This window comes from Pseudomonas vlassakiae, from assembly GCF_014269035.2.
Classification (GTDB): Bacteria; Pseudomonadota; Gammaproteobacteria; order Pseudomonadales; family Pseudomonadaceae; genus Aquipseudomonas; species Aquipseudomonas vlassakiae.
Window position 1 is genome coordinate 1 of sequence record NZ_JABWRP020000031.1, and the last position, 46898, is coordinate 46898.

General features: G+C 63.4%; 44 protein-coding genes, 2 tRNA genes and 1 pseudogene. 25 read left to right on the top strand and 22 right to left on the bottom strand.

From position 1 onward, the window contains the following. The 9 genes from HU738_RS24905 to ychF form a co-directional block, all read left to right on the top strand. A partial coding sequence (locus tag HU738_RS24905) for a hypothetical protein (protein WP_217871513.1) occupies window positions 1-384 on the top strand: 384 nt, incomplete at its 5' end. 237 nt (window positions 385-621) lie between these two features. Beyond that, window positions 622-2334, top strand: coding sequence for a tetratricopeptide repeat protein (locus tag HU738_RS24910; protein WP_186604741.1), 1713 nt, complete (start codon window positions 622-624; stop codon window positions 2332-2334). 4 nt (window positions 2335-2338) lie between these two features. Then, on the top strand, window positions 2339-2956 hold the full coding sequence (gene lolB / locus HU738_RS24915; RefSeq protein WP_054887459.1) for a lipoprotein insertase outer membrane protein LolB: 618 nt from the start codon (window positions 2339-2341) through the stop codon (window positions 2954-2956). Window positions 2957-2959: 3 nt separating this feature from the next. Further along, window positions 2960-3820, top strand: a complete 861-nt coding sequence (gene ispE, locus HU738_RS24920) for a 4-(cytidine 5'-diphospho)-2-C-methyl-D-erythritol kinase (RefSeq protein ID WP_186604743.1) — start codon at window positions 2960-2962, stop codon at window positions 3818-3820. A 20-nt stretch (window positions 3821-3840) separates the two neighbouring features. Beyond that, window positions 3841-3915 (top strand) — tRNA-Gln (locus HU738_RS24925). Window positions 3916-3963: 48 nt separating this feature from the next. Beyond that, window positions 3964-4905, top strand: coding sequence for a ribose-phosphate pyrophosphokinase (locus HU738_RS24930; protein WP_003247410.1), 942 nt, complete (start codon window positions 3964-3966; stop codon window positions 4903-4905). Window positions 4906-5025: 120 nt separating this feature from the next. Next, window positions 5026-5625, top strand: a complete 600-nt coding sequence (locus HU738_RS24935; RefSeq protein ID WP_054887457.1) for a 50S ribosomal protein L25/general stress protein Ctc — start codon at window positions 5026-5028, stop codon at window positions 5623-5625. Window positions 5626-5706: 81 nt separating this feature from the next. Next, window positions 5707-6291 (top strand): aminoacyl-tRNA hydrolase, encoded by a 585-nt coding sequence (gene pth / locus HU738_RS24940; protein ID WP_009686183.1) that lies wholly within the window; start codon window positions 5707-5709, stop codon window positions 6289-6291. Window positions 6292-6313: 22 nt separating this feature from the next. Further along, a complete protein-coding gene (ychF, locus tag HU738_RS24945) occupies window positions 6314-7414 on the top strand; it encodes a redox-regulated ATPase YchF (RefSeq protein ID WP_186604745.1) in 1101 nt (366 codons plus the stop codon). Between the two features lie 94 nt (window positions 7415-7508). On the opposite strand, the gene HU738_RS24950 is transcribed toward ychF, so the two are convergent. Continuing rightward, on the bottom strand, window positions 7509-7778 hold the full coding sequence (locus HU738_RS24950) for a hypothetical protein (protein ID WP_225923532.1): 270 nt from the start codon (window positions 7776-7778) through the stop codon (window positions 7509-7511). Between the two features lie 524 nt (window positions 7779-8302). Here HU738_RS24950 and HU738_RS24955 point away from each other — a divergent pair. Then, window positions 8303-10024: a SulP family inorganic anion transporter gene (locus HU738_RS24955; RefSeq protein ID WP_186604747.1), complete on the top strand. Its 1722-nt coding sequence runs from the start codon at window positions 8303-8305 to the stop codon at window positions 10022-10024. Here the strand turns inward: HU738_RS24955 and HU738_RS24960 are convergent. From HU738_RS24960 to ycaC, 7 genes are all read right to left on the bottom strand, one after another. After that, complete coding sequence (locus tag HU738_RS24960) at window positions 10021-11031, bottom strand: DUF2955 domain-containing protein (protein WP_186604749.1); 1011 nt, start codon at window positions 11029-11031, stop codon at window positions 10021-10023. The two genes, HU738_RS24955 and HU738_RS24960, sit on opposite strands and share 4 nt — an antisense overlap. Next, complete coding sequence (locus HU738_RS24965) at window positions 11021-12112, bottom strand: HlyD family secretion protein (RefSeq protein WP_176506883.1); 1092 nt, start codon at window positions 12110-12112, stop codon at window positions 11021-11023. Before HU738_RS24965 ends, HU738_RS24960 begins: the two co-directional genes overlap by 11 nt. Next, the gene (locus HU738_RS24970) at window positions 12109-13623 is read right to left on the bottom strand and encodes an efflux transporter outer membrane subunit (protein WP_186604751.1); all 1515 of its coding nucleotides are present in this window, start codon (window positions 13621-13623) and stop codon (window positions 12109-12111) included. Before HU738_RS24970 ends, HU738_RS24965 begins: the two co-directional genes overlap by 4 nt. Window positions 13624-13626: 3 nt before the next feature. After that, window positions 13627-14724 (bottom strand): AI-2E family transporter, encoded by a 1098-nt coding sequence (locus HU738_RS24975; RefSeq protein WP_186604753.1) that lies wholly within the window; start codon window positions 14722-14724, stop codon window positions 13627-13629. Between the two features lie 40 nt (window positions 14725-14764). After that, a complete protein-coding gene (locus HU738_RS24980; RefSeq protein ID WP_186604755.1) occupies window positions 14765-15955 on the bottom strand; it encodes a monovalent cation:proton antiporter-2 (CPA2) family protein in 1191 nt (396 codons plus the stop codon). Between the two features lie 33 nt (window positions 15956-15988). Further along, the gene (ppk2, locus tag HU738_RS24985) at window positions 15989-16807 is read right to left on the bottom strand and encodes a polyphosphate kinase 2 (protein WP_186604757.1); all 819 of its coding nucleotides are present in this window, start codon (window positions 16805-16807) and stop codon (window positions 15989-15991) included. 95 nt (window positions 16808-16902) lie between these two features. Then, window positions 16903-17523, bottom strand: coding sequence for an isochorismate family cysteine hydrolase YcaC (ycaC, locus tag HU738_RS24990; RefSeq protein WP_186604759.1), 621 nt, complete (start codon window positions 17521-17523; stop codon window positions 16903-16905). Window positions 17524-17748: 225 nt separating this feature from the next. Between ycaC and HU738_RS24995 the strand changes: the two genes are divergently transcribed. From HU738_RS24995 to HU738_RS25015, 5 genes are all read left to right on the top strand, one after another. Then, window positions 17749-18138, top strand: coding sequence for a YybH family protein (locus HU738_RS24995; protein WP_186604761.1), 390 nt, complete (start codon window positions 17749-17751; stop codon window positions 18136-18138). 94 nt (window positions 18139-18232) lie between these two features. Then, entirely contained in the window at window positions 18233-19732 is a 1500-nt protein-coding gene (locus HU738_RS25000) for a purine-cytosine permease family protein (protein WP_176506890.1), read from the top strand. Window positions 19733-19745: 13 nt separating this feature from the next. Further along, complete coding sequence (locus HU738_RS25005; RefSeq protein ID WP_186604763.1) at window positions 19746-21176, top strand: aldehyde dehydrogenase family protein; 1431 nt, start codon at window positions 19746-19748, stop codon at window positions 21174-21176. A gap of 477 nt (window positions 21177-21653) precedes the next feature. Continuing rightward, entirely contained in the window at window positions 21654-21920 is a 267-nt protein-coding gene (locus tag HU738_RS25010) for a hypothetical protein (RefSeq protein ID WP_186604765.1), read from the top strand. A gap of 398 nt (window positions 21921-22318) precedes the next feature. Continuing rightward, complete coding sequence (locus tag HU738_RS25015) at window positions 22319-23536, top strand: DUF3422 domain-containing protein (protein WP_186604767.1); 1218 nt, start codon at window positions 22319-22321, stop codon at window positions 23534-23536. Between the two features lie 31 nt (window positions 23537-23567). Here the strand turns inward: HU738_RS25015 and HU738_RS25020 are convergent, their stop codons facing one another. From HU738_RS25020 to HU738_RS25045, 6 genes are all read right to left on the bottom strand, one after another. Continuing rightward, window positions 23568-25970: a DUF3772 domain-containing protein gene (locus HU738_RS25020; RefSeq protein WP_186604769.1), complete on the bottom strand. Its 2403-nt coding sequence runs from the start codon at window positions 25968-25970 to the stop codon at window positions 23568-23570. A 56-nt stretch (window positions 25971-26026) separates the two neighbouring features. After that, window positions 26027-27079 (bottom strand): bifunctional DNA-binding transcriptional regulator/O6-methylguanine-DNA methyltransferase Ada, encoded by a 1053-nt coding sequence (gene ada, locus HU738_RS25025; protein WP_176506896.1) that lies wholly within the window; start codon window positions 27077-27079, stop codon window positions 26027-26029. Between the two features lie 98 nt (window positions 27080-27177). Further along, a complete protein-coding gene (locus HU738_RS25030) occupies window positions 27178-27804 on the bottom strand; it encodes a DNA-3-methyladenine glycosylase family protein (RefSeq protein ID WP_186604771.1) in 627 nt (208 codons plus the stop codon). Window positions 27805-27887: 83 nt separating this feature from the next. After that, the gene (locus HU738_RS25035) at window positions 27888-29048 is read right to left on the bottom strand and encodes an MFS transporter (protein ID WP_186604773.1); all 1161 of its coding nucleotides are present in this window, start codon (window positions 29046-29048) and stop codon (window positions 27888-27890) included. A gap of 88 nt (window positions 29049-29136) precedes the next feature. After that, window positions 29137-29280 (bottom strand): hypothetical protein, encoded by a 144-nt coding sequence (locus HU738_RS25040; RefSeq protein ID WP_176506899.1) that lies wholly within the window; start codon window positions 29278-29280, stop codon window positions 29137-29139. Between the two features lie 101 nt (window positions 29281-29381). Continuing rightward, a complete protein-coding gene (locus HU738_RS25045) occupies window positions 29382-30593 on the bottom strand; it encodes an MFS transporter (protein ID WP_176506900.1) in 1212 nt (403 codons plus the stop codon). 188 nt (window positions 30594-30781) lie between these two features. Here HU738_RS25045 and HU738_RS25050 point away from each other — a divergent pair, with 188 nt between their 5' ends. Both HU738_RS25050 and HU738_RS25055 read left to right on the top strand, forming a co-directional pair. Then, the gene (locus HU738_RS25050; RefSeq protein ID WP_186604787.1) at window positions 30782-31705 is read left to right on the top strand and encodes a FecR family protein; all 924 of its coding nucleotides are present in this window, start codon (window positions 30782-30784) and stop codon (window positions 31703-31705) included. A gap of 95 nt (window positions 31706-31800) precedes the next feature. Next, window positions 31801-31877: transfer RNA gene (locus HU738_RS25055), tRNA-Met, on the top strand. Window positions 31878-31974: 97 nt separating this feature from the next. Here the strand turns inward: HU738_RS25055 and HU738_RS25060 are convergent. Continuing rightward, entirely contained in the window at window positions 31975-32559 is a 585-nt protein-coding gene (locus HU738_RS25060) for a D-Ala-D-Ala carboxypeptidase family metallohydrolase (protein ID WP_186604774.1), read from the bottom strand. A 67-nt stretch (window positions 32560-32626) separates the two neighbouring features. Here HU738_RS25060 and HU738_RS25065 point away from each other — a divergent pair, with 67 nt between their 5' ends. Both HU738_RS25065 and HU738_RS25070 read left to right on the top strand, forming a co-directional pair. Then, window positions 32627-33772, top strand: coding sequence for a hypothetical protein (locus HU738_RS25065; RefSeq protein WP_186604775.1), 1146 nt, complete (start codon window positions 32627-32629; stop codon window positions 33770-33772). Window positions 33773-34025: 253 nt separating this feature from the next. Next, a pseudogene (locus tag HU738_RS25070) lies at window positions 34026-34714 on the top strand (NYN domain-containing protein). 27 nt (window positions 34715-34741) lie between these two features. Here the strand turns inward: HU738_RS25070 and rimI are convergent. Then, window positions 34742-35197, bottom strand: coding sequence for a ribosomal protein S18-alanine N-acetyltransferase (gene rimI / locus HU738_RS25075; RefSeq protein WP_054887607.1), 456 nt, complete (start codon window positions 35195-35197; stop codon window positions 34742-34744). After that, window positions 35194-35982, bottom strand: coding sequence for an energy transducer TonB (locus tag HU738_RS25080; protein ID WP_186604777.1), 789 nt, complete (start codon window positions 35980-35982; stop codon window positions 35194-35196). The genes rimI and HU738_RS25080 overlap by 4 nt, the downstream gene beginning before the upstream one ends. A 274-nt stretch (window positions 35983-36256) precedes the next feature. Here HU738_RS25080 and mksB point away from each other — a divergent pair, with 274 nt between their 5' ends. The 3 genes from mksB to mksF are packed head-to-tail and all read left to right on the top strand — an operon-like array spanning window position 36257 to window position 41059. Continuing rightward, entirely contained in the window at window positions 36257-37534 is a 1278-nt protein-coding gene (mksB, locus tag HU738_RS25085) for an Mks condensin complex protein MksB (RefSeq protein WP_186604779.1), read from the top strand. Beyond that, window positions 37524-38231, top strand: a complete 708-nt coding sequence (gene mksE, locus HU738_RS25090; protein ID WP_054887604.1) for an Mks condensin complex protein MksE — start codon at window positions 37524-37526, stop codon at window positions 38229-38231. The genes mksB and mksE overlap by 11 nt, the downstream gene beginning before the upstream one ends. Further along, entirely contained in the window at window positions 38228-41059 is a 2832-nt protein-coding gene (mksF, locus tag HU738_RS25095) for an Mks condensin complex protein MksF (RefSeq protein WP_176506906.1), read from the top strand. Before mksE ends, mksF begins: the two co-directional genes overlap by 4 nt. Window positions 41060-41193: 134 nt before the next feature. Here mksF and HU738_RS25100 read toward each other — a convergent pair whose 3' ends face one another. From HU738_RS25100 to rplU, 5 genes are all read right to left on the bottom strand, one after another. After that, a complete protein-coding gene (locus HU738_RS25100) occupies window positions 41194-41655 on the bottom strand; it encodes a CreA family protein (protein WP_186604781.1) in 462 nt (153 codons plus the stop codon). Next, entirely contained in the window at window positions 41652-42770 is a 1119-nt protein-coding gene (gene proB / locus HU738_RS25105) for a glutamate 5-kinase (RefSeq protein ID WP_054887601.1), read from the bottom strand. The genes HU738_RS25100 and proB overlap by 4 nt, the downstream gene beginning before the upstream one ends. An 85-nt stretch (window positions 42771-42855) precedes the next feature. Beyond that, window positions 42856-44082 carry an Obg family GTPase CgtA gene (gene cgtA, locus HU738_RS25110; RefSeq protein WP_186604783.1) on the bottom strand — a complete coding sequence of 409 codons (1227 nt, stop codon included), beginning with the start codon at window positions 44080-44082 and terminating at the stop codon, window positions 42856-42858. 188 nt (window positions 44083-44270) lie between these two features. Next, window positions 44271-44528, bottom strand: coding sequence for a 50S ribosomal protein L27 (gene rpmA / locus HU738_RS25115; protein ID WP_003247464.1), 258 nt, complete (start codon window positions 44526-44528; stop codon window positions 44271-44273). Window positions 44529-44566: 38 nt separating this feature from the next. Further along, entirely contained in the window at window positions 44567-44881 is a 315-nt protein-coding gene (rplU, locus tag HU738_RS25120; RefSeq protein WP_003247466.1) for a 50S ribosomal protein L21, read from the bottom strand. Between the two features lie 244 nt (window positions 44882-45125). On the opposite strand from rplU, the gene HU738_RS25125 reads away from it, so the two are divergent. From HU738_RS25125 to HU738_RS25135, 3 genes are all read left to right on the top strand, one after another. Beyond that, window positions 45126-46094, top strand: a complete 969-nt coding sequence (locus tag HU738_RS25125; RefSeq protein WP_099815048.1) for a polyprenyl synthetase family protein — start codon at window positions 45126-45128, stop codon at window positions 46092-46094. 162 nt (window positions 46095-46256) lie between these two features. Further along, a complete protein-coding gene (locus HU738_RS25130; protein ID WP_054887598.1) occupies window positions 46257-46598 on the top strand; it encodes a zinc ribbon domain-containing protein YjdM in 342 nt (113 codons plus the stop codon). Window positions 46599-46679: 81 nt separating this feature from the next. Continuing rightward, window positions 46680-46898: PA4570 family protein (locus tag HU738_RS25135; RefSeq protein ID WP_217871515.1), on the top strand; the 219-nt coding region annotated here is incomplete at its 3' end.

Genomic DNA, 46898 nt, shown 5'->3' on the forward strand with positions numbered 1-46898 from the left:
AATAAAGTGACCACGACCCAACTTTCTTTGGGAGCGGCCTACGCCATCCTATTTACCGCGATTTTCATCTCACTATCTGTAACTTTCTATTTATCACATCGCGACACCGACCAGATCGAATCTCTGTTACCAAACAGTAAAATCATCAGCGACAACAGAAAGCTATATTCTAAATTTGGCCTGACGGGAAAAATCATTCGATTTGGGGCACTATCGCTCATGTTAGTTTTCCCAGATGCGTATGCACGCCGGGGCCTGATAAACCTTAATGAAGTTGATCAGCTGCCCACCCGAATGAGAAAACGACTATGCAGACTCGTCATCTTCAACCTGGCATTATTTTTAGCATTACTGCTGCTTCACGCATGCCAGCATTTCATTTGAATCTCGCTCTGTCGCGCCGACAGTGACAAATTCAAGCAGTAACCTGTAATGCTCAACGAGGCGAGCATTCCCCCCAACAACCGAATCAGCGGGGCGATCTACACCACCGAACCTCTCACCTACCCCGCTGTCCGACCTAGCACCACCAAGCTGTAAACCACGACCTTCGCAGGTGGGTTTGCCCTCGCGCTTGTGTCATCATGCTCCGACCGCCGGTTAGTCTTTTTAAGCCTCTCTATGAACAGACCCTACGCACTGCTGCTTGCCTTCGCCCTGCTCCAGGGTTGCCAGAGCCTGGCCCCGCAAAAGGCCGAGCCTCCCGCCGCCGAGGCCGAGGCGAAGAAGCCCGTGGTATATGGGTCGTTCACGCAAGACACCCTTTATAGCCTGCTGGTGGCCGAACTTGCCGGGCAGCGCAACCGCTTCGACATCGCCCTGGCCAACTACACCGACCAGGCCGAGAAGACCCAGGACCCGGGCGTTTCCGAGCGCGCCTACCGGATTGCCGAATACCTCGGCGCCGACGAACCGGCGTTGGACAGCGCGCTGATCTGGGCCAAGAACGACCCTGAGAACCTCGACGCCCAGCGCGCCGCCGCCATTCAGCTGGCCCGCGCCGGCCGCTACGACGACTCCATGACCTATATGGAGAAGGTGCTGCAAGGCCAGGGTGACACCCACTTCGACTTCCTCGCCCTGTCCGCCGCCGAAACCGACCAGAGCACCCGCGACGGCCTGATGCAGAGCTTCGACCGCCTGCTGGTCAAATACCCGGACAACAGCCAGTTGGTATTCGGCAAGGCACTGCTGCTGAACCAGGACGGCAAGGCCCAGCAAGCCCTCGACCTGCTCGAAGCGCACCCGTCGCAGAATGGCGAAATCGCCCCGATCCTGTTGCGCGCCCGCCTGCTCCAGGCCCTGGACCGTGGGCCGGAAGCGCTGCCGTTGCTGCGCGGGGCAATCCGTGACAACCCCGATGACAAGCGCCTGCGCCTGACCTATGCGCGCACCTTGGTCGAACAGGACCGCATGGCCGACGCCAAGGCCGAATTCCTCAGCCTGGTTCAGCAGTATCCGGATGACGACGAAGCGCGTTACTCCCTGGCCTTGGTGTGCCTGGAGATGAAGGACTGGGACGAGGCCGAGGTCTACCTGCGCGAGCTGATCGAGCGCGACAGCAACGTCGACGCCGCCCGCCTCAACCTGGGCCGCATCGCCGAAGAGCGCCATGACCCGGCCGGCGCCCTGCGCGAATACGCCCTGGTCGGCAACGGCCCGGATTACCTGCCGGCGCAACTGCGCCAGGCCGACATCCTTATCGCCAACGGCCGCGGCACCGAGGCTTCGCGCCTGCTCGCCGAGGCCCGCGAAGCGCAGCCGGACTACGCGGTGCAGCTGTACCTGATCGAATCGGAAAGCTACAGCAACAACAACAAGGACGCCCAGGCCGACCAGGTGCTGCAGCAAGCCCTCAAGCGCTACCCGGACGACCTCAACCTCCTTTATACCCGCGCCATGCTCGCCGAAAAGCGCAATGACCTGCCGCTGATGGAAAAGGACCTGCGCGCCATCATCGCCCGCGAGCCGGATAACGCCATGGCGCTGAACGCCCTCGGCTACACCCTGGCCGACCGCACCACCCGCTACGACGAAGCGAAGGCACTGATCGACAAGGCCCACCAGCTGACCCCGGACGACCCGGCCGTGCTCGACAGCATGGGCTGGATCAACTATCGCCTGGGCCACCTCGAAGAGGCTGAAAACTACCTGCGCCAGGCCTTTGCCCGCTTCCCCGACCACGAAGTGGCCGCTCACCTGGGCGAAGTCCTGTGGACCAACGGCAAGCGCCGCGAAGCCCGCCAGGTCTGGGCCAAAGGCTTCGAAGCCCAGGCCGACAGCCCCATCCTGCGCAAGACCCTCCTGCGCCTGACCGGATCCGAGACTCTTTAACGCCATGTTTCTGCGCCATTGCATCACCTTCACCCTGATCGCCCTGCTGGCCGGCTGTGCCGGCTTCGGTAGCCGTGAGGCCTTGCAGGGCCACGGCGACCCACAGCAGTGGCGCGCCCATAAAGAGCAGCTGAGCAGCCTTGACGGCTGGCAGATCAACGGCAAGGTCGGCATCCGCGCCCCGCGCGACTCCGGCAGCGGCACGCTGTTCTGGCTGCAGCGCCAGGATTATTACGACATCCGCCTGGCCGGCCCGCTCGGCCGCGGCGCGGCTCGCCTGACTGGCCGCCCGGGTGGCGTGGTGCTGGAAGTGGCCAACCAGGGCCGCTATGAAGCCGGCAGCCCCGAAGCCCTGCTGGAAGAACAACTTGGCTGGCAGCTGCCGGTCTCGCACCTGGTCTGGTGGGTACGCGGCCTACCCGCCCCCGACAGCAAGAGCAAGCTGACCCTGGATGGCGACAGCCGCCTGGCCAGCCTCGACCAGGATGGTTGGCAGGTGCAGTACCTGAGCTATACCGAGCAGAACGGCTACTGGCTGCCGGAACGCATGAAGCTGCATGGCAAAGACCTCGACGTGACCCTGGTGGTCAAGGACTGGCAACCGCGCCAGCTGGGGCACTGATCCATGCACACGCTCACCCTGCCCGCCCCGGCCAAGCTCAACCTGTGGCTGCATATCATCGGTCGCCGCCCCGACGGCTACCACGAGCTGGAAACCGTGTTCCAGTTTCTCGACCATGGCGACGAGCTGAGCTTCGCCCTGCGCGAAGACGGCGTGATCCGCCTGCATACCGAAATCGAAGCCGTGCCCCACGACAGCAACCTGATCGTGCGCGCCGCGCGTAAATTGCAGGAACAGTCCGGCACCCGGCTGGGTGCCGATATCTGGCTGACCAAGGTACTGCCCATGGGCGGCGGTATCGGCGGCGGCAGCTCGGATGCGGCGACCACGCTGCTGGCGCTGGCCCACCTGTGGCAGCTGGACTGGGACGAAGACCGCCTGGCCGCGCTGGGCTTGAGCCTGGGCGCCGATGTGCCGGTGTTCGTCCGGGGCCATGCCGCCTTTGCCCAGGGCGTCGGTGAGCAACTGACCCCGGTCGACCCGGAAGAGCCGTGGTATGTCGTCCTGGTGCCGCAAGTGTCTGTCAGCACAGTAGAAATTTTTTCACATCCACAGTTGACACGTGATTCCCTCCCCCTTAAGATGCGCCCCGTTCCCAAGGGAAACAGTCGAAATGACTGCCAACCGGTGGTAGAGCAGAATTATCCAGAAGTTCGCAACGCGCTGAATTCACTGGGTAAATTCACAGAGGCTCGACTAACCGGCACTGGAAGTTGTGTGTTTGGGGCCTTCCCAAGCAAAGCCGAAGCTGATACAGTTCTGGCCCTTCTTTCAGCGACCCAAACAGGGTTTGTGGCGAAAGGAAGCAATATTTCGATGTTGCATCGCAAGCTGCAAAGTCTGGTCAAGAAGTCGAGCGCATAAGCGTTCGCAGCAACAGATACAGGGGCGTCGCCAAGCGGTAAGGCAGCAGGTTTTGATCCTGCCATGCGTTGGTTCGAATCCAGCCGCCCCTGCCATTTTCCTTATACTCATCCAGGTATACCCTCAGCCTTCAGGTACTGCGCGTGTCCAAGATGATGGTCTTTACGGGGAACGCTAACCCCGATCTGGCTCGGCGTGTCGTACGTCAGCTGCATATCCCTCTCGGTGACGTCTCTGTCGGTAAATTCTCCGACGGTGAGATCAGTACTGAGATCAATGAAAATGTCCGCGGTAAAGACGTCTTCATTATTCAGCCGACCTGTGCCCCGACCAATGATAACCTGATGGAACTGGTAGTGATGGCCGACGCCTTCCGCCGCTCCTCAGCATCCCGAATCACCGCCGTGATTCCCTACTTCGGATATGCCCGCCAGGACCGCCGTCCGCGTTCGGCACGTGTAGCCATCAGCGCCAAAGTCGTTGCTGACATGCTCACTGTCGTGGGTATCGACCGTGTTCTCACCGTCGACCTGCACGCTGACCAGATCCAAGGCTTCTTCGATATCCCGGTCGACAACATCTACGGCTCGCCCGTACTGGTCGACGACATCGAAGACCAGCGTTTCGAGAACCTGATGATCGTTTCCCCGGACATCGGTGGCGTTGTGCGCGCACGCGCCGTTGCCAAGTCCCTGGGCGTCGACCTCGGCATCATCGACAAACGCCGCGAAAAAGCTAACCACTCCGAGGTCATGCACATCATCGGCGACGTCGAAGGGCGCACCTGCATCCTGGTAGACGACATGGTCGACACCGCCGGCACCCTGTGCCACGCGGCCAAAGCCCTGAAAGAGCACGGCGCTGCCAAGGTTTACGCCTACTGCACGCACCCTGTCCTGTCGGGCCGCGCGATCGAGAACATCGAGAAGTCGGTACTGGACGAGCTGGTGGTGACCAACACCGTTCCGCTGTCTGCCGCCGCTCAAGCCTGTGACCGTATCCGCCAGCTGGATATCGCACCGGTTGTCGCTGAAGCGGTCCGCCGCATCAGCAACGAAGAATCGATCAGCGCGATGTTCCGCTAAGCGGAACACGTGTTGATATGAAGCGCCCCGCCCCAGCATTTGTTGGGGCGGGGCTTTTTTGCCATCCCCGTCTGGCGCTGGTCGCAAACGCCATTCGGGAGGCTATTTTGGAGAAGCAAAATGACTGATTTCATCCTGAACGCCCAAGCGCGTACTGACCTGGGGAAAGGTGCGAGCCGCCGCCTGCGTCACTCCGCCAGCATCCCTGCCGTTGTATACGGTGGCGATAAAGAAGCTCAATCCCTGACCATCGTGGCCAAGGAAATCGCCAAGCTGTTCGAAAACGAAGCTGCCTTCAGCCACGTTATCGAACTGAACGTCGACGGCACCAAGCAGAACGTCATCGTCAAGGCCATGCAGCGCCACCCAGCCAAAGGCTTCATCATGCACGCCGACTTCGTTCGCGTCGTTGCTGGCCAGAAGCTGACCGCTGTTGTTCCAGTGCACTTCATCAACGAAGAAGCACCGGTCAAGAAAGGCGGCGAGATCTCGCACGTTGAATCGCAGATCGAAGTTTCCTGCGAAGCCAAAGACCTGCCAGAGTTCATCGAAGTCGACCTGGCTAACGCCGAAATCGGCACCATCATCCACCTGTCGGACCTGAAAGCTCCGAAAGGCGTAGAGTTCGTCGCTCTGGCCCACGGTGATGACAAAGCTGTTGCCAACGTTCACGCTCCGCGCGTTTCCGCCGAAGCTGCTGAAGAAGGCGCTGCCGAGTAATCCACTCGCGCGCCGGTGTTGATCGGGTTACAGTGCGCCCCGCGCCCTCTAACCCACCAACTCCAAGGAAGAGCCCCTGACGTGACCGCCATCCAGTTGATCGTTGGCCTGGGTAACCCCGGCCCCGAATACGAACAGACCCGGCATAACGCAGGGGCTCTTTTCGTTGAACGCATTGCCAGTGCCCAGCGTGTATCGCTGACTGCTGACAAGAAGTATTTCGGCCTGACGGCTAAGTTCAGCCATCAAGGCAACGACGTTCGTTTGTTGATCCCCACCACCTACATGAACCGCAGCGGCCAGGCCGTGGCGGCACTGGCCAATTTCTTCCGCATCAAGCCGGAAGCGATCCTGGTGGCACACGACGAACTCGACCTGCCTCCGGGCGTTGCCAAGCTCAAGCGCGGCGGCGGCCATGGGGGGCACAACGGCCTGCGCGACATCATCGCGCAGCTCGGCAACCAGAACGACTTCCACCGCCTGCGGCTTGGCATTGGCCACCCGGGCGACGCCAAACTGGTCTCCAACTTCGTCCTGGGCCGCGCGCCGCGCGCCGAGCAGGAGAAGCTCGACGCCAGCATCGATTTTGCCCTCGGCGTGCTGCCGGACGTGCTGGCTGGCGACTTCGCCAAGGCCATGCGCGAGCTGCACAGCCAGAAGGCCTGATTTCCTAGAGAGGGGAATACCCATGGGTTTCAATTGCGGCATCGTCGGCCTGCCCAACGTCGGCAAGTCCACCCTGTTCAACGCCCTGACCAAGTCTGGCATCGCGGCGGAGAACTTCCCTTTCTGCACCATCGAGCCGAACAGCGGCATCGTGCCGATGCCCGATGCGCGCCTGGCGGCGCTGGCGGAAATCGTCAAGCCTAACCGCATCCTGCCGACCACCATGGAATTCGTCGACATCGCAGGCCTGGTGGCCGGTGCGTCGAAAGGTGAAGGCCTGGGCAACAAGTTCCTCGCCAACATCCGCGAGACCGACGCCATCGCCCACGTGGTGCGCTGCTTCGAAGACGAGAACGTGATCCACGTTTCCAACAGCGTCGACCCCAAGCGCGACATCGAGATCATTGACCTCGAACTGATCTTCGCCGACCTCGACAGCTGCGAAAAGCAACTGCAGAAGGTTGCCCGCAACGCCAAGGGCGGCGACAAGGATGCGCTGGCGCAAAAGGCGATCCTGGAGAAGCTGATCCCGCACTTCACCGAAGGCAAGCCAGCGCGCAGCCTGATGAAGAACATGGCTGACGACGAGAAGGCCATGATCCGTGGCTTCCACCTGCTGACCAGCAAGCCGGTGATGTACATCGCTAACGTTGCCGAAGACGGCTTCGACAACAACCCGCACCTGGACGTGGTCAAGGCCATCGCCGAGGAAGAAGGCGCGGTCGTGGTGCCGGTGTGCAACAAGATCGAAGCAGAAATCGCCGAGCTGGAAGACGGTGAAGAGAAAGACATGTTCCTCGAGGCCCTGGGCCTGGAAGAGCCTGGCCTGAACCGCGTGATCCGCGCCGGTTACGAACTGCTCAACCTGCAGACCTACTTCACTGCCGGCGTGCAGGAAGTGCGCGCCTGGACCGTACGCGTCGGCGCCACCGCCCCGCAGGCCGCTGGCGTGATCCACACCGACTTCGAAAAAGGCTTCATCCGCGCCGAAGTGGTGGCCTATGACGACTTCATCCAGTTCAAGGGTGAAAGCGGTGCCAAGGAAGCCGGTAAATGGCGCCTGGAAGGCAAGGACTACATCGTCAAGGACGGTGATGTGATGCACTTCCGCTTTAACGTCTAAGCAGCAGCCTGCAGCACTGACAAACCCCTTGAGGCCCATGGCTTCAAGGGGTTTTGTTTTGTGGGGCACACATGCCATTCGACAGCGTCCGGCATTAATGCCACGTGATCTCTCCCGCCTCCCGGGTCAGTACCAATTCAGCCAACGCCCTCCCCATCTGCACGTTATGCACACTGTTGACCAGCATACCGATACCCGGCTCGCCGGCATTGCCGCAGATGTATTCGTCGAGGGTGTCTTCAATCCCGCGCAGCAACTGGATGACATAGAGCAATGCCTCGGGTGAGGGCATGTCTTTGTTGATGGTGTAGAACGAGTGGGAGGCAACTTTAGCGGGTGGATCGGGAACAAGCTTCTTCATCATGATTTCTCCGAGTTCAGTGTACGGAGCTATCACCCACTTCCTCTCACAGAATCAGGGTGGCAGCCGAACGCGGGGTGAGAGACCGGCGAACATCGGAATTCCGGCCAGGCCGAAGCCTGCCCACGAACGGCTGCCATGACACTGGCACGATGCGCTGCCGGGCTCTCACACCCGGTCGTCAAACCGCGACGACCCGGGGAAATTAGCCCTGATCCTCTGCATCCACAACAGAGAAACGGCAGCGGCGTGCGTAGGATAATTCCCAAGCTATCTTGAACTGAAGCATTTGGTTTCAGGTTCGGAATTGTCTTACTTCTGAGGGATTGCCGGGGCTGCTTTGCAGCCCTTTCGCGACACAAGGCCGCTCCCACAAGTACAGCGCTATCTTGAGATTTTCGCAGTACTTGTGGGAGCGGCCTTGTGTCGCGAAAGGGCCGCACAGCGGCCCCAGATTTCTGCATCTAAGCTGAGTTTCAGAAGGGCACCCAAGCGGTTCATGCGCCCTCCTCCAAGGAGCCTTTTCCATGCATGACACGCCGCCCCCTCCGTACTTCGCCTGGCAACGCTGGCTCCCAGGCCTGGCCACCCTGCTGCACTACCAACCCGCCTGGCTGCCCAAGGACATCGCCGCCGGCCTGGTGCTCACCACCATGCTGGTGCCGGTCGGCATCGCCTACGCCGAGGCCTCCGGAGTACCGGGCATCTACGGCCTGTACGCCACCATCATCCCGCTGCTGGCCTATGCCTTGTTCGGCCCCAGCCGCATCCTGGTGCTCGGCCCGGACTCGGCACTGGCCGCGCCGATCCTGGCAGTGGTGGTGCAATACGCCGCCAGCGACCCACAGCGCGCCATTGCCATCGCCAGCCTGATGGCCCTGGTGGCCGGCGCCTTCTGCGTGATCGCCGGGCTGCTGCGCCTGGGCTTCATCACCGAGCTGCTGTCCAAGCCGATCCGCTATGGCTACATGAACGGCATCGCGCTCACCGTGCTGATCAGCCAGTTGCCCAAGCTGTTCGGCATCAAAGTTGACAGCCAGGGGCCGCTGCGCGACGTCTGGAACCTGATCCAGGCGCTGTTGGCAGGTAATGGGCACTGGCCAAGCTTCATCGTTGGGGCCGGCAGCCTGGTGTTGATCCTGCTACTCAAACCCTTCAAGCGCATCCCGGGCATCCTGATCGCCGTGGTGCTGGCAACCCTCGCCGTGAGCCTGTTCAACCTCGATCAGATGGGCGTCAAGGTGCTCGGCCAGTTACCCCAGGGCCTGCCGAGCTTGGTCTTCCCGTGGGTCAGCGACATCGACCTGGTCGAAGTGGTGCTGGGCGGGATTGCCGTGGCCCTGGTGTCGTTTGCCGACACCAGCGTACTCTCACGCTCCTATGCCGCGCGGCTGAAAACCCCGGTCAACCCGAACCAGGAAATGTTCGGCCTGGGTGTGGCCAACCTGGCCTCCGGCCTGTTCCAGGGCATCCCCATCAGCAGCAGCTCGTCACGTACACCGGTGGCCGAAGCGGCTGGCTCAAAAACCCAATTGACCGGCATCATTGGCGCGCTGGCGGTGACCGTGTTGCTGCTGGTCGCGCCCAACCTTATGCAATACCTGCCCAACAGCGCCTTGGCCGCCGTGGTGATCGCCGCGGCTTTAGGGCTGTTCGAGTTCGCCGACCTCAAGCGTATCTTCCACATGCAGCAATGGGAGTTCTGGCTGTCGTTCACCTGCTTCGTCGGCGTCGCGGTGTTCGGTGCCATCCCGGGTATCTGCATTGCCGTGGCGATATCGGTGATCGAATTCTTGTGGGACGGCTGGCGGCCGCATTACGCGGTGCTCGGGCGAGTCGATGGCACCCGTGGCTACCATGACGTGAAGCGTTATCCACAGGCCCGGCGGATTCCGGGGCTGGTGCTGCTGCGCTGGGATGCGCCGCTGTTCTTTGCCAACGCCGAACAGTTCCAGAACACGGTGCTGGCGGCGGTGGATGAATCACCGACCCCGGTGCAGCGGCTGGTGATTGCAGCGGAGCCGGTGACCAGCATCGATATCACCTCGGCGGACATGCTTGCCGAACTGGATCGGGCGCTGGAGGCCCGGGGGGTAGAGCTGCAGTTTGCCGAGATGAAAGACCCGGTGAAGGACAAGATGAAGCGCTTCGAGTTGTTCGAGCATATGGGCGAGAAGGCATTTCACCCCACTGTCGGGGCTGCGGTGGATGCCTATCTGGCGGATACCGGAATTGACTGGAAGCCTTAGGTCGCCCGAACCCGGCGCCGGTCGATCCAGATCAACATGGCACTGGCATACAAAGAAACCGCAAAAAACAGCGCCATGCGCACGGCAAAGGCCTTGTACACATCCTGCCCGCCGGCACTGTCCTGCACCGACTGCCCGAGCAGGATCAGCAGGGTGGTCAGGCAACTCACCCAATAGGCCGGGCTCTGCTTCGTGTCCACCGAGCGGTAGAGCCTGCGCGCCTGCCAGAGCACCACCAGCAGCACCCACAGGAAGAACATCCACAGGTGAGCGAACAGGCTCAACGCGCCCCACACCAGCATTGCCAGTACCCCAGCCAGCAAGGTCGAGCCGATCAGCTCGCGGCTGGCATGCCGCGCCCGCGTCTCCCCCGCCTGCTGCCCCAGGCTCACCGCCTTCATGATCAGCGGCATGAACTGGTCCGGGGCGATCAGCGCCAGCAGAAACGCCGGCATCACGATAAGCGTGGCGCGCAGGGCAACCCAGCCGACATCCGCGCTGTCCAGCAAGGGCGGCGACGGCTGCGCAGGCGCGCCGGCCGGTTCGGGAAACAGCACATGGGCCAACGCGCTCCCCAGCACGGCCAAGAGCATGCCCTTGGACAAGGCTTCGACCACCGACAGCGCCAGGGTGAAATCGCTGGTGCCGGCCGCCGCGATCATGGTCAGGCCAATCACCAGCAGATTGGCCAGCAGGCCATTGCCGCCCTTGAGCGCATAGCGCAAGACCAGGAACACGCCCACGCCGACCAGCAGCACCCCGCTCACCGGAGCATGGCGCAGCAGCGGAATCAGCAACAGGCCGCTGCCGCAACTGAGCAATACCAGGATCGCCAGTGCCGGCGCCGCCTTGATCGGCAGCGGCTCGCTGCGCATGGCCAGCAACAGCACCGCGAACACCGGGGCCAGGATCGGCACCGGCAAGCCCAGGCCAAAGCTGGTCGCCAGGCACAGCGCCACGCCCCAGGCCAGGCGCAGCGCGCGCAGGCGGCGCAGCTCAATAGGCATACGACAGCCAGCTCATCAGCCACATGAACACGCGACCCAGCAGGTTCAACGGGTTGCCTTCGCTGGGCAGGGCCATGACTTCGGCCTGGCCGCCCACACGCAATCCGGACTTGTCTTTGAGCTGATCACGGTCGAGTTCGACGATCACCGGGAAGCGCTGCGCCGACCGCAGCCAGTCGCGGCTGTTCTGCACGGTTGGCAAGGTCCCAGGGGGCGCAGGCTGGCCGACGCTCACGCCATAGCCGATGCTGCGGATCTGCCCCTTCAGCACGGTGCCGGGCAAGGCATCGAGCACCACCAGCACCGGCGCGCCGGGGCGCAGGCGGCCGAGGTTGTTCTCGGTCATGTCGGCACTGATCCACACGTCGTGGATGGCGATCAGGGTCATCATCGGGCTGCCGGCACCTACGTAGTGGCCCACGTCGGTGCGCAGGTCGGTAATCAAGCCGTTGGCGTCGGCGCGCACCACGGTGCGGGCCAGGTCCAGGCGCGCCTTTTCCACGTTGGCCGCGGCGCTGCGCAGTTGAGCGTTATCGGCGTCGGCCCCGCCCTGCTGCTCACGGGCCCGTTCGACCTCGGCGCGGGCGGCTGCCACCTGGCTGACGGCCTGGTCCCGGGTGGCCTGCGCCCCTTCGAGGCGGCGCACCGATACCGTGCCCGGGTCTTCATCGATCAAGCGCTTGAGCCGCTCGGCATCCTGGCGCGCCTTGCGTTCGTTGGCCTGGGCCGCTACCAGCGCGGCCTGGGCCGAGTCGATGCCGGCGGTACTGGCGCCGATCTGCCGGCGCACGGTGTCCAGGTCGGCTTCGGCGCGGGCCAGGGCGATGCGGTACTGTTCCTGGTCGAGTTCGAACAGCACATCGCCCTGGCGCACTTCCTGATTGTTGCCCACCGCCACGCGCTTGATCTGCCCGGCCACTTCGGCGGCCACCGGTACCACGTAGGCCTGCAGCCGGGCTTGTTGGGTGTAGGGCGTGAAACGGTCGGCCAGCAGGTACCAGACCAGGCTGACAGCGATCAGGATCAACACCCAGCGCATGCCGCGATCGGGGGCTGGCGGCTTCTGCGCAGCATCACTCATTTCGGTTCACCTTGTGCGGGGTCGGTGGGGGCCGGATCGTCGAGCAGGTCGCCCCAATCGGTACGGTTTTGCATCTTCTGGCGGGTGCCAGGGTCGATCGGTTTGCGGTTGTTGTCCCAGCCGCCGCCCAGCGCCTTGTACAAGCTCACCAGGCTGCTCACCGCATTGCCCCGGCTGACCAGGTAGCCGTCCTGCTGCTGCAACAGCAGCTGCTGGGCGTCGAGCACGCGCTGGAAGTCGGCAAAGCCTTCCTGGTACTGCGAACTGGCCAGGGCCAGCGAACGCTGGGCGGCCTGCGAGGCATCCTGGCGAATGCTGGCGCTTTGCAGCGAGCGCACCAGGCCGCTGGCAGCATCGTCGGCCTCGTGCGCCGCTTCGCGCACGCTCTGGTGATACAACTCGATCAATTGCTGCAGGCGAGCGTCTTCGACCCGCACGGCATTCTTGCGCCGGCCATAGTCGAACGGGTTCCAGATCAGGCTCGGCCCCGCCGCCAGGTCGAAGGTGTTGGGCAGGTGGCTGGTCGACAGGAAGGTCCAGCCAATGCTGCCCAGCAGGCTCAGCTGTGGATAAAGGTCTGCTTCGGCCACGCCCACCAGCGCCGATTGCGCCGCCACTGCCTGTTCAGCGACGCGGATGTCCGGGCGCCGCTGCAGCAGGCTGGCCGGCACGTCCTGCAGCACCGCGCGGTCCGGCAGCGGCAACTGCCCGTGGCGCGCCTGCAGCTCGGGCAGCGGGCCCGGTGGCCGGCCGAGCAGCGAACAGAGCACGTTGCGCAAGGCGTTGAGCTGGTTCTCGAACTCGGGAATGGTGGCCAGGGTCGCCAGGTACTGGGTACGCGCCTGCTGCCAGTCGAGTTCGTCGTTCTCGCCGTGGCGGAACAGCCGCTCGGTGATCTGCAGGCTGCGTTCCTGGCGCTTGGCGTTTTCCTGAGCAATATCCAGCCGCGCCTCGGCGGTACGCAGGGCAAAGTAGGTATCGGCCACCTGCGCACGCATCAGCAGCATGGCATCGGCGTAGTTGGCCTGGGAGGCGAAGTAGACCGCATCGGCACTCTCGATGGCGCGGCTGAAACGGCCCCAGAAGTCGATCTCCCAGCCGATGTCGAAGCCCACGCTGGACTGCCAGAACACCGAGTCACGGGCGGTGGAGGTGCCGGACTGGTCTTGCTTCAGGTACAGGCTCTGCGCGTTCAATTGCTGCAGCTGTGGATAACGCCCGGTCTGCACGATGGCCAGCTGCGCCCGCGCCTCGGCAATGCGCAAGCCAGCCACCCGCAGGTTGGTGTTGTTGGCGTCGGCTTCGGCGATCAGCCCTTCGAGTGTCGGGTCGCCGAACACCCGCCACCACTGTTGCAGGTCCGGTGCTGGCGCAAAGCGCCCGGCCTGCTCCAGCAGGGGCGTGTTCCAGCTGTCCAGCCATGGGTCCTGGGGCTTTTCGAAGTCCGGGCCGACCTGGGTACAGCCAGCCAGAATCATCAGCAGCCCCAAGCCATAGCAGCGGTTGGGCATGGCTCAGTCCGCAGGCGGGGTCGGTTGCTCCGGCACCTGCAGCGCAACCCATTGCCAGAACAGCACATAGGTCACGCCGAGGATCACCGGGCCGATGAACAGGCCGATGATGCCCTTGACCACCATGCCGCCCAGGGCACCGATCAGCACCACCGGCATCGGCACGTCGACACCGCGCCCGAGCAGCAACGGTTTGAGCACGTTATCGGCAAGCCCGGCGACGAAGGTGTAGACGGCGAAGATGAGGGTCGCCAAGGTGAAGCCCTCGGCATTGAACACGTACAGGATCACCGGCACGGTGATCAAGGTCGCCGGCGCCTGGGCAATCCCCAGCATGAGGATGACGATGGCCAGCATGCCGGCGCCAGGTACCCCCTTGACGACGAAACCAACGCCGATCAGCAGCATCTGGATGAAGGCAATACCGATCACACCCTGGGCCACTGCACGGATGGTGGCGGTGCACAGCTTGGCCAGCGGTTTGCCGCGGTCCTCGCCGGACACGCGCATGGCGATACGCTGCGCGGCAATCTCGCCGCGTTCACCAAAGGCCATGATGATGCCTGAGACGACGATCGCTGCAACAAACATCAGGAACGCACCACCGGCACTGGCCGCTGCGCCCAGCACTGCGCGCCCGGCGTCCTTGAGCTGTGGCATCCACTGGTTGAGCACATGGGCCATGTTTTCCGAGGCCGCAAGCCACACCGCATGCACTTTCGGTCCGATCAGCGGCCAGTTCGCCACCGACTCCGGCGGCGGCGGCACGCTCCAGGCGCCGCTCTTGAGTACTGTCACCAGGTTGTCGACCGATTCGCCAATGGACATCACCACCAGATAGATCGGCACGATCAGCACCACCAGCACCAGCAGCACCACCAAGGTCGCCGCATAGCCCTGCTTCAGGCCGGTCCGCCTGTGAATGCGGCAATGCAACGGATACAGGGTCACCGCGAGGATGACCGCCCACAGCATCAGCTCCAGGAACGGCTGGAAAACCTGGAAGGAGAACATCACCAGGGCGGCCACCAGGCCCGCCTTGATCAGCACGTCGAGCAGGCCCCTCGACAGGGCGCTGTCCAGCTTCAGACTCGGCTGCATGTTTCACCTCCGAACAGTAGGTGCGCCCGCGAGGCGCGATTCAGTGGCCCGTCTCGCCGACCGGGCCGTCCCCGTCGGGCAACCGCCGCGCCAGGGCCATCATCACCAGGGGCACTACCGCCATCGACAGCGTGATGGCAAGCACCAGCAAGTCGTGTACCTGTTGTGTCAGTACTTGATGCTCCAGCGCCAGCTTGAACACCACGAAGGCAAACTCACCGCCAGACGCCAGCACGATCGCCAGGCACAACGCCTCGGCGCGGCTGAGGCCGCCCGCCGTTTGCCCGAGGGCGAGCAGCACGGGCAACTTGATCGCCACCAGCAGCAATGTCAGCCCCAGGACGATCAGGGGCATGCCGAACAGCAGGCGCAAGTCGGCGCTCATGCCGACGCCGACGAAGAACAGCCCCAGCAGCAGGCCCTTGAGCGGCTCGATCTGGGTTTCCAATTCGTGGCGAAAGGGCGACTCGGCCATGATCACGCCGGCCAGGAAAGCCCCCAGGGCCATGGAGACCCCTACGTGCTCCATCAACCAGGCCGTGCCCAGCACCACCAGCAACGCGGTGGCGGTAGACAGTTCGGGCAAGCCGGAACCGACCGTCCATCTGAAGACGGGGGTCAACAGATAGCGGCCGAAGACGATGAGCACGCCAATGCCTGCCGCCACGGCCAGCAGCGGCCAGGAACCTTCGTCGGCAGTGCTGACATCACCACCGAGCAAAGGCACCACGGCAATCAGGGGAATGGCGGCGATGTCCTGGAACAGCAGGATCGCGACGGCCAGGCGACCGTGCGGCTTGCCCAGGTCCTTGCGCTCGGCCAGCACCTGCAGGCCAAACGCCGTCGATGACAGCGCCAGCCCCAGACCGAGCACGATCGCAGCCGCTTTCGATTGCGCAAACAGGAAGTACGCCAGCAGGCCAAGGGCTACTGCTGTCAGCCCTACTTGCAACGAGCCGACACCGAACAACGCCTTACGCATGGTCCACAGGCGGCGCGGCGACAGCTCCAGACCGATCACGAACAGCAGCATCACCACACCCATCTCCGACAGGCGGGCAACGTTGTCGGGGTTGCCCAGCAGGCCCAGCACCGACGGCCCGATCAGAATGCCAGCCAGCAGATAGCCGGGCACCGCCCCCATCTTCAAACGCTGCGCCAGTGGTACCAGAAGCACCACCGCCAGAAGAAACACTACCGTTGCCTGCAGCAGGCTGCCGTCATGTGGCATGGTTGCGCCCCTTTCTAACTCCTGCGGGAGGGATCAGAAACGTTCTTCCACCACTTTGAAGGGATAGGGCACGGCCTTGTATTTGCCGATCTTGCCGCGCTTGGGCAGCTTCACCACCTCATCGCGGGTGATGTCCTTGTAGGGGATGCGCGAGAGCAGGTGGCTGATGATGTTCAGCCGGGCGCGCCGCTTGTCGTTGGAGTGCGCCATGAACCACGGCGCCCAGGATGAATCGGAAGCCGCGAACATGTCGTCGCGTGCGCGGGTGTAGTCGTCCCAGCGGGTGTACGACTTGAGGTCCATGGGCGACAGCTTCCACAGCTTGCGCCCGTCATTGATACGGTCCTGCAGGCGCCGGGTCTGCTCCTCGGCGCTGACTTCGAGCCAGTACTTGATGAGGATGATCCCCGATTCGACCATCATCTTCTCGAACAGCGGCACCACGGTGAGGAACTTGGTGCTCTGCTCTTCGCTGCAGAACCCCATCACCCGTTCGACTCCGGCGCGGTTGTACCAGCTGCGGTCGAAAATCACCACCTCACCGGCGGCCGGCAGGTGGCGCAGGTAGCGCTGCACGTACATCTGGGTCTTTTCCCGCTCGGTCGGTGCCGGCAACGCCACCACGCGGAACACCCGTGGACTCACCCGCTCGGTGATGGCCTTGATGGTACCGCCCTTGCCAGCACCGTCACGGCCCTCGAATATGACACAGACCTTCAGGCCCTTGGCCACCACCCACTCCTGCAGTTTCACCAGCTCCACGTGCAGTTTCTTGAGTTCCTGCTCATAGGCCTTGCCGCCCAGTTTTTCTGGCTGCTCTTTCGTATCTTTCTTCCTGGACGGCTTGGCCATGGCGCTCTCCTGAGGGCGAATGAAGAGTCAGTATGGTCGATTCATGACATTTTGCCGTTTCGCTTGTTAGGCAATTCGCCGCAGCCTGACAGCCCTTATTTCGCCAGCTTGTTGTAGCTGGTCATCAGGTTGCGATAGTCCGGGATGTGGTTGGAGAACAGCGTGCCCAGGCCTTCGATATCGTTGCGCCAGTCACGGTGCAGCTCGCAGGCGACGCCGAACCAGGTCATCAGCTGGGCACCGGCTGCCTCCATGCGCCGCCAGGCCGAATCACGGGTCAGCTCGTTGAAGGTACCGGAAGCATCGGTGACCACGAACACCTCGAAGCCCTCCTCCAGCGCCGACAATGCCGGAAAGGCAACGCAGACCTCGGTGACCACCCCGGCGATCAGCAGCTGCTTCTTGCCCGTGGCTTTCACGGCTTTGACGAAGTCTTCGTTGTCCCAGGCGTTGATGTTGCCCGGGCGAGCGATGTAAGGGGCGTCGGGGAATTGCTCTTTGAGTTCGGGCACCAGCGGGCCGTTGGGGCCGGTTTCGAAGCTGGTGGTGAGAATGGTCGGCAGCTTGAAGTACTTGGCCAGGTCAGCAAGGGCCAGCACGTTGTTCTTGAAGCGGTCGGGGTCGATGTCGCGCACCAGTGAAAGCAGGCCGGCCTGGTGATCGACCAGCAGGACGGCGGCGTTGTTCTTGTCCAGACGCTTGTATTGGAAGGCCATGACAGAACTCCTTGCAACGTAGGTTGGGAATTTCAGCGTAGGCAAGGATGGGCTGCCGGAGGGACCGTCAGTCGGTTCGCTGGGGGACTACTTGATCGGTCACTTGATCGGTGGACATCACTTCACAAATTCCTGAACTAATTATTTCTCCGCCGCGATTTTTCCCCTCGCCCGCCCCCACCAGAATCGCTTCACCACAATCACAATAACCGTGAGGCCACTCCCGTGGACCAGACACTCCAGGTACGGCAAGCTGCCGCCGACCTCGTCGCGGCCTTCGCCAGCAACGACACCGCCCGCTACTTCGCCTGTTTCAGCGAAGACGCCACCTTCCTCTTCCACACCTTGCCGCAACCGCTGCTGTCACGCCGTGCCTATGAAGACCTCTGGGCCCAGTGGCAGGCCGAGGGTTTTGCCGTGCTCGGCTGTGAGTCGAGCAACGTGCAGGTGAGCCTGCAGGGCGACGTGGCAATCTTCATGCATGACGTGGCCACGCACATCCGTCTTGCCGGTGAAGAGCACCAGCTGGCCGAGCGCGAGACCATCGTCTTCCGCCGTCACGGCGAGCAATGGCTGGCGTGCCACGAACACCTGTCGGTCGTGACCGCCGCCTGATCCGAACTTACGCGGCCTTGCCGCACTGCCATCGCACCCACAAGAGGGCCCGCGCACCGCGACGGGCCTACAACAACCGCGCTGGAGCATCACCATGAGCCACTCGACCGGTATCGAGACCAACGGCGTCGAGCAGATCCCCGACGATCAACGCGACGCCTCCCCGCTGGACCTGTTCCGCCTGATCTTCGGCGGTGCCAATACCTTCGCGACTGCCGTACTGGGCAGCTTCCCGGTGCTGTTCGGGCTATCGTTCCAGGCCGGCGTCTGGGCGATCCTGCTCGGCGTCGGCGTCGGTGCGCTGATCCTCGCGCCGATGGGCCTGTTCGGTGCCCTCAACGGCACCAACAACGCGGTGTCGTCGGGCGCGCACTTTGGCGTGCACGGGCGCATCGTCGGCTCGTTCCTGTCACTGCTCACCGCCGTGGCGTTCTTTTCGCTGTCGGTGTGGAGCTCGGGTGATGCCTTGGTTGGCGGCGCCAAACGCCTGGCCGGGCTGCCGGAGACCGACCTGACCCTGGGCCTGGCCTATGGCCTGTTCGCGGTGCTGGTGCTGGTGGTGTGCATCTTTGGCTTCCGCTTCATGCTGTGGGTCAACAAGATTGCCGTGTGGGCTTCGAGCCTGCTGTTCCTGCTGGGCATCTTCGCCTTCGCCGGGCCGTTCGACGCGGGCTTCGCCGGTAGCGTCAGCCTCAGCCAGCCGGGCTTTTGGGCGGCATTCGTCGGCGCGGCGATCCTGGCCATGAGCAACCCGGTGTCGTTCGGTGCCTTCCTCGGTGACTGGTCGCGCTACATCCCGCGGCAGACGCCAAAGTCACGCATCATGCTGGCCGTTATCGCCGCCCAGGTGGCCACGCTGATCCCGTTCCTGTTCGGCCTGTGCACCGCCACCCTGGTGGCCACCCAGGCGCCTGACTACATCGCCGCCAACAACTACGTCGGCGGCCTGCTGGCCGTGGCGCCGAGCTGGTTCTTCCTGCCGGTGTGCCTGATTGCGGTGATCGGCGGCATGTCCACCGGCACCACCGCGCTATATGGCACCGGCCTGGACATGTCCAGCGTGTTCCCACGCCTGCTCAGCCGCGCCGGTGCCACCTTGTTGATTGGCGTACTGGCCATCGCGTTCATCTTCATCGGCCGCTTCACGTTCAACCTGGTGCAAAGCGTGTCGACCTTCGCCGTGCTGATCATCACCTGCACTAGCCCCTGGATGGTGATCATGATCCTCGGCCTGATCACCCGCCGCGGCTTCTACCACGCAGACGACCTGCAGGTGTTCACCCGCGGCCAGCGTGGCGGCCACTACTGGTTCCTGCATGGCTGGAACTGGCGCGGCATGGGCGCCTGGATCCCCAGCGCGGTGGTCGGCCTGTGCTTCGTCAACTTGCCAGGGCAGTTCGTCGGCCCGCTCGGCGACCTGGCCGGTGGTATCGACCTGAGCCTGCCGGTCACCCTGGGCCTGGCCGGCGTGCTGTACCTGCTGCTGCTCAACCTGTTCCCTGAACCTGCTGGCGTGTATGGCCCCAACGGCCCGCGCTGGGTGCGCTGCAAAAGCGCCCCGCACACGCCGGTGACCACCGCCGAAATGGCCTGACTGGATACCGACCATGACCACTTCCCACTACATTGCCGGCCGCTGGGTCGAAGGCCACGGCAGCGACTGCATCAGCGTCAGCGAGCCTGCGCTGGGCTTGCCCTTCGCCGAACTGATGGCCGCCAGCGTGGCCCAGGTCGACCAGGCCGTGGCCGCCGCCCGTGACGCCCTGCCTGCCTGGAAAAAGGTCAGCGCCAGCACGCGTGCGGCCTTCCTGCGCGGCTTTGCCGAACAGCTCGGCGAGCGCCGCGAAGCACTGATCACCTTGCAGATGCGCAACAACGGCAAGCCGCGGCACGAGGCCGAGATCGACCTGGATGATGCGATCGCCACCTTCGCCTACTATGCCGAGTTGGCCGAACAACTGCCCTCGAAGAACCGTGACGTGCCATTGGCGGCAGCGGGCTACACCGCCCGCACCCGCCTGGAGCCGGTGGGCGTGGTCGGCCTGATCGTACCGTGGAACTTCCCGCTGGTGACCAGCGCCTGGAAGCTCGCCCCGGCCCTGGCAGCCGGTTGCACCGTGGTGCTCAAGCCGTCGGAAGTCACCCCGCTGATCGAGCAGACCTACGGCCAGATCGCCGACGCCCTGGGCCTGCCAGCCGGTGTGCTGAACATCGTCAACGGCAAGGCCGAGACCGGCGCTGCGCTGAGCAGCCACAACGGCCTCGACAAGCTGTCGTTCACCGGCAGCAACAGCGTCGGCAGCCAGGTGATGCGCAGCGCTTCGGCACAGTGCCGGCCAGTGACCCTGGAGCTCGGTGGCAAGTCGGCAATCGTGGTGTTCGACGATTGCGACCCGGACCAGGCGGTGGAATGGATTGTTGCCGGTATCACCTGGAACGCCGGGCAGATGTGCTCGGCCACCTCGCGCCTGCTGGTGCAGGACGGCATTGCCGACACATTGCTGCCGCGCCTGCAAGCTGCATTGCAAAAACTGCGAGTCGGTAACCCGCTGACCGAAGAAGTCGACATGGGGCCGCTGACCAGCCAGGCGCAGTGGCTGAAGGTTGCCAGCTACTTCGCGACAGCACGCGAAGAGGGCCTGCAGTGCCTGGCCGGTGGGCAGGCGCTGGACCGTGAGGGCTGGTTCGTGAGCCCGACGCTGTACACCGATGTGCCGAAGGACAGCCGCCTGTGGAGCGAGGAGATCTTTGGCCCGGTGCTGTGCGCGCGTCGTTTTGCCACTGAAGCGCAGGCCATTGCCGAGGCCAACGACAGCCGCTTCGGGCTGGTCGCCACGGTCTGCTCCGCCGACCTGGAACGCGCCGAGCGCGTGGCCGATGCGCTGGAAGTCGGGCATGTGTGGATCAACTCGGTGCAGGCGGTGTTCGTCGAGACGTCTTGGGGCGGCACCAAGGGCAGCGGCATTGGGCGGGAGCTGGGGCCTTGGGGGTTGTCGGGGTACCAGTCGGTGAAGCATGTGACTCGGTGTTTGGGGTGATGGCCGGCAGGTGCTTGCCACAAGATTTTCAGCGCCTGTGAGATCGAGCGCCGCGCGGGCGGCGCTCGATCTCATAGGCGCTGAACTTCTCATGGCGAACACATGGCGGCCCTCCCCCAATCCCCAGCCATACATCCCCAAGCATTCCCCTCGTAAGAAAATTCCCAACCTGAAACCAAATGCTTCAAGAGCAACCTGCTTGGGAATTATCCTACGCACTGCGCTGCCGTTTCTCTGTTGTCGATGTTAAGCATCAGGGCTAATTTCCCCGTGTCGCCACAAACAGGCGATTGGGTGTGAGAGCCCAGCTTGATTAGAGAATCAGTGCTGCTATGGCGGCTGTACGCGGGCAGGCTTTTAGCCTGGCCGGGTTTTGCTGACTCTACCGGACTCTCACCCCGCGTACGGCTGCCACCCTCATTCCGTGAGAGGAATGTTGGCGGTGGCTCTTTCGAGACGAATAGAGAGAGTCATGCAATGAAAAAAGTAGTCCCCGATCCACCCGCCAAAACCTCTCCCCGCGCGTTCTACACAATCAACAACGACATGCCCTCGCCCGAGGCCCTATTGTACGTTTCCCAATTGCTGCGCGGCATCGAAGACACACTGGACGAATACATCTGCGGCAATGCCGGCGAGCCTGGCATCGGGATGTTGGTCAACACCGTGCACAACGTGCAGATGGCCAGGGCGTTGAATGAGCTAGTCCTATTGCGGGATGTAGGGGAAATCACCTGGCATTGAAGCTGCCCGCCACAACATCTTTGTCGCTTATGAGATCGAGCGCCGCCCGCGCGGCGCATCGCGGATAAATCCGCTCCTACATCTGTTTCGGGCCAATCTTTCCTGTGAAGCCAACAGGGACCGCCTTGTTGGCATGGCGATGCATCTCGGTGGGCGCTGATGCTGCTCCACCTGTCTTCAGTCATGCACCAAGGCGGGCAGCCTGACTGGCACAGGACAGACTGGCCCGAAACAGATGTAGGAGCGGATTTATCCGCGATGCGCCGCGCGGGCGGCGCTCGATCTCATAGGCGCTGAAACATTCAAGGCGAACATACGGCGACCCAGTGACTTTCCCTCCCCCTCCCGAAGTCCCACTCCCTGGTACCCCCACAATCACAACACCAGGCCGGACCACCATGCACCCTCAACGCACCGCCTTGCACAACGAGTTGCACGCCCGCCCGTCGCTGTATTTCGACGGCCCGGCGCATGTCTTCCACCTGGCACTGCTCGGCGGCGATGCCGCTTGCGCCGCGCTGCTGCAACGCTGCTGCCCGAATGCGATCGACGCCGAGGCCGCCCAGGGCATCACCCGCCTGGATGGCCACCCGTTCAAGTGGGAACGGCACACCGAGTTCTTCACCCTGACCCTGGTGGTGCCATGCTCTGCCGCCGACACCGAATGGCAGGCGCTACCGCCGGTGCTGGCCGAGGCCATCGCGCCGCAGGCGGCCCAGGTGATCAACGCCGTGCAAGTGCTGGTGCGCGACGAACAGGGCCTCGACCTGCCCCACTACGGTTTCAAGGACCCGTGCGGCTCTTGCGTCGGCGGTGGCGATGCAGTGGTGTGGAGCGATTTTCGCCTGACCGAGGATGGCACCAACCGCTTCCTGTTCATCAACCGGCGCCTCAATGCCTACCGCCAAGGCCGGATGATCCGCCGTCTGCTGGAGATCGAGACCTACCGCATGATGGCTTCGCTGACCCTGACCACGGCCAAGGCCCTGAGCCAGGAACTGGATGGCTTCGACAAGACCCTGGTGCAACTGTCGGAACGCAGCGCCGGCGGTGATGGCCATGATTCCAAGGCTTTGCTCGAAGCCATCGCCCACCTGTCGCGCCAGGTGGTCAGCCGCACGGTGAAGACCCGTCATCGCTTCGGTGCCACCCAGGCCTATGCGCAGCTGGTGTTCGAACGGCTGGGCGAACTGCGCGAGAGCCATGTCGGTGATTGCCAGCGTCTGGGGGTGTTCATCGAACGCCGCTTCAAGCCGACCGTACGTTATTGCGCGGCCACTGAGCAGCGGCTGGAGCAACTGGCGAAGAACGTCGCCAACCTGGGCGACCTGCTGCAGGCGCGGGTGCAGGTGGAGATGGAAGAGCAGAATGCCGGGATCTTGCGCAGCCTCAATGCCCGTGCCGATGCCCAAGTAAAGATTCAGCGGGCGGTGGAGGGGTTATCGATCATCGCCATCACCTATTACCTGCTGAACCTGTTCAAGCTGCTGTATGGCGGGCTGAATGTGCTGGGGATGGGGTTGACGGCACGGGATGCGCTAATGGGAATGGCTCCCCCGGTGCTGCTGGTACTGCTGGTGATTCTGATGCGAATCAGGCAGGCCAAGCAGCACTGAATGCGGGGGCGCGCTGTGCGCCCCCGACTATTCACACCGACGCGTCAGCCGGGCGCGAGCCTTCCTGCACCAGCACCATGCTCTGCGGCGAAGACAGGGCAATGCCTTCATCGCGCAGGCGGCCAAGAATGGTGAACAGCAAGTCGCTACGGGCGCCCGACACCTGCCGCGGCCCCGCCACATAGCCACTCACACCAATGACCATGCCTGCGGAAGTCAGGTCCTTGAAGGTCACCGAGCAAGCTGGTGCATCGAGGATTGCCTCATGCTCGCGATAGGCCGCCAACAGCAGATCACGTACAAGGTTGGCATCGGTCTCCAATGGCAAGGTCAGGGTGATACCCACCACGCCCAGGGCATTGCCCATGGTCACGTTGCGCACGTTCTGCGAGATGAATTGCGAGTTGGGCACGATCACCGTGGAACGGTCGGACATCTGGATCTCGGTGGCGCGCACGTTGATCCGGCGGATATCGCCTTCGACCCCGGCCAGGCTCACCCAGTCGCCCACCTTGACCGGGCGTTCGGTGAGCAGGATCAGGCCCGAAATGAAGTTCTGCACAATCTGCTGCAAGCCGAAACCGATACCGACCGACAGCGCACTGACCACCCAGGTCAGGCTGGTCAGGTTGATGTGCAGGGTCGACATCACCAGCATGGCCAGGAAAATGAAGCCGAGGTAACCGACCAAGGTCACCAGCGAGGCGCGCATGCCGGCGTCCATGTCGGTTTCCGGCAGCAGTCGCTCGCTCAGCCAGCGCTTCACCACGCGGATGGCGAACAGGCCGCCGAACAAGATCAGCACCGCCAGCAGGATGTCCTGCGGCACGATGTTGAGGTTGCCGAGCAACTTGCCACCGGTGCCGTCCCAGTCACCCAGGCTCAGCAGCAGCTCGCCGGGGCTGGTGCCCGACGGCATCAGCGCCAGCAGGATTGCCAGGAACAACAGCACCGTGCGGCTGATACCAACAAGGATGGTGCTGGCCTGGGCCTGGTGGCGTGGCGCCAGGCCCAGGGTCGAGGCGAGTGCCAGACCGCCCGGTTGGCGAGGCGACAGCAGGGCTTCGCAGAGGTCGCTGAGGAACGTGGTGAGCAGGTAGGCACACACCGCCACCACGCTGATCCACAACAGCTTGGCCGTGAGGAAGTAGGCCAGGGTCAGGTAGCCAGCGAGCAGTGCCAGCACGATCAGCCCGACCCACACCACGGTCACGAACGGGATCAGCCCGGCCCAGCCAGCCGGGCGCTCCAGGTTGTGCTTTCTCAGGGTGCGGCGGTAGCGCAGCAGTGCCACCGTGAAGATCGCTGCCACCACCAGCGCGGTCAGGCCATTGGTGGCCACGGTCAGCGCCAGGCTGGTGCCGATCACGCTGTTGATGCGCTCCATGGTCAGCATGACCATCAGCGCCAGCGCCAACAGCTTGGGGAACCAGCCAAGGGCGCTGGCCACTTCGTCGTGAATCGGCGGCAGGCGCCAGGACGGACGCTGCAGCATCAGCATGGCGCGGCCCAGGCCAGTGATGAAGGCGCTGAACACCACCAGGGTGAGGAAGTGATTGGTCAGGCTAGCGACGTCGGAGCCGAGCTCCGAGCTGCTTTCCAGGCCCCAGCGCAGCAGCGAAACGGAACCGGAGATGGTGCCCAGGGTAGCCAGGCTCACGCTCAGGGCCAGGGCGCTGCGCCGCAAGCGGCCTTCTGGCAGGCGGTGCACCATGATGCTGGCCAGCATACGCTCCAACAGCCCGCGCACCACAGTCCATACCAGGATCGCCGCCACCAGGCTGGTGATGAAGAACCAGCGATGTTCGGCACTCAAGGCACTGCCGACAGCATCGGTGGCCTCCTCGCGCAGATCGCGCAAGCGCGCTACGTCGTCCGAGGTGGGGCGGATCAGGCTCTGCCAGAACGCCGGGCTCAACGGCGTCGTGGCTCGGCTGAGGATTTGCGAGTTGAACTGGCTACGGCGCAGGTTGACGATTTGCGTGGACAGGTCGCGGGCCGATTGAGTCAACTTGGCTGCCTGTTCCTGCTCGGCAACCAACGCCTTTTTCTCGTCAGCCAACTGCTGGCGCTGACGGGTCAGCACTTCGGCTTCTTCCGGCTGCACCGGGCCGAGCACCTTGAGCTTGTCGTCGAGCTTTTCAACATCTGCACTGCGCAAGGCACTCAACGCTTCGGCCTGGCGTTGTACCTGCACGGCGGACAGGCGCAACTGCGACAGCAGGTCGTCGTTGGCATTGCTGGTAACGCCCTGGCGGATCTGGTCGAGCCGATCGCTCAGTTGCTCGTAGCTGGCATTTTCGTCCAGCACCGGTACTTCCGCCGCTGCCAGGCTGGAAACCGGCGTGGCCGGTGCCGACCAGGCCGGCGTGGTCAGCGACAGCAGCAGGGCCATGACGCCCAGGTAGAATCGGGCAAGGCTGACACGCCTCATCGAATGTTCCTCTTTACACATCGAACTGGCGGGGGATTCTACGCGGCTTCCGGCAATCAGGAGAGTGCCGTTTCTCGCGCCAGCAGTTGCCGTTTGCGCTCAACCCCCCAACGGTAGCCGCTGATGTCGCCGTCACGGCGCACCACACGGTGGCAAGGAATGGCCACGGCGATGTGATTGGCCGCGCAGGCCATGGCCACGGCCCGCACCGCCTTGGGTGCGCCGATGCGTTCGGCGATCTCGGTATAGCTGACCCGGCCGCCCACCGGCACCTCGCGCAAGGCCTGCCAGACCCGCTCCTGAAAGGCGGTACCTTGCACATCCAGTGGCAGGCTCAGCCCCAGTGCCGGCGCTTCGACAAAGCCGACCACTTCGGCGACCAGCCGCTCGTAGCCGGCATCGCCACCGATGAGGCGGGCTTTGGGGAACTGATTTTCCAACTGCTCAAGCAACGCCTCGGGGTCATCACCCAGCAGGATCGCGCAAATGCCCTTCTCGCTCTGGGCCACCAGAATCGCCCCGAGGGAGCACTGACCGATGGCGAAGTGGATGGTCGCTCCGGCGCCGCCTGCCCGGTACTCGCGGGGGCGCATGCCCAGGCGCTGGTCAGCGCTTTGGTAGAAACGGCTGTTGGAGTTGTAGCCGGCGTCATAGATCGCATCGGTCACCGTACGTTGCCCGTCGCCCAGCCTCTCGCGCAGACGCCTGGCGCGAAAGGCGCTGGCATAGGCCTTGGGGGTGAGGCCGGTTTCGGCCTTGAACAGGCGGTGCAGATGGAAGGGGCTTACGGCCAGTTGCGCGCCGAGCTGGTCGAGGCCGGGCGGGGTGTCGCTGCTTTCCAACAGGCGGCAGGCGCGGGCAATCAGGTCAGCGCGACGGCTTTCGCCCGGCTTGGCCATGCAGCGCCGGCAGGCACGGTAGCCGGCGGCTTCGGCGCTGGCGGCGTCATTGAAGAACTCGACGTTGTCGCGCTTGGCCATGCGCGATTTGCAGCCGGGGTGGCAGTACACGCCAGTGGTGCGCACGGCGTAGACGAAGTGGCCGGCGGCAGAGGTGTCACGGGACTCGACGGCTTGCCAGCGCTGGGTTTCAGTGGTGAAGGCATTCATCCGGTCAACCTCGGCTATCTGTTTCATCGGTTACGGCCGCTTCGCGGACATGCCTGCGCAACCGCCGCGAAAGGGCCGGCAAAGCCAAGGCAAAGTGATCAGGCCCGCCACAGGTACCAGGCCGCCACTGTCCGATACGGGCTCCAGCCACCACCCAGCGAGCGCATCTGCGCCGGGGTTGGAGCCTTTTCCAGCCCCTTGAGCCGACGATACCCCTCGCGCACGCCAAAATCGTCCACCGGCAGGATATCCGAGCGCTCCAGGCTGTAGATCAACAGCATCTCCACGGTCCAGCGCCCGACGCCACGCAAAGCGATGAGCCGCTGGATCAATGCATCGTCCGATAAGCCCAAGGCCTCCTCACGACTGGGCACCACACCCTCCAGGCTGGCCTGGGCGATACCCTGGATGGTCGCCAGCTTGCTCGCCGAAAAGCCGCAACCGCGCATCACCTCGGGGCTGACCGCCAGCAGTTGTTCCGGCGCCGGAAACGCCTGCCCAGGGAACAGCGCCAGCAACCTCCCGAGGATCGCCTCGGCCGCCCGCGCATGCAACTGCTGATAGGCAATCGCCCGCACCAACACTTCATAAGGCTCGCGCCCTGGCGTCGCCTGGTGCAGGCAGGGCCCGGTCACCTCGATGTGCCGCGCCCAGTCAGGGTCCAGCGCTGCCAGGTAGTCGGTGGCTTCACGGTAGGCGGCGGGAGAAAGGTCGGCGAGAATCATCCGTAGCTCCTGTGGCGTCAAGGCAGGTCCAGCTTAGCCCAGCCACTGATCGGGCAAACGCCGGATCTTGCGCCACCAATTCCTCAGTCTGCAACGGCGCGCAACTTCCCCACCCGGCGGTACGATTGCCGGGCACAGCACACGAACAGCCCTGCCATCAGCGCCAGCGCCATCGGCAAGCCATGCGGCGCCACATCCATCGCCGCCCCGCTCATCAGCGGCCCGACCAGGCTGCCGACGCCCCACAACAGCCCCACGCTGGCATTTGCCGTGACCAGGTCCTGCCCTTTGAAGCGTTGCCCGATCAGCACCAGCGCCAGGGTGTAGATACCGCCCGCCACCGCGCCCAGCAGCACCAGCATCGGCCACAGCAGCCAGGCCACCTGCAGCAGCCATGGCAGGGCGATGCCGATGGCCATCGCCACCAGCCCGCACACCAGGTGCAGCCCGGTGCGCTCGACGCGGTCGGCCAGCCAGCCCAACGGCAGCTGGAACAGCATGTCGCCGGCAAACACCACGGTCACCATCAGCGCCGCCACGGCCACGGCAAAACCATGGCTGCTGGCGTACACCGGCAGCAGCGACAGCACCACGGCATCGAAGAACGAGAAGAACAGCACCGCCACGCACAGCGCCGGTGCCACCCGGAAGAAGCCGGCCAGGCCGAAGCTCTTCTCGCCCTCGTCGCCATGTTCGACATGGTCGTTGGGCACGGTCAGCAGAATGCACAGCAAGGCCAGGCCATAGCCAAGGGTAACCACGCCAATGATCCAGGGGCTATCGGCGCCAATCAACGCGATCAGTGCCGGGCCAAGTACCTGGAAACCGGTGAAGCTGGTGGCGTACAGGGCCATGATCTTGCCGCGGTTGTGGTCCGGGCACAGCTCGTTGACCCAGGACTCGCCGAGGATGATCGCAATGCCCATGCCAATGCCCAGGCCCAGGCGCAGCACGGCCAGCAGCCACAGCGTATCGAACGCCGAATCAAGCAGGGCGATGCTCACGGTGCACAGGCTGAAGCACAGCAGGTAGATGGTGCGCCGGGTCAGGTGCCGGCAGCAGGCATCGACCATGAACGCCGAAAGCATCATGCCCGCAGCCGGGATGGCCGAGATGATGCCGATTTCCAAGGTCCCGGCCCCGGCCTCGTGCAGGCGCAACGACACCAGCGGCAGGCTGGCCCCCAGGCTGAAGCCCACTACCGATACGGCGAACAGAAGGCCCGCCAGCAAACGCATGTTCATGTACCACTCCAGGCAAAACTGAAAAGACGTGCAGATACAGGCGCCCATACGCTCGCCGGGAAGGCGGACGACGCAGAGGCGCTGGGTGTCAGTTCAGGGCTGGGTGTGGCGAGAAGGTGAAGGCGAACAGCACACTGCGGCGACGCTTGAGCACCGTATCGCTCGGCCACGCACGACGCATGGCCTGCAGAGCAGGCTGGCGGGTGTGTGGGAGGGATTGGCTACGGCGCATTGCTGTGGCTACTACGCAGGTGTGAAAAAGAGAGGCGGCACTCTAGGCCAAGCCTGACCAAGTCGTCAATTGCCCGGGGCTGCTCGCAGCCCCCGGCCCTGTCAGCGCTTACCCGTATTTGGCAGAAACACCGCCAACAGGCCGAACAAAGGCAGGAACGAGCACAGCCCGTACACATACTCGATGCCACGCAGGTCAGCCAGGTACCCCAGCAGCGCCGCACCAATCCCGCCAAAGCCGAACATCAGGCCGAAGAAGATACCGGCAATCATGCCCACACTGCCGGGCACCAACTCCTGGGCATACACCACGATCGCGGAAAACGCCGAGGCCAGAATGAAACCGATCACCACGCTGAGCACGGTCGTCCAGAACAGGTCGGCATACGGTAATGCCAGGGTGAACGGCGCCACTCCGAGGATCGAGAACCAGATCACCGCCTTGCGCCCAATGCGGTCACCGATCGGCCCGCCAAAGAAGGTACCCGCCGCCACCGCGCCGAGGAACAGGAACAAGTGCAGCTGCGAGCTGGCTACCGACAGGTCGAACTTCTCGATCAGGTAGAAAGTGAAGTAGCTGGTGAAGCTGGCCATGTAGAAGTACTTGGAGAACACCAGCAGCCCGAGCACGATCAGCGCCGCGATCACCCGCCCGCGCGAGATGCCGTGGCTGGCCTGCAGCGCCTTGCGTGCCTTGGCCTGGTCAAGGTGTTGCTTGTACCAGCGGCGCAGCATCAGGGTCACGGCAAAGAAGAACAGCGCCGCCACGCCAAACCAGGCTACGTGAGTCTGGCCGAATGGAATCACGATGGCCGCCGCCAGCAACGGGCCGAAGGCAGAACCGGTGTTGCCGCCAACCTGGAACGTCGACTGCGCCAGGCCAAAACGGCCACCCGAGGCCAGCCGCGCGATCCGCGAGGTCTCCGGGTGGAAGGTCGAGGAACCGATGCCGACCAGTGCCGAAGCCAGCAAGATCATCGGGAAGCTGCCAACGAAGGCCAGCATGACGATCCCCACCAGGGTGCACAGGGTACCCAGCGGCAACAGGTTGGGCGTAGGTCTGCGATCGGTGAAAAAGCCCACCCAGGGTTGCAGCAACGAGGCGGTGATCTGAAAGGTCAGGGTGATCATGCCGATCTGGGCGAAGCTCAGGTCGTAGTTGGCCTTGAGCATCGGGTAGATCGCCGGCAACACCGACTGGATCAGGTCGTTGATCAGGTGCGCCAGGGCGCAGAAAGCGATGATGCGCATCACCAGCGGATTGGCTTGGGTCGCCGAACCGGTGCTGGCAGTGGGAGTGCTGCTGATGGCCATGAGCTTGAATTCCGTCCGCAGGTTTGGCATCCGATTATCAGGAAACAAATAGATACATAGCTAGCTTTTTTATTTACCGGACAGGCGCACTTGTAAATGGTTCTCAATATATTTAGCATCTTCGGCCTATCCTCCCCGTAATCGTTGGGCGTAGCAGCCCTCACGCGAGCACCCCGATCATGAGCCCGATGCCCGCCACGCCGCTTCAGGCCGATCCTCAGCAGGAAGCGCTGGAGTGGTTTTCCCGCCTGCGCCAGCCCGGCTGCGATGAAGGCGAACGCCAGGCATTCGGCCGCTGGTGCCAGGAGCCCCAAAACGCGCATGCTTATGCCGAACTGGAAGCGTGCTGGCAGCAACTTCAGGTGCCCGCTGCCCGGCTGCGGCCACGTTTGCTCACGGTCCGCCGCAGTTACATGGGCACGGCATTCGGCGTGCTGTTCCTGCTGTTGCTCAGCGCTTTTGCCTGTCTTTACTGGCCACTGATGCAACGCTTGGCCAGCGAACTGGCCACTGACGTGGGCGAGCGCCGCAGCGTGCGCCTGGCCGACGGTTCGGCGTTGCACCTGGACAGCGCCAGCGCAGTCAATGTCGACCTGCGCGGGCGCACGCGCCAACTGCACCTGGTACAAGGCCAGGTGTATCTGGAGCTGGTACTCGATGGCCGCGCCATGGAAGTTCAGGTCGAGGATGCCCGTATCCAGGTGTACGGCACCCGCCTGATGGTGGCGCGGCATGCCGATCAAGATGAACTGGTGGTGCTCAATGGCAAAGCGCTGGTCACCCAGGGCGGTGAGCAGCGCATGGTGTCAGCGGGCGAACGGGTAACCTTCACCGATGCGCGGATCCACCCCGTGCAGAAAGTCGACGAGAAGAACGTGGATGCGTGGCGCTTTGGCCGTATCGAGGCCATCGACATGCCTCTGGGGCAACTTATCGAGCGCCTGGCCAGCTATCAGGGCCGGCGGGTCTGGCTGATGGATGAACAGGCGGCCCATCGACGCGTGACGGGCAACTTCAATCTCGATCGTCCAGGCGAAACCCTCGCGGGACTGGCTGCTGAGGAGGATTTGCAGCTGTACGGCGTGCTTGGGCAGTGGCTGATCGTCCGCTGAAACCGAGGTCGGTCGCTAAGTTTTTGAAAGCGTGCAATTTTTTTTTGAAATGAGTGTTGACACAGGTCCATCACAAGGGAATAATGCGCCCCATCGGCTACATAGCTCAGTTGGTTAGAGCATAGCATTCATAATGCTGGGGTCCGGGGTTCAAGTCCCTGTGTAGCCACCAAACTTGAAAAGGGCTTACCGCAAGGTAAGCCCTTTTCTTTTGCCTGTAGAAAAGTCCAGCCCATCAGCGCACCCCGGCGATCGCCACGGCCAAACTGTCACCTGGGCTTGCTGCAGAACGACGAGCCTGGTCCGCCATCACCACCCCAGGTGCGATACCCCGCAGTATCGATGTGGATGCGCCCGCTGGGATAGCGCCCCAGCCCCATGTTCCAGGCTTGGCCATGCTGCTGCCAGAAGTGGCACAGCGGATTGGGGTCGGCCCAGGCCGGCAGTAGGATATCGACCGCGAAAGCGCGGGTATGGGCACTGCCCACGGCACCGCCCGCGCAGCGATTGAGGTCGGGATTGCGATAGGCCGACACCACTTCGAACTGGCGCAAGATACCTTGCCCGCCGAGGGTATTGACCAACGACAACGTGGAACGCACTGCCGGCCAGTTGTTGGCCGGCGGCACCGCAAACGGCGAGGCATGGCACAGTTTCCAGTCCGAAGCCGAACGCAGCAGCTGATGAATGGGCACCACACCATAGAGGCGCGCATCCACCAGCATCTCGCGAAACGGCCGGGTTTGATGATCACCAGCCCATTGCGCGAACATCCACACGTCGCGCTCGTCTGCCAGCAGCCCTGTGCTCGACAGCACACCTGCAACCAATAGCAGCCGGCTCGCTCTTCTCATTCCCATGCTCCCTGCCCCAGTATGAGCGCGGCCGTCAAATCGGGCGGCCACTGACAAGGAGTTAAGCATGCACAAGACTGCCGCAACGAGCCTCGCCGCCCTCGCCTTCAGCGGCCTGGCCATGGCGGATGCGCGCATCGACCTGGGCGATGCCCAGCGCGTTACCCGCCTGTTCGCCTTCCCCAACAATTGCCACGTGATCTGCTACCGAGACTGGACGCTGGAACAGACGGTCGAGCACTACCTGACCCAGAGCGTACGCCGTGACGGCCACGCCAACGCCCAGGTGCACGTCAGCCGTGACCACGACCGGCTGCACGCCACCATCAGCGACGTGCCCGCCAACTATGCCGAGCCCCTGCGCAAGCTGCTCGACAGTGGCGAACTGGCCTACAACGGTGCCACCCAGCTGAACAAGGACGGCAAATGGTCCTACGACTGGTACCTGTTCCTGCCGCTGGGCATGGCCCTGCAGAATCGCCGCAGCATCGAGCTGCTGCACTTCCCGCCAGACTATTCACTGACCCAGGCACAGGACTACCTGCGTTCCAACACGACCGACCGCTGGGCCGAACTGCTGACCTTCAACGGCGTCGACGCCAGCCAGACCCCGGCCTACCAGACCATCATCGACATCGCCCCGATCGCCGCGCCGGCCAGCGCGGGAGATGCCCTGACCGGCACCTATGGCTACTTCAAGGACTACCAGCTGCGCATGGTCAAGGAGATGACTTTGCAAAGCGCTGCCAAACCGCTGCCGATGGTCGCCTTCGGCGCCCCGGTACGTAACTGGATCCAGCAGCAATACGGCCCGCAGGTGGGCGTGCTGGGCCTGGTCAGCATCAGCCCGCAGGCGGGTGCACAGGTGCCGGTGCTAGGCGCCAACCACCCCAGCGCGATCTGGTACGCAGCGGACAAGGACAGCCATGGCGGCGATCAGGATGCGGCCGATGTCGCAGGTCTGAAGATGATGGGCCAGGATTTGACGGCGGCCTGCTGGCAGGCCGGGATGGGGCGTAACCCGGGGGCCGAAGCGAAGATGACCCTGGATGCCTGCTCGACCAAGTGGCAGGTGACACAGAAGAAGCAGACGTGCGAGCTGTTCTTCCGCACCGTGCGCAAGTACACGCCAGAGCAGGCGGCGGCGAAGTGCAATACCGGGCAGATGACCAGAAGCCTGCGGGACCTGCGCAAGCCAGTCGATCTTGAGTGAGGCGTTACGAACAATGTCACCTGCAATGCTGAGACATACACTTTAAATGCAGCTTCAAGGTGCCACGGGTCCATTTTGAGCGATCATTCTGTCGCTACAGCGATCCGGATCGGAGATGCCCGTTGACCTTCTCGGTCACAGTGGCATAATCACTTCACTACTCAACCCCGTACGCGATGATTCAATTCGTCGGCAGTTGGGGTGAAGAAACCGGCCTAGTGCCGGTTTTTTCGTTTTCAGGGACATGCAAGCCTTGCGTACCGCGTGCTTCGTCGATGGTTACAACGTCTTCTACGGCCTGGTGGCAGGCACAAGTTTCAAATGGCTGGACCTGCCTTCTCTCGTCCAACATATTATTCACGTAGAAGCACCAGGAAGCGAGCTTACCTCTATCGACTTTTTCACCTCAGGTGAAAGCCGTCGCTGGCCAGCCGCGGAAGCCAGTCCAAAGAAGCTCAAGACACGTATCTCCGCGCCCTGATAGCGAAAGGCGTAGTCGTCCACTACGGTCGACATCAGCTGGAAGCACGCAATGCACCTAGATTCATCAGCAAGGCATCTCCTCCCTCGAGACTCGACCAAGTAGCCATCTGGAAGCTCGAAGAAAAAGAGACGGATGTTCACATCGCCATCAGCATGTATCGGCTTGCCTCCAGGCAAGCCAGCCTCCCGGCAGAGGACCGAGTCCAGCAGCTTGTACTGGTTTCTGCCGACACTGACATGACACCCGCCCTGAAGGCTATCAAGGAGGACTTTCCCGACTTGCGTCTTGGCGTAATCCTGCCGCATAGGGAGGGCATGAAGCGGACAACGCCAGGCTCTCTCAAGAACCACTCACATTGGATGCGGCACCTGGTAACGACTGAGGAACTTGCCGCTCATCAGTTCCCGGAGCGGGTATCTACCAAGAAAAGGCCAGCCATCAAGCCCGAATACTGGTAGCCAGGCGACAAGTATCTCAGCTGGATGTTAGTCCTCAAGCAGGGTACAAGCCATCACCAGCGCGTCTTCACGCCCACCCGCAACCGGGTAGTAATCACGGCGCCGGCCGATCTCATTGAAGCCATACCGCTCATACAAACGATAAGCCGACTGATTACTGGCCCGCACCTCCAGGAAGCACTCACGCCCATTTAGCTGATACGCCCGCGCCATCAGGTGTTCAAGCAGCTTCAGCCCCAGCCCACGACCCTGGTTCTCGGGTTTGACGGTAATGTTGAGCAGATGCGCCTCATCAATGATCACATTGATCACCCCATGCCCTACCTGCTGCTGCCCGTCGAACATCAGCCACACTTCGTAGGACTTGAGTGCGTCCTGGAAAATCCCGCGGGTCCAGGGATGACTGAACGCGGCATATTCGATCTTAAGCACGGCATCCAGATCCGCCTCGGTCATCAGGCGGAAACTGATCGAGTCACTCATTCAACGCTCTTCCAGCGCGCCATCAGCTGGCGCATCGCTTGCCAGACGTCCGCCTTGCGCTGCGGCTCGTCCATCAACAGTTCAAGGCCTGGCAACGCCCACGCATCACCCAGGCCATCGACCTTCAGCACTTGGTAATAAGCCGCCTCGTCGGCGCTGGCCGCGTAACGCATGGCCGGCAAGCCGATCAGCCACAGCACGCTGCAGGGGCTTTGCTCCAGGCGCGCCTGAATGAAGCCCCGGACGAAATCCCGTGCGGCATCCGGGCCCTGGTCCATGTTGCCGCGCACCAGCAGCGGCCAGCGCACCGGCTCGCCGATGATCTGCGGCGCATCGGGCAGGCCGGCGGCACGCAGCATGTCCTTGAGCAACAGATAGGATGGGTCGCGACTCTGGAAAGGCTGACCGGTAGCCAGTTCGACCAGCAGCAGGCAGTTGCCGGCACGCAGCAACTGCAGCGAGAAGCGCGGTGGTGGCACCGGGGCCGGACGTGGCGCCGGGGCCTCCTCCTCGGCGTCGACTGGCTTGGCAGCGGCCTTGGGCGTGCTGCCCGGGCGCGGAATCTCGATTTTCGGGCGCTCGCCGGAACGGGCCAGGGGTGCGGCCGGGGCCTCGCTGGAGGCCGGCGCAGAGGGCCGAACCTCGAAGTCGATTTCCTCTACCGGCGCCTGCGGCAACAGCAGCTCGGCGCGCGACGGCGCGGCGAACGGCAATTCGGCACGCGGCAGCCAATGCACCACTTGCATGGCGGAAAGGTAGGCGCGGCGGCGGGGTTCGGTCAGCAAGGCTCGGGGATCCGGGGTTCGAAACGTCGCACATTCTAACGTTGTTGGCCGGGCTGTGCTGCAACTGGTCGGCGGAAATTTGTTGCCCATGCCGGCCTCTTCGCGGGTAAACCCGCTCCTACAGGTTCACCACCGGAGCGGGTTTACCCGCGAACAGGCCAGCAAATCCCCTACAACGGCCAAGGTTATCGCTCATTACAGACCAAGGGGTGAAATCCTCCCCCTCGGATGAAGTACAATCGCCCCCTTTTTACTTGGCAACGAGTAGACGCCAATGATCGAACCCAAGCGCGTCCTGCGCGCCCTAGCCGAACACTGGGCCCTGATCGAGCCGCTGTGCGAGCGTTTCGACCAAGGCACCCTGAGCCTGGTGGAGCTGCGCCAGCAACTGAGCCGCCAGCAGGTGGAAAGCACGCCGCAGGACATCACCCAGCTGCTCGACGTGTGGATCCGCCTGGACATCCTGGTGCCCGTGGCCAAAAGCCCGAACCGCTTCGAGCTCAATGCCCAGATCCACGACTTCCTTGCCTACCTGCGCCGCGAGCACCGGCTGGGCCTGTGCCTGGAGATCGAGGCCTACCTGCGTCACCTGGAGCGCCTGGCCGGGCATATCCAGGATGCCTTCGACAACCGCGACAGCGACGACCTGGCGCGCCAGCTGCGCCTGCTCGACATGCGCGTGCGCGACGTGCTGAAGAAGCTCGACAACGACGAGCAGGCGCTGGTCGCCGTGGCCGAACGGGCCAAGACCAGCAATCGCCAGATCCCGCTGCGCCAGCGCTACGCCGAAGTTCTGGCGACCTGGGACGAATACGTTGAGCCGATGATCCAGCTGGTGAACGCCGACGGCGCGTTCGAGCAAGGCGTACGCAAGGTTGAAACCGTGCTGCTGAAGCTGCTCGGCGAGCAGGCGCGCCTGGGCCACCTGGTCGACGATGACATGCTGATGCGCACCCACGCGCGCATCCTGGAAATGCAGACCAGCGCCCAGCTGACCCTGCGCCACGCCCGCGAACTGCTGCTGCCGCTGCGTGAAGAAGCACGCCGGCACAACGCGGTGACCCGCGGTGCCGCACTGGCGCTGTCGGTGATCCGGCGCAAGGGCATCGATGCCGTGCCGCAAGCCGCCATGCCACTGTTCACCCGCCCGCAGAGCACCTTCCTCGGCAGCGCCAGCCAGGTCGAGGCCTACGTCTATGCCCTGGCCCGCTTCGAGCCGAAGCCGGCCAAGTTCCCCAAGGCGCACAAGACCCAGAAAGGCCCGCTGCCGCGTGCGCCACGCACGGTCAAAGAGATGCTCGAGCGCTGCGAAGACGCCCTGCCGCTGCCAGACCTGATGGTCTGGCTGCTGGACCAGGAACCCGAAGGCGCCACCGACGAACTGCTGTACTGGTTCTCGCGCCTGTCACGGGAGAAGCGCTTCAAGCGCGAACGCCTGGAACGGCGCGAGTACACCACCCACGAACACCTGGTCAGCCTGCGCTCGTTCGCCCTGACGTCCAGCCGCGAAGCGCAACCTGAAACCCACTTGAGCCCAGCCAATGCATCTTGATCTTTCCGAACTGTCCCAGCTCGCGCCGATCTTCCGCGAGCTGTTCAAGGGCTTCCACGTCAGCCGCCGCGACCCTGAAATGTACGCCCAGCTGTCGAACTTCCAGGACCAGTACCGCACCCTGTTCAAGGCCCTGGGCTTCGAGCTGGTGTGCGATACTCGCGGTTTCTATTACTTCGTCCCCGAGCAGGCCGCCGCGCAGGTCAACAAGACTGCCCAGCGCCTGTCGCTGTTCACCTTCATCATCGTCGAGCACCTGGCCGACCAGGGCCGTGACCCGATGGCCGTGCTCGACGGCGGCAGCATCGGCCGCGACGAGCTGCCCTCGCTGCTGGACAAGTACCGCGACCTGTTCCTGCAGGCCGAAGTGCAGACCGTCGACGAGCTGGAAGAAAAGATCATGCGCCGCATGACCCAGCTCGGCTTCGCCCATGAAGAAGGCGGCATCTACCGCTTCCTGCCGCCGATGCACCGGTTCCTCGACGTCTGCCTGTCAGTGCAGCAGGACCGCGACCTGGCCGCCAGCCTGCACAGCGACCTGCCCTTGCCAGTGCCGGTACTGGTCGAGGAAGAAAGCCCGGAACAACTCAACCGCACCGACGACCCGCTCGACCTCACCCCGTTCGATGGCGAGGAAAGCGAAGAGGACGCCCTGGCCCGGGCCATCCGCGAAGAGCAACAGGAGATTGACGCATGAGCCAGGAACGCTACGGCATCCGCCGCTTTGCACTGCTCAACACCGCCGGCTACAGCCTCGGGCTGTTCCCGCTGGAGCACCCGCTGTCGGTGTATGGTGCCAACAACCTGGGTAAATCGGCGTCGATCAACGCCTTGCAGTTCCCGATCCTGGCACGCATGTCCGACATGAGCTTCGGCAAGTACAGCCTGGAGCAGTCGCGCCGGTTCTACTTCGCCAGCGACACCTCGTACATCCTCTGCGAACTGAACCTGCCCCACGGCACGCATGTGATCGGCGTGGTCGGCCGCGGCCCGGGCGGCGGTTTCGGCCACCAGTTCTTTGCCTACAAGGGCGAGCTGGACCTGGCTCACTACCAGAAGAACGACACCTGCCTGCGCCAGAAGGAGCTGTTCACCAACCTCGAGCGCCTGGGCCTGAAGGCCTATGAGCTCAAGCCTGATGAACTGCGCCGGCTGCTGGTCGGCGGCCACACTTCGTGCCCGCTGGACCTGACCCTGATCCCGCTGCGCTCCACCAGCGAGCAGAGCCTGAAAACCTTCCGCGCACTGTTCATCAACCTGCTGCACATGCGCGAGATCACAGCGGCCAAGCTCAAGCAGCTGTTCCTCGACGCCTTCGAGCACAGCCTGCGCTCGGGCAGCGTCGACTATATCGCCGCCTGTGAAGAAGCCTTCCGCGACGTGCGCCGCATGGAACAGGACTACAACGCCCTGGTCGCCGCGGGCCCGCTGGTCGAGGCCCTGGCCGGCGGCGTAGCCCAGCGCGACATCCTGCGCGGCAAGCTGCACCGCCTGTCGCCACTGCTCGACAACCTGCTGGGCACCTGGCAGGAATACGCCATGGCACGCAAGGAAGAGCTGGTGATCCAGGCCGAGCACTACCGTGGCGAACAGGATCGCCTGCAAAACGACCAGCGTGGCGGCACCCAGGAGCTGATGCGCCTGGAGCGTGAAATCACCGGCATTCAGCGCTGGCTCGGCGAGCTGTCGGTGCTCAAGCACCGCTTCGCCCTGGTCGATGACGTCAAGGTGCTGGAACAGGGCCTGTTGGCCGCCAAGGACGCCCACGACGAACTGGCCGGCGCCCTGGCGCAGTCGCGCCAATTCAGCGCCGAAGACCTCGACGAGCGCGTGCGCGACCTGGAAAAACGCCTCAAGCAGGTCAAGCAGCAGCTCGACCACGCCGACAACAACAGCTACGCCCGTCTGCGCGAAGAATTCTCGCAGCAGGATGTCGACCGCCTGATGCGCCTGTTCAACGGCGCGCTGTTCAGCTTGCCGCTGGGCGAGCGCGGCATCGAGCTGGACGACAGCGAGCTGTGGGTGAAGTCCCTGGAAGCCGTGCTCGACAGCTTCAAGGGCGAGCGCTTCGAGGCCCCTGGCCTGTCCATCGACCTCTCCAACATCGACCCACCAGCGCTGCAGGCCCTGGCCGACCGCGCCGCCCTGCGCGACCAGAAGGAGCGCCTGGAAAAGGAGCTCAAGCAGCTCAAGACCCAGCAGCAGGTCGCCGCCGACCGCACGGCCTCCAAGGCGCAGACAGAAGCCCTGTACCAGGAAGTGCTGGACGCCCAGAAGGCCCTGGAAGACTACCGCCGCAGCGAAACCCTGAGTGCCGAAGAGCCCGAGAAGCTGGAGCAACTTGCGCAGCTGGAAGCCGCCCAGGACGAGCTCAAGCGCTCCAGCGACGCCTTCACCGAGCGCGTCCAGCAGCTGTCGGCCAAGCTGCAGCTGGTCGGCCGCCAGATCGGCGACCTGGAATCCAAGCAGCGCACCCTGGAAGACGCCTTGCGCCGCCGTCAGCTGCTGCCGGCCGACCTGCCTTACGGCACGCCGTTCATGGAAGAAGTCGACGACTCCATGGACAACCTGCTGCCGATGCTCAACGACTATCAGGACAGCTGGCAGGCCCTGCAACGCGTCGACAACCAGATCGAGGCGCTGTACGCCCAGGTACGCCTCAAGGGCGTGGCCAAGTTCGACAGCGAAGACGACATGGAGCGCCGCCTGCAGCTGCTGGTGAACGCCTACGCGCACCGCACCGACGAAGCCCTGACCCTGGCCAAGGCGCGCCGCGCCGCGGTCACCGACATCGCCCGGACCCTGCGCAACATCCGCAGCGACTACGACAGCCTCGAGCACCAGCTGGCCCTGTTCAACCGCGAGATCAACAAACGCCAGGTATCCAACCTGGAAAGCTTCCGCGTCGTGCTGGCGCCGAACAAGGAAGCGCTCAAGCACATCGACCAGATCATCCACAGCGCCGGCCAGTACGAGGAAGGCGAGACCTTGTCGGTGTTCGACCTGACCCAGAGCGCCGAGCAAGACAACAAGAACGAAGAGGCCAAGGAGTACCTGGCGCGGCTGGTGGCGGCAAACCATAACCAGCTGGGCCTGAAGGACCTGTTCGAGCTGGCGTTCGAGATCACCAAGGTCAACGGCCAACCGATCATCCACGCCGACATCGACGGCGCGGCGTCCAACGGCACCACCATGACCATCAAGGCGCTGACCAACATGTACCTGTTGCTGCACCTGATGGACCGTGACCTGGCTGGGCGTATTCGCCTGCCGTACTACCTCGACGAGGCGGCGGACATCGACGAACGCAACCAGGCGGCACTGCTGGAAACCAGCCTGCAACTGGGCTTCGTGCCGATTCTGGCGAGCGTGAAGCCGCAGGTGTCGGCGCGCGTGGCGATCGACCTGGAAGGTGGCAGCGGGCCGAATGGCATCTACATCGACGAGGCGGACTGGAAGTACATCAGCCGGCTGGATGAGGTGAAGGCGATTGTGCGTGAGGATCAGGCCGAAGAGTTGGCCTGAGGTGATTGGGGCCGCTTTGCGGCCCTTTCGCGACGCAAGGCCGCTCCCACAAGGGCCTGCGTACATCGGCCAATGTGGGAGCGGCCTTGTGTCGCGAAAGGAGGCCAAAGGCCTCCCGGCGATCTACCAGGCTATCAATGCGCCCAAGGCAGGATCGGGATCGCCGTCACCGCATTCTGCGGGCTGCCTTCGATCATGCGGTCGCTGTACACCAGATAAACCAGCGTATTGCGCTTCTTGTCGAGGAAGCGCACCACCTGCATGGTCTTGAATACCAGCGAGGTACGCTCCTTGAACACCTCCTCGCCGTCCTTCAATTCACCCTTGAAGCTGATCGGCCCGACCTGACGGCAGGCAATCGAAGCCTCCGCCCGATCCTCCGCCAACCCCAACCCACCCTTCACGCCGCCGGTCTTGGCCCGCGAAAGGTAGCAGGTCACCCCGTCGACCTTGGGATCATCGAACGCCTCGACCACGATGCGATCATTCGGCCCAAGGAACTTGAACACGGTGGACACCTGGCCGATCTCCTCGGCCCCGGCCAGCACCGGCAGGGCAAGGACCGCCATCGCCATTACCCGCTTGAGCAGCTTCATACCAGCACCAGATTGTCGCGGTGTACCAGCTCCGGCTCGGCGATGTAGCCCAGCAAGGCCTCGATCTGATCGGACGGCTGGCCGATGATCTTCTGCGCTTCCAGTGCGCTGTAGTTGGCCAGGCCACGGGCCACTTCGACGCCATCCGGGCCGACGCAGACCACCATCTCGCCACGGCGGAAACTGCCCTGCACCGTCTTCACGCCGACCGGCAGCAGGCTCTTGTTCGCCTCGCGCAGCGCCTGCACGGCACCTGCGTCGAGCACCAGGGTGCCGCGGGTCTGCAGGTGGCCAGCCAGCCACTGCTTGCGTGCCGCCAGCATGCCGCGCTCGGGCGACAGCAGCGTGCCCAGGCGCTCACCGGCCTTCAGGCGATCCAGCACGCGCTCGATGCGGCCACCGATGATGATCGTGTGGGCGCCGGAACGGGCTGCCAGGCGCGCGGCGCGCAACTTGGTCTGCATGCCGCCCCGGCCCAGCGCCCCACCGGTACCACCGGCCACGGCGTCGAGCGACGGGTCGTCGGCACGGGCTTCGTAGATCAGCTGGGCTTCAGGGTTGTTGCGCGGGTCGGCGTCGAACATGCCGTCGCGGTCGGTGAGGATCACCAGCAGGTCGGCTTCCACCAGGTTGGCCACCAGCGCGGCCAAGGTGTCGTTATCGCCAAAGCGGATCTCGTCGGTGACCACGGTGTCGTTTTCGTTGATCACCGGTACCACGCCCAGGTCAACCAGGGTACGCAGGGTGCTGCGGGCGTTCAGGTAACGCTTGCGGTCGGACAGGTCGTCGTGGGTCAGGAGGATCTGCGCGGTGTGTTTGCCGTGCTCGCCGAAGCTCGTTTCCCAGGCCTGCACCAGGCGCATCTGGCCGATCGAGGCAGCGGCCTGCAACTCGTTCATCGCACTCGGTCGGGAAGTCCAGCCCAGCTGGCTCATGCCGGCAGCCACGGCCCCGGAGGAGACCAGTACCAACTCCACGCCTGCTTCACGCAGCGCGACCATCTGCTCGACCCATACGGCCATGGCGCCGCGGTCCAGCCCCTTGCCATCAGCGGTCAGCAGGGCACTGCCAATCTTCACGACCCAGCGCTTGGCGCCCGTCACCTTGCTTCGCATCTTCTTCCAACCTATGTCGAATCTATAGATACCGTGGATACAAAAACGCCGCTCCCGAGAGCGGCGTTTAGTGTACTGCAACCGGTCAGTCGCGCACGTAAATGATTTCCGGGCCGTCTTCGTCGTCCTCGAAATCATCGTCCCAGGCATCGTCGTCGCCGATGTCGTGCACGCTCTTGACGCCGGTACGACGCAGGGTACGGGCGTCGTCCAGGGCCTGCAGCTGGGCGCGGGCTTCGTCTTCGATACGCTGGTCCAGTTCGGCCAGTTCCTCGGCGTAGGCCGGGTCGTTGGCCAGGCGGTCGGCGCGGTCTTCGATGTAGCGCATCAGGTCGTGGCTGAGCTGCTCGGTACCCTGCTTGGAGATTGCCGAGATCACGTAGACCGGGCCCTCCCACTGCAGGCGCTCGATCACTTCCTTGACCCGCTCTTCGCGCTCGTCTTCCATCAGCATGTCGGACTTGTTCAGTACCAGCCAGCGCTCGCGGTCGGTCAGCGACGGGCTGAAGCGGGTCAGCTCGTTGATGATGACTTCAGCGGCATCGGCCGGGCTGCTGCCGTCGAGCGGCGCCAGGTCGACCAGGTGCAGCAGCACGCGGGTACGGGCCAGGTGCTTGAGGAAGCGGATACCCAGGCCGGCACCGTCGGAGGCGCCTTCGATCAGGCCGGGGATGTCGGCGATGACGAAGCTCTTCCAGCGGTCGACGCTGACCACGCCCAGGTTCGGTACCAGGGTCGTGAACGGGTAGTCGGCGACCTTCGGCTTGGCGGCCGAAACCGAGCGGATGAAGGTGCTCTTGCCCGCGTTCGGCAGGCCGAGCAGGCCGACGTCGGCCAGGACCTTCAGCTCCATCTTCAGGTCGCGCTGTTCACCTGGCTTGCCCGGTGTGGTCTGGCGCGGCGCACGGTTGGTACTCGACTTGAAGCGGGTGTTACCCAGGCCGTGCCAGCCGCCCTGGGCGACCATCAGCTTCTGGCCTGGCGTGACCAGGTCACCGATCACTTCCTGGGTCGAGGCATCGATCACGGTGGTGCCGACCGGCACACGCAGGAACAGGTCCTCGCCCTTCTTGCCGGTGCAATCGGTGCTGCCGCCATTGGAACCGCGCTGGGCTTCGTGGTGACGGGTGTAGCGGTAGTCGACCAGGGTGTTGAGGTTTTCGTCGGCAACCATGTACACCGAGCCACCGTCACCACCGTCGCCGCCGTTGGGGCCGCCGTTCTCGATGAATTTCTCGCGGCGGAAGCTCATGCAACCGTTACCGCCGTCACCGGCCTTGACCCGGATGGATACTTCGTCAACAAACTTCATTCAAAACCGCCTCTCGCCTGCGGGCGAGTTGAATACTGAAAAACCTGAGGCTCTTGCAAAAATGAGCGCGGCGGCCCCGTACGACCGTAGAAACCCACGCCGGCAGCCCATACAAACAGCTTTGCAAGAGGCTCACCACAAACGAAAAAGCCCCGTCGCGTGACGGGGCTTCTGGAGCGACGTCGCGATTAAGCGGCGACGATGCTCACGTAACGGCGCATGAACTCGCCTTTCTTCTCGAACTTGATCACGCCTTCGATCTTGGCGAACAAGGTGTGGTCCTTGCCCATGCCAACGCCGTAGCCAGCGTGGAATTCGGTGCCGCGCTGACGGACGATGATGTTGCCTGGCTTGATAACCTGGCCGCCATACATCTTCACGCCAAGGCGTTTCGATTCTGAGTCGCGACCGTTACGAGTACTACCACCAGCCTTCTTGTGAGCCATGGTTCAATTCTCCAAATAAATTCAGGGGACCGAGGCGATTAAGCCTGGATACCGGTGATTTTGATCTCGGTGAACCACTGGCGGTGGCCCATACGCTTCATGTGGTGCTTACGACGACGGAACTTGATGATGCGAACCTTGTCGTGACGGCCTTGCGAAACGACTTCGGCAACCACTTTAGCGCCGGCGACGACTGGTGCGCCGATGGTGACTTCTTCACCGTTGGCAACCAGCAGGACGCGGTCGAAAGTCACGGATTCGCCAGTGGCGACTTCCAGCTTTTCGATCTTGAGGAATTCACCTTCAGCGACTTTGTACTGCTTGCCGCCGGTAACGATTACTGCGTAAGACATGGTATTTCTCCGATAATCCTGCTCACCCAGCGCTTTATATGATGAGTATTGGCTGGCATGGCTGCATGGGGCTGGAACGGCCCTGTGCAATTGCGTAAGGCAGGTGCTGCCCAGGAAGTTAGGGTGCGCGATTGTACGCAACCCCGGTTTTGCTTGCAAGTCCCGCCCCCGGCCAGCGGGCACCGCGCCTTGACACACCGGGACCCGCGACCTAGCATGCCGCGCAACCTCACTGGAGCAGCCGATGCAACCCCAAACCTTCTACCGCGCGGTAGCTGAAGATTTCAGCGCCGTCGACGAGATCATCAAGAAGCAGCTGACCTCGCGCGTGCCGCTGGTATCGAAGATCGGCGACTATATCACGTCGGCCGGTGGCAAGCGCCTGCGTCCTCTGCTGGTCCTGCTGTGCGGCAAGGCCCTGGGCCGTGAAGGCGCCGACCTGCGCCTGCTGGCCGCGACCATCGAGTTCCTGCACACCGCCACCTTGCTGCACGACGACGTGGTCGACATGTCCGGCATGCGCCGTGGCCGCTCCACCGCCAACGCCCTGTGGGGCAACGCGCCGAGCGTCCTGGTGGGCGATTTCCTCTATTCGCGTTCGTTCGAGATGATGGTCGAACTGGGCTCGATGCCGGTCATGCAGATCCTCTCCAAGGCCACCCGGGTAATCGCCGAGGGCGAAGTGCTGCAGTTGTCGCGGGTACGCGATGCCAGCACCACCGAAGAGGTCTACATGGACGTCATCCGCGGCAAGACCGCCATGCTGTTCGAAGCCTCGACCCACAGCGCCGCGGCACTGGCCGAAGCCAGCGAAGCGCAGCGCGAAGCCCTGCGCACCTTTGGTGACCACCTGGGCGTGGCCTTCCAGCTGGTCGACGACCTGCTCGACTACGAAGGCGATGCCGAAGCCCTGGGCAAGAACGTCGGCGACGACCTGGCCGAAGGCAAGCCGACCCTGCCCCTGATCTACACCATGCGCGAAGGGACGCCGGAGCAGGCAGCACTGGTGCGCAAGGCGATCCAGAAGGGCGGCCTGGAAGATCTGGAGCAGATTCGCGAGGCCGTCAACGCCTCTGGCGCACTGAAGTACACCGCCGAACTGGCACGGGACTACGTCAAGCGTGCCATCGAGTGCCTGGAAGTGCTGCCAGCCAGCGAATACCGGGATGCGCTGGTTGAACTGAGCGAGTTTGCCGTCGCGCGTACCCACTGACAGACCGAGCCGCTTCATTCGCGGGTAAACCCGCTTCCACAGATTGTGCAAACGCTGTGGGGGCGGGTTTACCCGCGATGCATTTGTCCGGACAAAAATACTTCTCCCGCTAGACCTTATACAATATGGGCCTTTAACCGTCTGTCTGTTTAAGGAACCGAAGTGAGCACCCTGCCTCCCTGCCCAAAATGCAACTCCGAATACACCTACGAGGATGGCAGCCAGCTGATCTGCCCTGAGTGCGCCCACGAGTGGTCGGCCAGCGGCGAAGCCGAGGCGGCCAGCGATGACGTAGTGAAGAAGGATTCGGTCGGCAACGTCCTGCAGGACGGCGATACCGTTACCGTGATCAAGGACCTCAAGGTCAAGGGCTCGTCCCTGGTGGTCAAGGTCGGCACCAAGGTGAAGAACATCCGCCTGTGCGATGGCGACCACGACATCGACTGCAAGATCGATGGCATCGGTGCAATGAAGCTCAAGTCGGAATTCGTGCGCAAGGTCTGATTACAAAATCTGCCAATTGGCGCTTGCTATTCTGATAATAAGAATTATTCTCATTGGAGCCGCTTTCCAAGGAGAATCGCCATGACTTATCTGATCGACGCCTGGCTGGACCGCCCCCACCCCTATCTGCGCATCCTCCATCGGGAAACCGGTGAGGTGTGCGCAGTGCTCGAAGAAGAAGCACTGGACGAACTGCGCGAGCAGGGAGACCTGGATCTGTGCGGGCTGAATTCGAGTGAGCCGGTGGTGCTCAAGGAGTTGGTGCGCAACCTGTTTCTGTTCTGCTATGCGCGGGCCTTG

Coding starts and splice junctions, on each gene's coding strand:
- HU738_RS24910 (WP_186604741.1), top strand. CDS start 622: ATGAACAGACCCTACGCACTGCTGCTTGCCTTCGCCCTGCTCCAGGGT.
- lolB (WP_054887459.1), top strand. CDS start 2,339: ATGTTTCTGCGCCATTGCATCACCTTCACCCTGATCGCCCTGCTGGCC.
- ispE (WP_186604743.1), top strand. CDS start 2,960: ATGCACACGCTCACCCTGCCCGCCCCGGCCAAGCTCAACCTGTGGCTG.
- HU738_RS24935 (WP_054887457.1), top strand. CDS start 5,026: ATGACTGATTTCATCCTGAACGCCCAAGCGCGTACTGACCTGGGGAAA.
- ychF (WP_186604745.1), top strand. CDS start 6,314: ATGGGTTTCAATTGCGGCATCGTCGGCCTGCCCAACGTCGGCAAGTCC.
- HU738_RS24950 (WP_225923532.1), bottom strand. CDS start 7,778: ATGATGAAGAAGCTTGTTCCCGATCCACCCGCTAAAGTTGCCTCCCAC.
- HU738_RS24955 (WP_186604747.1), top strand. CDS start 8,303: ATGCATGACACGCCGCCCCCTCCGTACTTCGCCTGGCAACGCTGGCTC.
- HU738_RS24960 (WP_186604749.1), bottom strand. CDS start 11,031: ATGCCTATTGAGCTGCGCCGCCTGCGCGCGCTGCGCCTGGCCTGGGGC.
- HU738_RS24965 (WP_176506883.1), bottom strand. CDS start 12,112: ATGAGTGATGCTGCGCAGAAGCCGCCAGCCCCCGATCGCGGCATGCGC.
- HU738_RS24970 (WP_186604751.1), bottom strand. CDS start 13,623: ATGCCCAACCGCTGCTATGGCTTGGGGCTGCTGATGATTCTGGCTGGC.
- HU738_RS24975 (WP_186604753.1), bottom strand. CDS start 14,724: ATGCAGCCGAGTCTGAAGCTGGACAGCGCCCTGTCGAGGGGCCTGCTC.
- HU738_RS24980 (WP_186604755.1), bottom strand. CDS start 15,955: ATGCCACATGACGGCAGCCTGCTGCAGGCAACGGTAGTGTTTCTTCTG.
- ppk2 (WP_186604757.1), bottom strand. CDS start 16,807: ATGGCCAAGCCGTCCAGGAAGAAAGATACGAAAGAGCAGCCAGAAAAA.
- ycaC (WP_186604759.1), bottom strand. CDS start 17,523: ATGGCCTTCCAATACAAGCGTCTGGACAAGAACAACGCCGCCGTCCTG.
- HU738_RS25000 (WP_176506890.1), top strand. CDS start 18,233: ATGAGCCACTCGACCGGTATCGAGACCAACGGCGTCGAGCAGATCCCC.
- HU738_RS25005 (WP_186604763.1), top strand. CDS start 19,746: ATGACCACTTCCCACTACATTGCCGGCCGCTGGGTCGAAGGCCACGGC.
- HU738_RS25010 (WP_186604765.1), top strand. CDS start 21,654: ATGAAAAAAGTAGTCCCCGATCCACCCGCCAAAACCTCTCCCCGCGCG.
- HU738_RS25015 (WP_186604767.1), top strand. CDS start 22,319: ATGCACCCTCAACGCACCGCCTTGCACAACGAGTTGCACGCCCGCCCG.
- HU738_RS25020 (WP_186604769.1), bottom strand. CDS start 25,970: ATGAGGCGTGTCAGCCTTGCCCGATTCTACCTGGGCGTCATGGCCCTG.
- ada (WP_176506896.1), bottom strand. CDS start 27,079: ATGAATGCCTTCACCACTGAAACCCAGCGCTGGCAAGCCGTCGAGTCC.
- HU738_RS25030 (WP_186604771.1), bottom strand. CDS start 27,804: ATGATTCTCGCCGACCTTTCTCCCGCCGCCTACCGTGAAGCCACCGAC.
- HU738_RS25035 (WP_186604773.1), bottom strand. CDS start 29,048: ATGAACATGCGTTTGCTGGCGGGCCTTCTGTTCGCCGTATCGGTAGTG.
- HU738_RS25040 (WP_176506899.1), bottom strand. CDS start 29,280: ATGCGCCGTAGCCAATCCCTCCCACACACCCGCCAGCCTGCTCTGCAG.
- HU738_RS25045 (WP_176506900.1), bottom strand. CDS start 30,593: ATGGCCATCAGCAGCACTCCCACTGCCAGCACCGGTTCGGCGACCCAA.
- HU738_RS25050 (WP_186604787.1), top strand. CDS start 30,782: ATGCCCGCCACGCCGCTTCAGGCCGATCCTCAGCAGGAAGCGCTGGAG.
- HU738_RS25060 (WP_186604774.1), bottom strand. CDS start 32,559: ATGAGAAGAGCGAGCCGGCTGCTATTGGTTGCAGGTGTGCTGTCGAGC.
- HU738_RS25065 (WP_186604775.1), top strand. CDS start 32,627: ATGCACAAGACTGCCGCAACGAGCCTCGCCGCCCTCGCCTTCAGCGGC.
- rimI (WP_054887607.1), bottom strand. CDS start 35,197: ATGAGTGACTCGATCAGTTTCCGCCTGATGACCGAGGCGGATCTGGAT.
- mksB (WP_186604779.1), top strand. CDS start 36,257: ATGATCGAACCCAAGCGCGTCCTGCGCGCCCTAGCCGAACACTGGGCC.
- mksE (WP_054887604.1), top strand. CDS start 37,524: ATGCATCTTGATCTTTCCGAACTGTCCCAGCTCGCGCCGATCTTCCGC.
- mksF (WP_176506906.1), top strand. CDS start 38,228: ATGAGCCAGGAACGCTACGGCATCCGCCGCTTTGCACTGCTCAACACC.
- HU738_RS25100 (WP_186604781.1), bottom strand. CDS start 41,655: ATGAAGCTGCTCAAGCGGGTAATGGCGATGGCGGTCCTTGCCCTGCCG.
- proB (WP_054887601.1), bottom strand. CDS start 42,770: ATGCGAAGCAAGGTGACGGGCGCCAAGCGCTGGGTCGTGAAGATTGGC.
- cgtA (WP_186604783.1), bottom strand. CDS start 44,082: ATGAAGTTTGTTGACGAAGTATCCATCCGGGTCAAGGCCGGTGACGGC.
- rpmA (WP_003247464.1), bottom strand. CDS start 44,528: ATGGCTCACAAGAAGGCTGGTGGTAGTACTCGTAACGGTCGCGACTCA.
- rplU (WP_003247466.1), bottom strand. CDS start 44,881: ATGTCTTACGCAGTAATCGTTACCGGCGGCAAGCAGTACAAAGTCGCT.
- HU738_RS25125 (WP_099815048.1), top strand. CDS start 45,126: ATGCAACCCCAAACCTTCTACCGCGCGGTAGCTGAAGATTTCAGCGCC.